Source organism: Aurantimicrobium sp., assembly GCF_036667855.1.
Lineage (GTDB): Bacteria > Actinomycetota > Actinomycetes > Actinomycetales > Microbacteriaceae > Aurantimicrobium.
This window is the reverse complement of the sequence record NZ_JAVWTF010000007.1, coordinates 1-46,600: the sequence shown is the minus strand read 5'-3', so window position 1 is coordinate 46,600 and position 46,600 is coordinate 1. Positions and strand designations below refer to the sequence as shown.

Sequence of the window (46,600 nt, the reverse complement as noted above, 5' to 3'; positions counted from 1 at the left end):
GTCGTTGAGTTAAGAGAGTGTCAGGATATCGGCACCGGTTTCGGTAACGACAAGGGTGTGTTCAAACTGTGCGGTCCAGGACTTGTCCTTGGTGGTGACAGTCCAGTCATCTGCCCAGATGTCCCATTCGTGCGTGCCGAGGGTCAACATGGGCTCGATGGTGAAGACCATGCCGACTTCCATCACGTCGTTATAGAGGGGAGCTGAGTCGTAGTGGGGGATGATCAAGCCTGAGTGAAAGCTCGTTCCCACGCCGTGACCGGTGAAGTCACGCACCACGCCATAACCGAATCGCTTGGCATAGGACTCGATGGTGCGACCAATGACGTTGACTTCACGCCCCGGAGCAACTGCCTTGATGCCTCGACGAAGTGCCTCTTCTGTGCGCTCGACCAGGTCGCGCACTTCCTGGGTTCCTTCGCCGACAATGAAGGTGCGGTTTGTATCGCCGTGGACGCCGTCGAGATAGCTTGTGATGTCGACGTTGACCAGGTCACCTTCCTGCAGAACGGTGTCATCTGGAATTCCGTGGCAAATGACTTCATTGAGGCTCGTGCACAGTGACTTGGGGTAGCCGCGATATCCCAGGGTTGAAGGATAGGCGCCGTGGTCGAGGACAAACTCGTGACCAATACGGTCAATCTCATCCGTGGTCATTCCAGGCTTAAGGAGAGTCCCGATCAGGTCGAGTGCTTGGGAAGAAATTCTTCCAGCACGACGAATCTTTTCAATCGACTCTGCATCGTAAATATCTCCGCCAACATGTGCAGGCGGGGTGGCTTTGCCCACATAGGGTGGGCGCACGATCGAGTTGGGAACAGCACGCTGTGGGCTCAAAACTCCGGGAATCAAAACCCCTGCGGCATCTCTAGGCATAAGGTTAAGTTTATGTCTGACAAGCCAAGTGAAATGTTCTGGTACAACCTGCACACCAAGTCGGTGGAAAAGGGATTCCTCTCGCCCTCAACCGAGCGCGTAGGACCTTTTGAAACTGCCCACGAAGCAGAGCATGCCATGGAGAAGCTGCGTGAAAACAGCGACCGTTGGGAAGCTGAAGAGCGCGCGGAGCGTGAAGGTAACTAGTTGTACTGCCCAGGGACGTTAGTTAAGCGGCTCATGGGTGGCCGGTTTCCGATCGCAGTGTGGGGCCTATGGTGATTGTATTCGTGCAACCATCCTGGCAACGCGTTGTTTCTAGCTGAATCAGTGTTGTAGAACTTCCCAAAGGCCCAACCATCGGCCAAGGTGCGGTGGAAGCGTTCAATTTTGCCGTTCGTCTGTGGCCTGTAGGGCCTTGTCCTTTTCGGTTTGATGCCAAGTTCGTTGCACGCATCTCTCCACAAATGAGACACGTAGGCAGGTCCATTGTCGGAAAGAACTCGCTCAACAGTGACTCCTCTTGCAGCAAACCACGACACTGCGCGGCGTAAAACGCCGACAGCAGTGTCTGCAGTTTCATTGGCATGAACCTCGGCATAGGCAATGCGGGAATGATCATCGATAACAGTGTGGACGAATGTTATCCCTGCAACACGTCCACGTTTATTGTTCTTTGGCCGCCCTGCAGTGGCGCGAATATTGAGGTTTCCTTGCTGACGCCCGACGTAGCGACTACCGCCACCATCTGGGATCTTGCCGAGCTTTTTCACATCAACATGAATCATCGCCCCTGGTGTCGCATGTTCATAACGGCGGATAACTTCCCCCGTTCGAACATCAACGTGATGAAGCTTGTTCAGACGGCAACGAACAAGAACAGCATGAACAGTTGAAGCTGAGAGGCCCAGTTTCCCGCCGATAGCGACCGGTCCAAGACGTTTCTTCCATCGCAAATGCACGATCTTGCGAACCATTTGTTGATTGGTTTTATTCGGGCTTCGATGCGGTTTGGATGAACGATCTTCCATCCCGGCAACCCCCATGGCCGCATATCTTTGCGCCCAACGATTAGCTGTTGGCCACGAAACATTGAACATGTGGGCAGCGGCAACGACCGTCCAGCCTTCATCGACTATGAGGCGCGCGATGCGAAGACGATGACGAGGAGTTAAAGCGGCATTAGCGTGGGACATGAGTACCTCCGGGTGGTGTTGTGAATGCCTTTGACAGCTCCACTCCACTCCCGGAGGTACTCACTCACGTTTAACGACTACAGCGAGTCGTCACATTTACTCAACCAACCTGCCTGGGCAGTACAACTATCTATGTGAAGAATCTGAATGATTGATAGTTTTAATCTATGAAAATTACTCTGCGCCAAATTGAAGTTTTTCTCGTTCTGGCTCAGCATTTGCATTTCGGCAAGGCGGCAGAAGAACTCCATGTTTCTCAAGCAACGGTCAGTGATGAACTTAAGCGCTTAGAAATCGCTCTGGGCTTGACTCTGATCACTCGCTCAACCCGCCGAGCCGAACTCACCGCTGCCGGGCATGCGTTATGTGAGAAATCGCGTGAGGTGGTGCAGGCGGTGAACGCGTTGCACGATCACGCACGCTTATTCCGTGATGAAAACCTTTCCAAGCTGCGCATTGTGGCGTCGCCGAGTGTGGTCAATGGACTCCTACCTGAAATTATTCGGCAAACCGAAGCCCAGTACCCCGATGTTGCGATCGAAGAGATCGCGGTTGAGAGCGGGGAAGTGATCGAGCAGCTGGTATCGAGAAAGGCCGATATCGGGATGGGCCGTCTTCTGACGGCGCCACTTGGCTATCGATGTGAAGAGCTGTATCAAGAAGAATACGTCGCCGTGATTTCACGGAACCACCCTTTAGCAACACAGCAGGAGTTGGCGTTATCCGATCTCTCTGACGTCCCGTTGTTGCTGTGGCCACGCGAGCATGCGCCGGAATATTACGATGCGCTCATTGCCATGTGTGAACAGCGCGAGCTCTCTCCGATGGTCTTGGTGTCCCCACCACGGATTGTGGGGACCCGAAGTTATCTGTTGAGCGATGGCAGGGCGTTTAGCTTGGTGCCCACGTCCGCGACGGATTTCCTGCCAGGGGATGTTGTCGCACTTCGTGTCAGCCCGCCGGCAACGCTCGGGCTCGATATTGTGTATCGCGAGCGTGACCCTCGGCCCAACATCGCCCATATTGTGGAGCTGATTACCCGCGCTGCCAGGAAATAGACGGGTGCTGGGGCACGGATGCCCCAACGCATGAAACCCGGGTAACAATTAGATAACGCAACTTGACAAGTTGCGATTTCAAGAGAATTATCTTCTACGAAACCCGGGTAACGAAACGCGGGTAACACGACGGAGTGTTTCATGGTTGGACGAATGGAAGTGGCACGACGTGCTGGGGTAAGCCCTGCCGTTGTCTCGTATGTCACTAACGGTTCCCATGCCGTCAGCGCCGCCACACGTGTCCGCGTCGAAGCCGCCATTGAAGAGCTTGGCTACCGCCCCAATGCAATTGCGCGCAGCCTCGCCAGGTCACGTACGTTCACCCTCGGATTACTTGTACCCGACTCATCCAACCCCTACTTTGCTGAGCTTTCCTCGCTGATTGAAGACGGCGCCTACGCCGCCGGCTATAACGTGCTGCTGGGAAACGGGGCTGATTCTTCAGAACGTGAATTGAGCTACATTCGCACCTTCATCGATCACAAAGTTGATGCCGTGATTGTCTGCCCCAGCTTTGATTTTTCGCAAGGTTTTGACGAGCTCGAAAAAATGAAGATTCCGTCAGTGTCTACTGACCGTATTTGGAGCCAGTCCAACATCCCTGCCGTCGTGGTTGATAACGAGGGTGGAGCCCACTTAGCTGCCGAACACTTGATCTCCCACAACCGCACAAACTTTGCGTGCATCAGTGGCGATGACACTCGCTCCCTCTCCCACAACCGCACCACCGGCTGGAAGCAGGCGATCCAGCAGGTAGGAATCCAGGTTGAAGGCAACCACATCCTGCACGAAGACTTCACTCTCACCGGTGGATGGCGCGCCACCATGGCTCTGCTGGAACAAGACCCCGGCGTAGATGCCCTGTTCGTGGCCTCCGACATCCAGGCCCTCGGAGCAATCCGGGCCATCGTCGACTCAGGCCGCGTCCCCGGCAAAGACATTTCACTGATTGGGTTCGACGGGATCGAACTCGGTGCCTATCTCAACCCTCGGTTGACCACGGTCACTCAGCCATTAGCCCAAATTGCGGACACCATACTCAAGCTTGTGATCGCACTGATTGAAACACCAGACGCAGAGCATGCGGGGAGCCAGGTGTTGCCCACAACGCTCGAAATTCGAGAATCCTGCGGCTGCACCCCCCACTAAATTTCCCACCTGTCGGAGCCTGTCAACGTAGCCAGGTGCCGATTTTCCACACAACACACGAAAGAGGAAACATGAAAAAGAGGCACGTAGGCCTTGTTGCAGCAGCAGCAGCCTTAGCACTTACAATCACTGGTTGCAGCGCTGGTGGCTCAAGCGACACTCCAGCGGAAAACACAAACCTTTCCGTAGCGCTGTCCGTCAACGGAGCCCTGGGTGACCAGGGATTCTTCGATGACGCCGAAACCGGTATGGTCGAGCTCAAGAAACTCGGACACAACACCACCACCCTGCAGGCAGACATTAACAACCCTGCACAGTGGAAGTCCAACCTGGAATCCCTGTCTACCGGTAAGTGGGACATCGCCGTTGCTGGTACCTGGCAGATGGTGGACCCACTGACCGCTATTGCAGCAAAGTTCCCTAAGCAGAAGTACCTGATCTTCGACGCAATCGTGGAAGCTCCAAACGTTGCCTCAATCACCTACGCACAGAACGAAGGTTCTTACCTAGCTGGTGTGCTTGCAGCTACCGCAGCAACTGACACTGCAAACTTCCCTCTGTCCTCCGGCTCCAAGACCATCGGTCTTGTTGGTGGTATGGACATCCCTGTGATCAATGACTTCCTTGCTGGCTTCAAGGCTGGCGCTGAAGCTGTTGACCCCAGCGTGAACGTTCTGGTGAGCTACGTTGGTGCATTCAACGACTCTGCAAAGGGATATGACCAGGCAATGGGTATGTACAACCAGGGTGCTGACGTGGTCTTCCAGGTAGCTGGTGGATCCGGTATCGGTGTACTGCAGGCTGCTAAGGATGCAAACAAGTACGCCATCGGTGTAGACAGCAACCAGAACGCTCTCCAGCCTGGCCACATTCTGGCTTCGATGGAAAAGCGCATCGGTAACTCCATTGTGCTCGCTGTGCAGTCTGCACAGGACGGCACTCTCGAGTGGGGCAAGACAGTTACTTACGGTCTTGCAAACGATGGTGTTGGCCTGAACTACGCAGACAACGACAACATCGTGCCTGACTCGGTCATCAAGATTGTTGATGGCTTCAAGAAGCAGGTCATTGACGGTTCGGTCACAGTACCTACCGCCTTCTAGTAACACTCAGTAGTGAGGGTGGAGTAGTAGTACTCCACCCTCACCCCCTGAACGACATCAATGCAGAAAGTTTGACTCGTGGAACAACCCATTCTTGAGCTTCGCAACATTACAAAGACCTTTGGCCCGAAAGTGGCCAACAACGACATTTCGCTCAAAATTTACAGCGGACGAGTCCACGCCATCGTGGGTGAAAACGGTGCCGGCAAGTCGACGCTGATGAATATGATCTCGGGCAATCTGTTGCCCGATAGCGGCTCCATCCTGGTAGACGGCATCGAGCAGCACATCACCACCCCCAATAAGGCCGATGCCCTCGGCATCGGTATGGTGCACCAACACTTCAAGCTGGTGCCCTCGCTGACGGTGGCAGCAAATATTTTCCTCGGGAAAGAACCACGCAATAAATTTGGCAAGCTTGACCAACGCGCAATGGAGCGCAAAGTTACTGAACTTGCCGAGATGTTCGGTATTGAGATCAACCCTCAGGATAAAGTCCAAGACCTCTCGGTAGGGCAGCGTCAACGGGTAGAAATCATTAAAGCTCTCTCCCACGAAACCCGCATCTTGATTTTGGATGAGCCCACTGCTGTGCTCACTCCGGCAGAAACCGAAGAGCTGTTCGTCGTCGTACGTGAACTGGCCGCACAAGGATGTGCCGTTGTATTTATTTCCCACAAGCTCGGTGAAGTTCTCAGCATCGGTGATGACCTCTCGGTCATCCGTGATGGTGAAGTGGTCGATACTCGTTTGGCAGAAGGCCTGAGCCAAACAGAGATTGCCTCCATGATGGTGGGCCGCGACGTGTTGCTGCGGATTGTGCACACTCCATCACACCCCACTGACGAAGTACTCAACGTCGAGGGAGTGTATGCGGTAGACCAGCGCGGTGTTGTTGCCGTGAACGATATTTCGTTCGCCGTTCGGCGTGGAGAAATCGTCGGTATTGCCGGTGTCGAAGGTAACGGGCAGTCAGAGTTGGCCTCCGCTATTGCCGGTATGTATCGGGCTCTCCGGGGAACAATCACCCTCGCCGGTGAAGACGTGACCGGCAGCACTGTGGCCCATCGCAGGAAGCTAGGCCTGTCCTACATCCCTGAAGACCGTCACGATGAAGGTGCGGGGCCTTCGCTCAGCGTGGCTGAAAATATTGCCACCACACACCTGAATCCTCCGATTGCTCGATTTGGGTGGATCTCCAACACCGCGATGGCGGCCTTTGCCAAGAAACTCATTGCCAAATTTGATGTGCGTGGGGCAAACCCGCAGACCGCTATCGGCACTCTGTCCGGCGGCAACATGCAGAAGGTCATCATTGCCCGAGAATTTGAGTCCCAGCCAGAACTGCTGATGGTCTCCCAACCTACGCGCGGCGTGGACGTGGGCGCCATGGAGTTCGTGCACAACTCCCTGGTTCGTGCTCGCGATGAGGGTGCTGGTGTGCTGCTGTTCTCTGCAGATTTGAACGAAGTGATGAGTCTGTCTGACCGGTTGCTGGTGATGTATCGAGGCAAAATCATTGCCGAGTTTACGCACGAAAACATGGACGAAGTTGCGGTAGGCCTGGCCATGGCCGGGGTTAAGCCCACCACTGCAGCGTTGACACAGGCGCACACCCAGCAGCAGGAAAAAGAACGCGAACTGGGTAAGATAGACGATTCGCCCCTGCCACCTGTTGCGGTTGCCGAAACTGCAGAAGCCTTCGACACCACCTCGATATTGCTCCCGCTGAGCAACACCGATGCGGTCAGAACGGTGGAACACGCGAACAAGTTCTCCAGCTTCTTTACCGATTTTGCGCTTGGCGCGTTCAAGAGCGCCCTGCAACCTATTGGGGCAGTGTTAGTCGCCTTAGTCATTGGCGCAGTGGTCATTATTGCCATTGGCAATAACCCGCTCGAGGCGTATTACCAGCTGTTCTTCTCCGGCTGGACAACCACATATGGGGTTTCCACCATTGTGGCCATGTTTATTCCGTTGGCCATTATGTCTGCCGGAACAATCATTTCTTTCCGGGCCGGATTCTTCAATATTGGTGGCGAAGGCCAGCTCTATTTCGGTGCGTTCTTCGGCGCCTGGGCAGGGTTCACCCTGCACGGGCTTCCTCCGCTGGTTCTCACTATCGTGATTCTGCTCGTCGGTGCTGTAGCCGGTGCGCTGTGGGGCTTTGTTCCTGGAGCATTGTTTGCTTACTGGCGCGTGGACATTGTGGTCACTACCTTGCTGCTGTCCCAAGTGGCCATGCTCATTACCAGTTTCTTTGTCACCGGTCCTTTCCAGGACAAAACTGCTGGATCTCCCGCCTCGCCCAAAATTGATGAAAATGCAGCCCTGCAGCTGTTCAATATTGAATATGGCCTGGGCCCAGACCTCATCATTGCGATAGCTGTCGCCGTGATTTTGGGACTGCTGCTGACTCGAACAACCTGGGGTTTGAAAGTGAAGCAGCTGGGTGAAATGAACCGCTTCGCCGAATACACGGGCGTATCTGTGAAGGCGATGTCGATGCAGGTCATGATGGTCTCCGGTGCAGCTGCCGGTTTCGCTGGGGCACTGTATGTGCTCGGACCTAACGGTCTGCGTTTCCTCCAAGTGTTCTCCCCTGGCTTTGGCTTCCTCGCCATCACGGTGGCGCTGCTGGCTAGGTTGAACCCGTGGGCGTCGCTGGCCTCAGCACTGTTCTACGCAACCATGATGTCGGGAACGACCGGATTGCAAACTGTGGGAGTGCCTTACCCCATCGTCAGCGTGCTCCAAGGCCTGATCATTATCGCCATTACCGCAACCTTTGTCGTCAACCGTCGAAAGAAGAACACTCCCATGACGCCGGTTGAACCTGTAGCACTGAGTAAAGGAGAGTCAAAATGAATGACATTCTTGCGTCAATCTTTACGATTGGGATGATCTCCGTCATTTTGATGAAGACCACCCCCATCCTGTTGGCAGCAATCGGTGGTGCCTTCACTCAGATGGGAAACATTCTCAACATCGGCCTCGAAGGCATGATGCTCATCGGCGCATTCGCTGCGGTTGCGGTGGGCTCGTTCACCACCCCCTTCATCGGCATCATTGCTGCTATTGGTGCAGCAATGCTGTTGGCGCTAATTTTTGCCGTGGCAACATTGAATTTCAAAGCTGATTTCATTGTGGTGGGTATCGGTATTAACCTGCTCGCGGTGGGTGTCACGGTGCTGTTGCTGACTATCTTTTATGGCAATGCCGGGGTCACCCCCGGGGATGTGAAAGCCATCCTTCCCAAAATTGATTTAGGTGCGCTGGCACAGATCCCGGTGATTGGTCCGGCCCTGAACGAGCAAACCATTCTGGTCTGGGTGGCATTCATCCTCGTGCCGGTGTATGCATATGTGCTCTACCGCACCCCCTACGGTGTGCACCTCAGGGCTGTCGGTGAGGATGAATCTGCAGCTCTTGCTGCCGGTATCAACGTCAACCGGGTGAAATTTATCTCGATCCTGGTATCCGGTATTTTCTGTGGCATTGCCGGAGCACAGCTCGCTATGTCAACCGTGGGATCCTTCACTGCGGGGATGTCTGCTTCACGTGGTTTCATCGCGGTCGCGGCCCTCACCTTTGGTCTGGGTCGGCCCTATCGCACCATGATTGCGTGTCTGATCTTTGGTGCCGCCGACGCGTTGGCAGACCGTCTCTCCCTCGCCGGAGTGAACTCGTCTCTGGCGTTGACCACTCCGTACATCATCACCATCATTGCGCTGGTTTTCGCCACCTTGCGTGTTCGATCCGCACTCAAGTCACGTGCGAAAAAGGCACTCCAGTTAGCCGGCGCGTAGAAAGAAAGAAATAACCTTGATGAAAAAGATCATTATTGACTGTGACCCAGGTCACGATGACGCGATTGCCATCCTGCTTGCCGCAGGTAATCCCGAGATAGATCTCCTTGGCATCACCACCGTGGCTGGGAACCAAACCTTAGAAAAAATCACCCGCAATGCTCAGTCAGTGTGTGCGGTTGCTGGAATCAACGTCCCCATAGCCAAAGGCTCCTCCGTTCCACTGGTGCAAAAGCAAGTGGTCGCAGGAGACATCCATGGCACCACCGGCCTTGACGGCCCGTTCCTGCCTGAACCCACCTTCGATCTTGATTCGAGGCATGCGGTTGACTTCATTATCGACACGGTGATGTCTCATGAACCCAACACCGTGAACTTGGTCCCTATTGGGCCGCTGACCAATATTGCCTTGGCCATGCGTAAAGAGCCACAAATCATCAGCAGAGTTGAATCCGTCATTGTGATGGGCGGGGCATATACCCGCGGCAACGTCAGCCCAGTGGCGGAGTTCAACATTTATGTTGACCCCGAAGCCGCTGATGCGGTGTTCTCTGCAGACTGGCCAGTCACGATGGTTGGTCTGGATCTGACCCACCAGGCACTGGCGCGTAAGGAACTTCAAGACCGCGTCGCTGCCATTGGCGGCGATATCAGCACCTTCGTCTTGGACGTGTGGGAGTTTGTTGGCTCTACCTACCGCGAAGTGTATGAATTTGACTACCCCCCGATCCACGATGCCTGCTGCGTGGCAGCGCTGATCAACCCCAACGTGTTCACGACCGCTCGCGCCGAAGTGAAGGTGGAGCTCCGTGGCGAGTACACCCGCGGCATGACGGTGACCAACTTTGAAAGCGAACCGGGAATGAACCACTCCAATGTGGTCGATCCAGAAACCACCAGGTTCACCACCGATGTTGCCATGGAACTGGATTGGAACATGTTTGCCGATCAAATCGTTGACTCCATAGCGAACCTGACGGCCCAACTTCCACCCAAGACCGACTAGCGCACTCGCTGCACCTTCTTGACGACAACTACCGGGTAAGGACCCACACCATGACTGTAAAAATGATTCTCGACTGTGACACTGGTGTCGATGACACCATGGCGATTATGTACGCCGCACTGCACCCCAACATTGATCTTCTTGCAATCGGGACTGTGTGGGGGAACGTGGAAGTGTCTATGGGGACACGCAACACCATCCACACCCTCGAGCTGGTTGGTCGTGGAGAAGTCCCCGTTGCTCAAGGTGCAGCAGGCCCGCTTCTCTATAAGGAACCTGAATACGCCTACTTCGTTCACGGAGATGACGGGCAAGGTAATGCGTATGATGGTGCCCCCGTTGGTCCGGCAGCCAGCACGACGGCTGTGCAGCAGATCATCGACCTCGTGCACAAATACCCCCACGAGGTGTGGTTGGTTCCAGTAGGGCCGTTGACCAATATCGCCGCCGCACTGGCCCTCGACCCTGAACTGCCACACCTGGTTGCAGGGGTTTCCCTGATGGGTGGAGCTGCCTTGGCGCCTGGAAACGTGACAGCTGTTGCTGAAGCGAATATTTGGCACGATGCCGAGGCTGCCGCGGCAGTATTCCGAGCACCCTGGAAGATCATCATGGCCGGCCTTGACGTCACCATGCAGAACTTTGTCACCCTGGAATCCAAGAAGCGCCTCGACGAGGGTGGGAACGCCGCACAATATTTGTCGAAGATTCTGGAATTCTATGGAAACTTCTATGCTCAGCACCGTGGCGGTGAATGGCTTGCGGCCATGCATGACACCATCGCTGTCGCGGCAGCAGCACAAACCCTCACCATCAACTCGGCACCCATTGTGCGGGTGGAGGTGGACTGCTCCAACGGCCCAGCGCACGGGCAGACCATCTGCGATATGCGTGGGATGTATTCCAACTACCCACCCCAGTCGGGTGCACACTGCACGGTGCTGATGGATATTGAAGATTCCATTGTGGGCGACGTGATTGAACTTATTGCGGCATATCGTTCACCTGGTGAACTCGCGGGTTGACTCGCAACACACCACTGTGGTGTGTTGCGTACGCGCCCACCCGTGACATCCTTGCCGCTAGCTCAGAAACAAAGGCCACCCTATGACGACATCCTCAGAAGCCACCACTGCCGCACCCGCGGTTGCCGTACTCGGCAGTGCCAACGCTGATTTGGTCGTTGAGGTTGACCGCCGGCCTGCCGGTGGGGAAACCATTATTGGCTCTGACTTGCAGCAATTCGCCGGCGGTAAAGGCGCAAACCAGTCCGCGGCTTGTGCGAAAGCCGGAAGCTCAACCCTCTTCGTTGGGTGCGTGGGGGAGGACTCCAACGGTGAGTTCCTAGTTCGCTCGCTCGAGCAGGCCGGCGTGGATGTCTCGTCGGTGAACAGGATTGCAAAGCCCTCGGGCACTGCGATCATTTTCCTCACCCCCGATGGAGAGAACTCCATCGTGGTGTCGCCGGGGGCTAATGCTGCTTTTGATGTGGAGATCGCGAAGGCCACACAGCCTGTTTGGTCGCGTGCAGATGCCGTCGTGATGAACTTTGAGCTGCCGATGGCCACGGTGAACTATGTCGCCGCTGCAGCGGCCACACACAACCAGCGCGTCATCCTTAATGCCGCACCGGCATTCAGCGTCGATGAGGCCACACTTCGTGTGTGTGATCCCCTCGTGGTGAACGAACACGAAGCTGAGGTGGTGTTGGGTGAAAAGCTGGACAACTATGAACGTGTTGCCCAAGCCCTCCGCGGCAAAGGCGCACGTTCGGTGGTGATTACTCTCGGCGGTGATGGTGCCGTCGCAGCAGATGAGGACGGGGTATTCCGCATCCCTGCCTACGAGGTGGATGTTGTAGACACGACCGGAGCCGGTGACGCTTTCGTAGGCGCATTGGCCAGTGAACTCAGTGCCGGCACGACTTTGCGTGGGGCGATGGAATTTGCTACAGCAATGTCTGCCATCGCTGTCCAAAAGCACGGAGCACAGCCCTCCTATGTCACCAGGAATGTGGTCGAGGCGTTTATCTCCGAGAACCAAACCCGTTCACAATAGCGGCAGCGAGAACAACCACGCAGGAGAATATCGGCAAAGTGAAAGCGAGCGAAGGGCCGCCTGCTTGAGCGATGATTCCGGTAGCAGCAGAGGCCAGGGCAGAGCCAACGGTAATGGCTGTTCCCACCAGAGTCATCACAGTTGCTGAGCGCCCTGCCGGGCTTGCCTGAGCGGCAAGAGTGTATTGGGTAACCAAAGTCGGCCCAATGCCCAACCCGATAATGAGCAGACTCAGCGAAATCTGCGCAACAGAATTCGCCCACAGCAGCGAGAGTGTGCCCACCAGGCTGAGAGAACCGAACACGAGCCAACGAAGTTGGTGGCTATATTTGGCCGGAAGAAATGCCACAGATAGCGCCATCACGGCTGACCCGAGACCAATAATTCCATAAACCAGGCCAACCTGGGTGGCCTCATTTCGCTGCACCATAAAGGCGGTGAGCGAGGTGAGCATAGAACCAAACAGGAGTCCCATCCCGAAGGCGCCAAGAACGGGAGCGATGACGGAGAGCCTGAACAGTTCCCTAGCCGGTGCTTGGTTGCTAATCGCCACATGGGCAGGGGTGGTTTGCGCAGCAGTTTTGTGCAGCGCAAATGCGCTGATGAACACTAACGAAATGATTCCCGCTCCGATTACAGGTGCGCCGGCACCGATGGTTGTGGCCAGCAGGCCGACGATCACGGGACCAAAGACGAAGACGATTTCATCGGCGGCAGACTCATAAGCCATAGCAGCGTTCATGATGCGCACACTGGAGGGGTGGGGGAAGGAGGAGTCAATAATGCCGACAAGTCGGCTCCGCGACAGCGGGGCAACCTGGGGTGAGGAGGCGCCGATGAGGAAGGCGATGATGAACATTGCGATCTGGTTGTAGTCGCTGCTCGTGACCGCAACCAGGCTAAAAAGCAAGACACTGTTGACCGTGCTGAAGGTGAGAATAACTTTACGTTGGCCGTAGCGGTCAGCCAAGACACCGAGGAACGGTCCGAAGCAGGCATTGCCTACACCAACCACAGCAGCTGTTGTGCCGCCGAGGGCAAGTGATCCTGTCGTGGGGACGATGAGGGTCATAACACCCACAACCACCATGGCGAAAGGAAGCCGGGCAATCAGCGCGATAGGAAAATACACCACACCGGTCTCATGATGGAGTCGGCGAGTGCGAGCGGTAGAGCCATCCGGCATGATGACGTCTCCTCAGAATCGGGCTGAATGAAAGCCGCCTTATCCTGTGGACAGGTGATGCTGTTTCTAGTTTAGCCAAAGCCACATATTCAGGCCAGGGCGGCCACGCAGGCTTCGCTGCCACCACACGCAGTTACGCAGCAGGGTGTGCCAGCTGTGAGGAAATGCTGGGGTTAAACCGTTCCGTAGAGGCGGTCACCGGCATCACCTAATCCGGGAACAATAAATCCGTGTTCGTTGAGTTTCTCATCCAATGCGCCGAGCACGAGGGTGACGTTGAAACCTACGGTTGCGTCCTCGACTGCCTGAACACCTTCGGGTGTGCCTAGGAGACACACGCAGGTGATATCTGTCGCCCCCCGGGCTAGTAAGAATTTGATTGTTTCAATGAGAGAGCCACCAGTAGCCAACATGGGATCCAGGATGAAACATTGACGTCCGGTCAGGTTTTCGGGAAGGCGTTCGGCGTAGACGGTGGGGCGCAATGTTTCTTCATCGCGTGCCATGCCTAAGAAACCAACCTCAGCGGTGGACACCAGCGAGACCATTCCTTCGAGCATGCCTAGACCGGCACGAAGTATGGGAACAACGAGTGGTCGAGGCTGGCTGAGCATGACTCCCTGAGTTGTCGAGACGGGGGTTTCAACCGTGACCGGCTCAACCCTCACCTCTCGGGTGGCTTCATATGCCAACAGGGTAACCAGCTCAGTCGTCAGTGAGCGGAAGACGGAAGAATGTGTATTTTTATCACGCAGCACAGTGAGCTTGTGAGTGATTAATGGGTGGCTGGCAACGTGAATGTGCATATAGCCAATCTAGCTGAATGCGCCTCAGCTCTGGGCGTAGTGTCTCATGTCGTGATGATCGCGAAACTCGAGTCGTGCCTCACATAGATTGATCGTGAAACGGGTGCTATGCCAAGTCCGGAGTTTCACTCCACCGGTCCTGTAGGCCTGTTTGAGTTGCTTGGTGACCTCGATACGCGTCGCCATTGCACCACATCCTTGTTCGTACTCATTCAGTGTACGAGTACGCGATGAAAAATATGTGAGGCACGACTACGGTTACGCGATCAATATAGGAAGGTACGCAGCCCCGTTGCTCTCGTTCTTGAAGCCAACGCGATTGGTGGCCGTCACGGTCTGGGAATCTCTGACCAGGTAGAGAACCGCATCATCGAGGCGAAGAGTCGCGGAATTTATGAAGCACCAGGCATGGCTTTGCTGCACATTGTTTACGAACGCTTGCTTAACGCTATTCACAACGAAGACACTTTGGCTAACTACGCCGCTGAGGGTCGTCGTTTGGGTCGCTTGATGTATGAAGGTCGTTGGTTCGACCCTCAGGCACTCATGCTGCGTGAGTCCATTGTTCGCTGGGTTGGCTCTGCCGTCACTGGTGAAGTGACCCTGCGTCTGCGTCGCGGTGACGACTACACCATCCTCAACACCACCGGCCCAGCACTGAGCTATCACCCTGACAAGCTCTCCATGGAGCGCGTGGAAGATGCCGCTTTCGGTCCTGAAGACCGTATTGGTCAGCTCACCATGCGTAACCTTGACATCGCCGACTCGCGTGAACGTCTTGAGCAGTATGCAGCTCAGGGCATCGTCGAAGGTGGCGCTGCTGTGTTGATGGGTGATCTGAAAGCAGCAGCACTCGAAAAGAAGAAATAGAAACAGCAGAAAATCGTCGTTCGTTAGGCCCTAAACGACTGATTCCGTATCTCTATATTTCTTTTGTGTAACTTATCCGGTCTGAAGAACCTGATCGGTGGCGATTTCCGTCGTTTCAAGTAACGTAGTTACTACCTCATGCGACCTGTATGGGGACTCGTATTTGGAGGACACATTGGGAATTTTTTCTCGTAAGGTAGCCATCAGCAGCGCAGCAGCGCTAGGTGTTGTTGCCCTTTTGGCCGGTTGCGCAAGCGCACCCGCAGACGAAGCAGCCGACGGCGGCAGCCTCGCACTACCTTGTATGGTTTCTGACTCCGGTGGATTCGACGACAAGTCTTTCAACCAGTCAGGTTTTGAGGGTCTGACCTCAGCGTCTGACGAACTGGGTGTAACCCCCATCACCGTTGAGTCAGCTGCAGAGACTGACTTCGCTCCCAACATCCAAAGCCTCGTTGACCAGGGTTGCACCTTGATCACCACCGTTGGCTTCCTGCTTGCAGACGCAACCAAGTCTGCTGCTGAAGCAAACCCTGAGATCAACTTCGCCATTGTTGACGATGGCAGCATCACCGCTGACAACGTCAAGCCCATTCTGTTCGACACTGCTCAGGCAGCATTCCTTGCTGGTTACACCGCAGCTAGCTACAGCACCACTGGTGTTGTAGGAACCTTCGGTGGTATGCAGATTCCACCCGTCACCATCTTCATGGATGGTTTCGCTGATGGTGTTGCTTACTACAACGAGCAGAACTCGGCTTCCGTCAAGGTTGTCGGTTGGGACGTTGCAGCACAGACCGGTTCATTCACCGGTGGCTTCGCAGCTGGTGTTGAGGCTAAGACCGCAGCACAGGGTCTTATCGACCAGAACGCTGACGTTATCTTCCCCGTTGGTGGTCCTATCTTCCTGAGCGCAGCTGAGGCAATCAAGGACTCCGGCAAGAACATTCCTCTCATCGGTGTTGACTCTGACGCATACGTCACTGCACCTGAGATCAAGAGCATGTTCCTGACCTCTGTTCTCAAGCAGGTCGGTGTTGGTGTTGCTGACGTCACCATCGCAGCTGCTGACGGCAAGTTCAGCAGCGCACCATTCGTTGGCACCCTTGCCAACGGCGGCGTTGGCCTGGCACCATTCCACGACTACGCATCGAAGGTAAACCCTGACCTGCAGAGCCAGCTGGATGCCATCACTAAGGGAATCAACGACGGTTCGATCAAGGTAACTTCTCCTTCATCACCTAAGTAATTCACCACAGGTTTGGGGAGGCCCGCTTCGGCGGTGCCTCCCCAAACTGTTTCACCCACTCTTTCCCACAGTGGTCATTTAGAATCAAAGACCACCCTTTACCTCTTCACGAAGTTGTGAGATCAATGAAGCTCGAACTGCGCAATATCACCAAGCGTTTTGGCCAACTGACTGCGAACGACCACATCAGCCTTGTTGCCAAGCCAGGCAAGATTCACGCCCTCGTGGGTGAAAACGGTGCAGGTAAGTCGACCCTCATGAACGTGCTGTTTGGTCTGTATCAAGCAGATGAGGGAGAGATTCTTCTAGACGATGTTGTCCAACAATTCTCCGGACCTGGCGACGCTATGGCGGCCGGTATCGGAATGGTTCACCAGCACTTCATGCTGATCCCTGTATTTACCGTTGCCGAGAATGTGATGCTTGGCCACGAACAAACCACGCGTGGAGGCCGCTTAGATCTCGATGCTGCCCGCCAACTCGTCCTTGACGTCAGCTCTCGCTTCGGTTTTGATATTGACCCTGACGCTCTTGTGGGAGATCTTCCCGTGGGTGTTCAGCAGCGTGTGGAAATCATCAAAGCACTTGCTCGTGATGCGCAAGTCCTTATCTTCGACGAACCAACCGCTGTTCTGACTCCGCAAGAAACCGATGAGCTCATGGTCATCATGAAACAGTTGCGTGATTCAGGAACCGCCATCATTTTCATCACTCACAAACTTCGTGAGGTCCGTGAAGTTGCAGATGAGATTACTGTCATTCGTTTGGGCAAAGTAGTGGGTGAGGCGTCCCCAACAGCCACCAACACCGAACTCGCAGAAATGATGGTTGGTCGTGCAGTTCAGCTCAAGGTTGACAAGGGTCCAGCCAAACTCGGTGCGGATGCACTTGTCGTTGAGTCACTGACCGTTCTTGATCCCACAGGCATGGCAGTCGTCAACGACGTCAGCTTTACTATCCGTGCGGGTGAGATTGTCTGTATCGCTGGCGTTCAAGGAAACGGCCAAACAGAACTCACTGAAGCAATCATGGGCTTGGCACACCACGTCTCGGGATCTATTTCTCTCGACGGTGAATCGCTCGTGGGCAAGTCCGTTCGCCACATCCTTGACGCAGGCGTTGGCTTCGTTCCAGAAGACAGAACTGAAGACGGACTTGTTGGAAGTTTCACCATCGCAGAGAACCTCATGCTTGACCGTTCACACGGGGCACCGTTTGTTCGAGCAGGGGCACTGCAGCTGAAGACGCTGACAGAATTTGCGACTGAAACCTCGAAAGAGTTCGATGTTCGTTCTCAAGGCATCACCTCGAAGGCATCGCAGCTGTCTGGAGGTAACCAGCAGAAGATTGTGTTGGCCCGTGAGCTCAGCCGTGACTTGAAGTTGTTTGTTGCTGCCCAGCCCACCCGCGGTATTGACGTGGGATCGATTGAGTTTGTTCACAAGCGCATTGTTCAGACCCGCGACAGCGGCATCCCTGTATTGGTTGTCTCGAGTGAACTCGATGAAGTTGTTGCACTGGCTGACCGTATTGCCGTGATGTATCGGGGACGCATTGTGGGCATCGTGCCTGCAGACACCCCGCGCGCAGTTCTTGGTTTGATGATGGCTGGCGAAGTACCTGCGGGAGTAGCAGCATGAGCAAGAAGACCCCTGACACAGTAGACACTGCCACCACCGAGATTGCTCCACCTTCTCGCTGGAACATTGCCCTCAAAGAAATGCTCGGCGGCAGCGTCGTCATCTCTATCCTCTCTGTGCTGAGTGCGCTAGTGGTTGGCGCAATCCTGATTGCTGTGACTGACCCCGGCGTTCACAAGGCCGTGGGTTACTTTGCTGCCCGCCCCACCTCAACATTCCAAGCAATATGGGATTCCATCTTTGGTGCGTATTCTTCGTTGTTCCAAGGCTCGGTTTATAACTTCCGTCGCCCTGAATTCGCCACCGGCATCAAGCCTCTGACTGAGACCCTCACCTTTGCTACGCCACTGATCGTGGCCGGTCTCGGTGTTGCCTTGGCATTCCGCGTTGGCTTGTTCAACATTGGTGGCCGCGGTCAGATGCTCATTGCCGCCGCCTGTGCTGGGTATGTCGGTTTCACCTGGCAGTTGCCTCCCGTGATCCACCTCATCGTTGCCGTTCTCGCCGGCATCATCGGCGGAGCACTCTGGGCAGGAATCGTCGGTGTGCTCAAGGCGCGTACAGGTGCGCACGAGGTCATCGTGACCATCATGCTCAACTACATTGCCTTCTACTTGGTCTCCTGGATGCTGCGCACCCAGGGATTCCTTCAGGCTCCTGGTTCCAATAACCCCAAGACGGCACCAATTCTGGAAACAGCAGTGATGCCAAAATTGTTGGGCCCGAGCTATAACCTCAACACGGGATTCCTGCTCGTCATCGCTCTCACCATCTTTGTTGCATGGTTACTCTCTCGCTCGAGCCTGGGCTTCCAGTTCCGTGCTGTCGGCGAGAACCCGAATGCAGCACGTGTTGCGGGTATTCGTGTGGACCGCATGTACGTCTACGCGATGCTCTTCTCGGGCGGCCTCATTGCTGTTGCCGGCGTTATTCAAGTACTCGGTGTTGTGCCTGCAGGCTTTAGTTCCGGTATTGACGCGGGTATCGGCTTCGATGCCATTACCGTTGCGTTGCTGGGTCGAGCCAAGCCCTGGGGCGTGTTCTTTGCCGGAATTCTTTTCGGAGCATTCAAGGCTGGTGGTTTCGCTATGCAAGCCGCTGAAGGAATCCCCATCGACATCGTGCTTGTTGTGCAGTCGCTGATCGTGCTCTTTATTGCTGCGCCACCTCTGATTCGTGCATTGTTTAGGCTTCCCGTCCCTGCCGGTGAACCCATGCCTGTCTCCTTACGACGCCCTCGAGTAAAGGCGGTGACACGATGAGCCAGACAACGACTCCCGTCACCTCCACCGTGGTGTTGAAGAGCTGGAAGGCTCCCATTGCCTTCGGTATCTTCACTGTGGTTGCTTTAGTGATCTTTATTCTTTTGAACACGGGAGCAAGCACAAACTTCCGCCTCTCAACTGAATCTGACTTCATTCAGCTCCCAGCCATTGACCTTCCTGCACTGGGAACCGGAATTTTTGTCACGGCATTGCTATTCGCCATGACGGTTCTCAGCTTCTTCTTCTCCAATAAAGGAAAGTCATCACCTATTTGGATGATCAGTGCTTTCGGCTTCTTCTTCATGGTGGGCTTCCTCACCTGGGCAGGTGCTGATGGCTCCATCCTGATTCCTGGTCTCTTGCTGGGCACCGTGGGTCTCAGTATTCCTCTCATCTTTGGTGCGCTGGGGGGCATCATTTCTGAGCGCGTCGGTGTGATCAACATCGCCATCGAAGGCCAGCTTCTAGCTGGTGCCTTCGTGTCGGCGATGGTTGCCACCTTGACCGGATCGCCCTACCTGGGTCTCGTCTCTGCGATGGTTGCCGGCATGCTGGTGTCCTTCGTCCTGGCCACTTTCTCGGTCAAGTACTTGGTGGACCAGGTCATTGTGGGCGTGGTTCTCAACGTTCTTGTTCTGGGGCTTACTAGCTTCTTGTATTCACAGGTGTTGAGTAAGAACACCTCTGTGCTGAACTCCCCACCACGATTTGATCGCATCGACATCCCTGTGTTGAGCCAGATTCCCATCATTGGCCCTGTGCTGTTTAGGCAGACCCTGATTGTGTATTTGATGTACATCATCGTGGCCGTTGTCGCCTATGCACTGTTCAAGACCAAGTGGGGTTTGCGCCTTCGTTCAGTAGGGGAGCACCCCATGGCCGCTGACACAGTCGGTATCAACGTGGCTGCAACCCGCTTCTGGAACGTTGCGCTCGCCGGCGCCATCGCTGGTATTGGTGGCGCGTACTTCACCCTGGGTTCCGTGGGTGCCTTCCAGAAAGAGATGACGGCAGGTGCTGGCTTTATTGCCCTTGCCGCTGTCATCTTTGGTCGCTGGGATCCCATCCGAGCAACCCTGGCTGCCTTGCTTTTCGGTTTTGCAAGCAACCTGCAAAACGTTCTGTCCATTATTGGCTCGCCCGTTCCTAGCGAGTTCATGCTGATGCTGCCCTACGTGGTCACCATCTTTGCTGTTGCTGGTTTTGTGGGACGCGTACGCGGCCCTGCTGCTGCTGGCAAGCCGTATACCAAGAGCTAGGAACGCAGATGAGTTCAGATAACACAGCCATTGACTGGGCTGCACTGCGCAGTGCAGCCACGTCTGCCATGGGCAACGCCTATGTTCCCTACTCCACATTCCCGGTGGGAGCGGCGGCACTTGTTGATGACGGCCGCATCATCTCTGGTTGCAATGTGGAGAACGCGTCCTATGGCCTCACCTTGTGTGCTGAGTGCAGCCTGGTTTCCCAGCTACATGCCACCGGAGGTGGAAAGCTCATTGCCTTTACCTGTGTTGATGGCAACGGGGAAGTGCTGATGCCCTGTGGTCGCTGCCGCCAGCTTTTGTTCGAACACTCTGCCGAAGGCATGGTCCTCGAAACCGTGTCCGGTTTCAAGACCATCGATGAGGTCTTGCCCGATGCTTTCGGTCCTCGCCAGCTCGATGCCTACAACGCACAATCCAAGGACAAGTCATGAGTACCCCCACAATCGAGCCCTTCGATGCCGTTCAACTGATCTCGATCAAACGAGACAAGGGTGAACTCAGCACGGAGCAGATCCAGTGGATGATTGATGCCTACACCCGAGGCTTCATCGCTCAAGAACAGATGTCCGCCATGACCATGGCCATCTTCCTCAACGGCATGAACCGTCGAGAAATCAAAGACATGACCATGGCCATGATCGCCTCGGGTGAGCGCATGGACTTCTCTGCGCTGAACCGCCCCACGGCAGATAAGCACTCCACCGGTGGTGTGGGAGACAAGATCACTCTGCCCCTGATGCCGCTCGTTGCCTCGTTTGGTGTGGCAGTGCCACAGCTGTCAGGCCGCGGCCTGGGCCACACCGGTGGAACCTTGGACAAGCTGGAATCTATTCCTGGCTGGCGCGCACATCTCTCCAATGAAGAGATGTTCAACCAGTTGGCTGAGCTCAATGGGGTGATCTGTGCAGCAGGCTCTGGCCTAGCTCCTGCAGATGGCAAGCTCTATGCCTTGCGCGACATCACCGCAACCGTGGAAGCAATCCCCTTGATTGCCTCGAGCATCATGAGCAAGAAGATCGCCGAAGGAACAGACAGCCTCGTGCTCGATGTGAAGTTTGGTTCTGGCGCATTCCTTAAAGACATAGAACGTTCTCGTGAACTAGCCCGCACCATGGTTGCCCTCGGCACCGATGCCGGCGTGAACACCACGGCGTTGCTGACTGATATGAATATCCCTCTCGGCCTCACCATTGGTAATGCCAATGAGGTTCGAGAATCTGTTGAGGTGTTGGCTGGTGGCGGCCCCGGTGACGTTATCGAGTTAACGGTGGCACTGGCCACCGAGATGCTCAATATGGCAGGCATGCACGATGTGGAAGTTGCGGAGAATCTCCGCAACGGCAAAGCAATGGATTCGTGGCGGGCCACGATTTCTGCTCAAGGCGGAGACCCTGACGCGGCCCTGCCCACCGCTTCTGAATCACACGTTGTTCTTGCTGAGAGCGATGGCATGTTGGTTCACCAGGAAGCACTTCCGTTCGGCATTGCTGCTTGGCGACTTGGCGCTGGCCGTGCACGTGCAGAGGATGCGGTTATCCACGCGGCAGGTATTGATCTCCACGCCAAGCCAGGTGACATGGTTCGCAAGGGCGATCCCCTGTTCACCCTCCATGCCAACGATGCCGCACGCTTTGAGCGCGCGCTGGAAGCAGTTGAAGGCGCATATGTCATCGGTGATGCCAGCTCTTTCGTGCCTCGCACCTCGCTCATTGCTGAACGCATTACGGCTGAATAGGAATTAGAGCCCGAGTAGCTCTTTCATCCCGAAAGCGAGGGCTGAGAGCCTCTGTGCAGCGTCGTTTCTGCGTTGGGCTAATTCACCCTCGCGAGAAACCACGTCGATATAGACCTTGAGTTTGGGTTCGGTTCCACTGGGGCGAACCATAATGCGGGAACCATCTTCCAGCCAGAATCTCAACACATCGCTGGGTGGGAAGTCGGAGTTTCCTGCGAGAAGGTCATCGACGGTTGCCACTGCAATCCCACCAATACCTGCAGGCTGCGAAGAACGCAGACTCGTCATCAGGCGAGGAATCTCTGACAAGTCAGAAACTCGGAGTGAAATCTGTTCGCTCGCAAAGTGGCCAAAGGTCATGCTGAACTCATCGAGGTGGTCACTCAAAGTAGAACCCTGTGATTTCAGTTCGCTCACGATGCTCAAGAGAGCAACGGCAGCTGAGATTCCGTCCTTGTCACGAATAGTGCCGGGGTTCACGAGATAGCCCAGGGCTTCTTCATAGCCGAAGGCCAAGTTCTCCACTCGGGAAACCCACTTGAACCCGGTGAGTGTCCATCTAAAGTCCAGACCGTAGTGTTCAGCAACGGCAGAGAGTGCGGGGCTAGACACGATGGAGCACGCCAGTGTTCCAGTCTTGTTCGTAAGGCCAAGTTCACGGGCTGTTCTCCAGCCCAGCAGAGCACCAAGCTCATTGCCGGTGAGTCGGCGATAGCCTTCAGCTGTTGACTCATCTGGGATAGCCACTGCCAGACGATCCGCATCCGGGTCGTTAGCCACGATGAGTTCTGCATTGGTCTTTCGAGCTAATACATAGGCCAGGTCAAGTGCGCCGGGTTCCTCCGGGTTAGGAAACTCCACGGTGGGGAAGGTGGCATCAGGAACGTTTTGTTCAGCAACTACTTCAGGTGTGCCGAAACCAGCACGTGAGATTACAGCTGCGAAGGTTTCATAGCCCACACCATGCATGGCGGTGTACACAAAGTGAGGTTGTGCTGATGACGCATAAGTCCCTGCAACCAGAGCGGTCTGGGAGATGTAATTATCAATGACTGACTCAGGAATAGTGCTGAATGGGCCCCTGGCTAGCTCGCCAACGTTCATCTGCGCGGCAACCATGTCTATCTGCTCGGCAATGTGGACATCGGCGGGGGAGACAATTTGGGAACCATTGTCATCTCCGCCGAGGTAGACCTTGTAGCCGTTGTCAGCTGCAGGATTGTGGCTAGCAGTGACCATGACGCCAGCACTGGCATTTAGTTCACGAACGCTGAAGGCGAGAACTGGGGTGGGAAGCATGCGGGGCATCAACATTGCCTCAACTCCAAAGCCCGACATAATCTCTGCTGTGTCGCGAGCAAATACTTCTGAGTTCTTACGGCCGTCAAAACCGATGACCACACTGGGAGTCATTCCTTCGTGTGCATTCGCAAGCAAATAGCGGGCCAAGCCGGCTGCTGCTTGAATGACAACAACCCGGTTCATTCGGTTGGGACCTGCAGCAATGGCACCACGAAGACCAGCTGTTCCAAAGCTCAAGCGAGTGGAGAAGCGGTCCGAGATCTCTGCCTGTGCTTGCTCGTCACCTGCTTCAGAGGCTTTAAGTAGCGCTTTAAGTTCTGCCACTGTTTCTAGGTCGGGGTCTTGCTCAATCCACGCCAGAACCTCGGAATGATACTCATTCACTGTTGTCATGACTGGGCTTTCTAGAGCTTGTCCACGATGCGGGCAAGTAGCTCGCTGATGCGACCTTCTGCAGCAGCGCCCGCTTCCAGGACCTCTTTGTGGGAAAGCGGGTTCTCAGAAATACCAGCAGCCAAGTTGGTAATGAGAGAAAGCCCCAGAACTTCCATGCCTGCTTGGCGTGCAGCAATGGCTTCCAGCGCGGTGGACATACCCACGATGTGGCCGCCGAGAACCTTCGCCATCTGCACTTCGGCAGGAGTTTCATAGTGAGGCCCGCGGAACTGGACATAGACACCGTCATCGAGGCTGCTATCCACCGTGCGAGCAAGATCGCGCAGTCTGGATGAATACAGATCAGTGAGGTCAATGAAGGTCGCGCCCTCGAGAGGAGAGTCCGCGGTCAAGTTGATGTGGTCGCTGATCAGTACGGGGGTTCCTGGCCTCCAGTTGGGCTTGATGCCACCTGCACCATTAGTGAGCACCATGGTGGTGGCACCGCACGCAGCAGCGGTGCGCACGCTGTGGGCCACGCGGCGCACACCGTGGCCTTCGTAATAGTGCGTGCGAGCACCAATAACGAGTGCACGCTTTCCGCTAGGAAGCAAGATGCTGCGTAATGTTCCGGAGTGGCCCACGACGGCGGAAGCACTGAAACCAGTAATTTCGGCGGCATCAATCGTGGCTGTGGTTTCGCCCATCAACTCAGCTGCTTTGCCCCAGCCAGAACCCAATGTCAGACCAATATCGTGCTGAGCTACGCCTGTTTTCTCCGCGATCTGAGCCGCCGCTTCGCGGGCCACCTCAAACGGGTCCACGTCAGGGTTAGAGAGGGGGTTGAGAAGTTCATCTTGGTTGTTCAGCGTTGAATCCATTGACTCATCCTAGCCACCAAGAATGAGGAAACATCCGCCGCGAACGGGGTTTCTCCCAGTAGTGTGGAGAGATGCGTTCTATCCCAGTATTGTCAGATCTCACCGCAGAATCACTTGCGGACTTTCTTCGAGCTCTGCCCGGTGTTGACGCTGTTGGCCTCGAAGCCCGAGCCGCTGATTTGGGCACTCGGAGCATCAAGACGTCGTCCAAATCGTGGGCAATCGACACCATTATCAAGCTGATTGACCTCACCACGCTTGAGGGTGCTGATACTCCGGGCAAGGTCCGAACTTTGGTCTCCAAAGCACTGGTACCTGATGCGAGAGACCTGACCACACCTCGGGTTGCCGCAGTATGTGTTTATGGCGACATGGTTGCCATTGCTGTTGAGGCACTCGGTGACATGCATGGCGACCCAGACCAGGGCAAAGTTTCCGTCGCTGCCGTAGCAACGGCATTCCCTAGTGGCCGCTCTTCCCTGGCAATCAAGATTGCAGACACCCAAGAAGCAGTTGCCGCAGGTGCAGACGAGATCGACATGGTCATTGACCGCGGAGCTTTTTTAGCGGGGGACTGGTGGACCGTCTTCCAGCAGATTGTGGCGGTGAAAGAAGCCTGCCGTCGTGCCGACGGAACTCACGCCCACCTCAAAGTGATTCTGGAAACAGGAGAACTCGTCACCTATGACAATGTGCGCAAAGCTTCCTGGCTCGCCATGCTTGCCGGGGGAGACTTCATCAAAACCTCAACAGGCAAGGTAGCTCCCGCTGCTACGTTGCCGGTCACCCTGCTCATGCTGGAAGCAGTGCGGGATTGGTATGCCGCAACCGGTCAACGTATTGGTGTGAAGCCTGCTGGCGGAATCAAAACCACCAAGGACGCCATCAAGTATCTGGTCGTCGTTGCAGAGACTGTCGGGGAAGAGTGGCTCGTGCCACACCTGTTCCGTTTCGGCGCCTCAAGCCTGCTTAACGATGTTCTCCTCCAACGCCAAAAACTTGCCTCGGGTCACTACTCGAGTGCCGATTACGTCACTCTCGATTAGGAATTACATGTCATTCATGGACTACGCACCAGCGCCAGAATCCACCGGGATTCTGAACCTCAACGAGCACTACGGCCTCTTTATCAATGGAGAGTTCGTTGCCGGCAGAGGCGAGAACTTCACCAGCATCTCTCCAGCCACTGAGGCACCCATTGCAACCTTCAGCACCGCCACCGAGGCAGATGTTGATGTGGCCGTCCGGGCAGCACGATCTGCCTATGACTCGGTCTGGTCGAAGATGTCCGGTGCTGATCGTGGAAAGTACCTCTTCCGCATTGCGCGCCTGATCCAGGAGCGCTCACGTGAGCTTGCAGTTGCCGAAACCCTCGATAACGGAAAGCCCATCAAGGAAACCCGTGATGTGGATATCCCCTTGGTTGCTGCCTGGTTCTTCTACTACGCAGGTTGGGCAGACAAACTCGACTTCGCTGGCTTGGGTGCAAACCCCAAGTCGCTCGGTGTTGCAGCTCAGGTGATCCCATGGAACTTCCCCCTGCTTATGCTTGCCTGGAAGATTGCTCCCGCGCTCGCCGCAGGAAACACAGTGGTGTTGAAGCCAGCAGAAACCACCCCGCTGACTGCCATGCTCTTCGCAGAAATCTGTCAGCAGGCGGACCTTCCCGCAGGTGTGGTCAACATCATCACCGGTGCAGGCGACACAGGTAAATCCCTGGTCAACCACACCGACATCAACAAGATCGCCTTCACTGGTTCAACCGCTGTGGGACGCGAGATTGCTCGTGCCGTTGCGAGATCCAACACCAAGCTCACTCTTGAACTCGGTGGCAAGGGCGCCAACATCGTCTTCGACGATGCCGCCCTGGACCAGGCTGTTGAAGGAATTGTCAGTGGCATCTTCTTCAACCAGGGTCACGTCTGCTGTGCCGGTAGTCGACTTCTGGTTCAAGAAAACATCCATGACGAAGTTATGGACCGTCTCAAGACTCGTCTGTCTACTCTGCGCCTGGGTGACCCACTGGACAAGAACACCGACATCGGTGCCATCAACTCTCGCGAACAGCTGGACCGCATCACCGCGCTCGCCGCCCAAGGCGAAAGCGAAGGTGGAGAGCGCTGGAGTCCAGCGTGTGACATCCCTGCCAAGGGTTTCTGGTTTGCACCCACGGTCTTTACTGGTGTCTCTCCCAGTAACACCATTGCTCGGGAGGAAATCTTCGGACCCGTGTTGTCGGTGATGACCTTCCGCACACCTGCCGAAGCAATCACCAAGGCCAACAACACTCCTTATGGTCTCTCTGCGGGTATCTGGAGCGAGAAGGGCAGCCGCGTCTTGGCTGTTGCAGACAAGCTCCGCGCCGGCGTGATCTGGGCCAACACCTTCAACAAGTTCGACCCCGCAAGCCCATTCGGTGGTTACAAAGAATCTGGCTACGGCCGCGAAGGCGGCCTTTCCGGATTGGCTGCTTATCTGGAAGGTGGTGCAGCATGAGCCGTCTCGCTGTCCCCAAGACCTACAAGCTTTTCATTGGCGGAAAGTTCCCCCGTAGTGAATCAGGTCGTGTTTACGAAGTGAACTCTGTCGCCGGAGAATTCGTTGCCAACGCTGCACAAGGATCACGCAAAGACATGCGGGACGCGGTTGTTGCCGCTCGCACCGCGCAGCCTGGCTGGAGCGGTGCTACCGCGTATAACCGCGGTCAGGTTCTGTACCGCATCGCTGAAGTGCTCGAAGGCCGCAAAGCACAGTTCGTTGAAGAGATCATGCTGGTCGAAGGCTCCTCCGCAAAGGAAGCAGCCGCTCAGGTCGATGCCGCCATCGACACCTGGATTTGGTATGCCGGCTGGGCAGACAAATACACCCAGGTTGCCGGGCAGGCCAACCCTGTCTCTGGCCCCTACTTCAACCTGTCTGTTCCTGAACCCACCGGTGTTGTCGGCGCGATTGCGCCACAGACCTCGGGTTCATTGCTCGGATTAGTCGCCACTATTGCCCCCATCCTGGTTTCTGGAAACACAGTCGTTGTTGTTCCACGCGAGGATGCGCCATTGACCGCCATCAGCTTTGCTGAAGTGATGGCAACGAGCGATGTTCCTGGTGGTGTGGTGAATGTGATTACCGGAAGCCCAGCAGAGCTGGCACCCTGGATGGCATCTCACGCAGATATCAATGCTCTGGATCTTGCAGGTGCTGGGTCACTTGATTGGGCGTCGCTTCAGATCGCTGCAGCAGAAACCCTCATGCGCACACTCGCGCCGGTTGAGGGAATCCCAGTGTCATCTCTGAACAGAATCACAGCATTCACTGAAGTGAAGACTGTCTGGCACACCAAGAGCCTGATTTAGCGGCTGTTTAGACCGTTCCGTAGAGCCGGTCACCCGCGTCACCAAGGCCGGGAACGATATACCCGTGCTCGTTGAGACGCTCATCCAATGCACCCAAAACCAAGGTGACGCTCTTGCCCTCGGTTGCTGCTTCAACAGCTGTAACACCCTCAGGTGCACCAAGAAGACAGACGCAGGTCACGTCGGTTGCCCCGCGCTTGAACAAGAAGTCAATAGCGGCAATCAGCGATCCGCCGGTTGCGAGCATAGGGTCCAGCACAAAGCACTGACGTCCAGTGAGGTCATCAGGAAGGCGCTCTGCATAGGTAGCAGGTTGCAGAGTTTCTTCGTCACGAACCATCCCGAGGAAACCAACCTCAGCAGAAGGCAGCAAGGTGACCATTCCATCTAGCATGCCAAGACCCGCACGAAGAATAGGAACAACCAGAGGTCGCGGTTGGCTCAGCATCACCCCCTTGGTCGTGGTGACTGGTGTCTCAATGGTGACTTCTTCGACCCGTACATCTCGGGTGGCTTCATAGGCCAACAAGGTCACGAGCTCTGTGGCGAGAGAGCGGAACACTGAAGAAGGAGTGCTCTTGTCTCGCAACACAGTGAGCTTGTGGGTAATGAGGGGGTGGTTGGCCACATGTAAACGCATGGCTTCAATCTAGCCGAATCCCGTAAGGGCTCAGAAAATTCCTCTGCTCTGAATCGCGCTAATCTAAAACCTGGGGGAAATGAATATTTACCCGCACTTTTGGAGGTAAATCTTGGCCATCGTTCTTTCTATTCTTGATCTGCTGTTGGCAATACTTTTTGTCTACGCCGGCTCGACCAAAGCATTCCAGCCTGTTGAGAGGCTCGAACCCAAGATGGCATGGGTCAAGGACTATAGCCCTCGAACCGTCAAGCTCGTTGGATGGGCGGAGCTTCTTGGTGGAGTTGGCCTGATTCTTCCTGGCCTGGTTGGCCTGGGAATTCTGCAGCTCACGGCAGCAATTTGCTTAGCTGTGCTCATGGTTGCTGCAGCAGTGTGGCATTTCCGTCACAACGACGCCAAGGGCGCCATCCCCAGCATCGTGCTCGCAGTATTGCTCGCAGTGCTGGCCTTATTCATGATTGTCTAAGCCTCTATTGAAGAAGGGGCCCCTACGGGCCCTTTCTTAAATTAAGTAGGTATTTAGCGCTGAGGATCCAGCACATTGAGGCGACGTCCGCGAACCTCGGTGGGGTCGAGCTCCATCCAGACGTAGTCGAGATCAGGAGCGAAGTCGACAATGGGGAGCCGGTCTAGTACCTTGGCAGCTTCTTCACTGGTGAGTGTCCGCACAACACCCAGGGCAACGGTGCTGGAGAAGTGCTTCATCATCTGCCAACCAGATTCAAAAGCAACCAGCCTGCCGTCTGTCTCTTTGCGTAAGCGAGACTCAGCGCCGGTGCGGAAGTAGATCTTCCAGTTGTGAACAACATACGAGACGGGATAGATATCGGGTGCTCCTTCGCGGGCACTCGCAATACGGCCAATTTGGTTGGCCTGGATAATCTCCCACGATTCTTCATCGTCGAGGTGATCAATGGGGTATTCGCTCATGGTGATGCTGTCTTTACTGGAGGGAAGGATGTTTTGAGTTTATAGCTCATGGTGTGTGAATTCTGTGTGCTGTTGTAGTTGCTCCATCCGCCGTGGAATGGGTTAAGGTATGAGAAATGGCCTCCCCGAAGGGAAGCCATTTCACCGTGTTCGTTGTCTGCGTTAGTCGCGGGCAATCGCCAGGAACTGCAGAATCTGCATGTAGAGCCAGACCACAGTGACCATGATGCTGAACGCACCGGTCCAAGCGAACTTGGCGGGAGCCTTGTTCTGCACACCGCGCTGAACCATGTCGAAGTCCAGTACGAGTGAGTATGCAGCCAGCAAGATCACCAGAGGGCCAATGATCAGACCCAGTGGGATACCGAAGATCTCAACAGAGTTGAGACCGAAGGTTCCGCTGGTGGCACCGAAGGCAGACATCAGCAGGCTTACAACCGAGAAGACCAGGTACGCAATGATGGCGATGAAGAAGATCTTGGTCGCACGTGCTGATGCGCGGATCTTGCCGTTGGCAAACAAAGCCAAGGTCACACCGACCACCACGATGGTGGCAATAACAGCCTGGGCAACAATGCCACTCCACTGGGCGTCAAAGACCAGTGAGATACCGCCGAGGAGAACACCCTCAAGCGCGGCATAAGCAAGAATCAGTGCGGGTACTGGCTCTTTCTTGAAAATGTTGACCATGGCCAGGGCGAAGGCACCAATACCGGCGACCATAATCATGCCTGAGCCCAGGGCAGGGTTCATGCTGGTGATGATCCATCCGGCGGCTGCGCCGACGAGGAGTACGACGAAAGAGATGAAGGACTTAGCAACTGTGTCTTCGTAGGTCATGGCGCGTTCGGGTGCGCGGTTGGCCGACGGTGCGTCATAGAGCGCTTGGAGCTCAGCAGCAGTCGCGTTAGGCGAGAAAGCCTTTTGGCCAGTGAAGGCGGGGTTGTTAACAGCCATGATGGTTGTCATTTCCTTTCAGGAAGTTGTGCGCTTTCTGGGCGCTACATCCACGATACCGAGTGGGAGCACCATGTTTTCCGAGAATTCGCTGTGTGTATGAACCTCGGTGATGGCTAGGCTGAAAATATGACAGCCCGCCCCCTGGTAATTGCCCATCGTGGGGCCAGCGGCTATCACCCTGAACATACTCGTCCTGCTTATCTCACGGCCATCAGTCAAGGGGCGAACGCCATTGAACCTGACTTGGTGTTCTCCAAAGATGGCGTTCTCGTTATTCGCCATGAGAACGAGATTTCCGGAACTACAGATGTGGCAAGCCGGCCAGAGTTCTCTGACCGTCTGACCACCAAGGTGGTCGACGGTGAAGAACTCACCGGCTGGTTCACCGAAGACTTCACCTGGGCAGAACTCTCTACATTGTTATGTAAGGAACGTTTGCCGGAGCTACGTCCTGGCAACGCGAAAGAAGATGGGCAGTACCCCATCTTGCGGTTTATTGATTTGCTCGAGATCGCAGACCAAGCAGGGCCTGATTTCACCCTGGTGGTGGAGATCAAGCACCCCACCTACTTTGCCGGTTTGGGTTTTAGCTTCGAAGCTGCGTTAACGCAGGATTTGTTCCTGGCTGGCTGGCGCACAGATGACTCCCGTTTGATCATGGAGAGCTTTGAGAAGAGCATCATTGTGCGCCTGCGCGAGTTGCAGATTGGTGCCCAGCATTTCTACATCATGGACCGCGAGCATGTGGCTTTCGATGAACTGGTGTGGGCGGTCTCTGAAGGTGTTCCCCCCATTAGTAATGCTGATGAACTTTCTGGTCCTGGCTTAGAAGCCTTTTCCGGTCGGCTTGATGGCCTGGCTTTAGCCTCTTCCCTGCTCTTTGATGGCAGTGCCTTGGAGCTCAGCCACGGCCGGGCCATAGTCGAGCAGGCACATCAGCTGGGGCTCAAGATTTTTGTCTGGACGCTGCGACCAGAAAATGAGTTTTTACCCGAGACATTTCGAACTTCCGCTGACCCGCTTGAGCATGGCCAGTGGCAGGCGTTTTACGAGAAGCTGTGGGAGTTGGGTATAGACGGCGCCTTTGCCGACCAACCCGACTTGGCTGTCCGTACTCGCCCGTAGACTTGACGGGCTATGAGTGAGCTTTCTTCCGCCGATCCTTTACTGGATGGCCTGAACCCCCAACAGCTTGAAGCTGTGCAATACCGGGGTCCGGCATTGCTCATTGTTGCTGGTGCTGGCTCGGGTAAAACGAGCGTGCTCACCCGCCGCATTGCTTCTCTCATTCGTAATAGAGAAGCTTGGCCCAGCCAGATTTTGGCCATCACCTTCACCAACAAAGCTGCAGCTGAAATGCGCGAACGCGCAGAGAAGATGCTGGGCATTGCCACTGAGGGTATGTGGATCTCCACCTTCCACTCATCCTGCGTGCGCATTCTCCGCCGTGAGGCAGAGAACTTTGGTTTCACAAAAGCGTTCACTATCTATGACTCGCATGACTCTCGCACTCTGATCAAGCGCCTGATTAAGGAATACGAAGCCGACACTTATGGGCTGTCAGTCTCTGGAGTTGCCGGCAAGATTTCCCGACTGAAGAACGAACTCTCGGACGTGGACAGCTATTCCCGCAATGCAAACCTCAATGACCCTACTGAGGTGAAGTTCCTTGAGGTGTTCCGCGGGTACACCCGTGCACTCCAGGCTGCCAACGCATTCGACTTTGACGACCTCATTGCTCAGACCGTGTTCTTATTCCGTGCTTTCCCGCACGTCGCAGACCACTACCGTAAGCAGTTCCGTCATGTCTTGGTCGATGAGTACCAGGACACGAACCACGCTCAGTATGCGCTCATCCATGAACTCACCAGGGAAACCGCTGACGGCATGCCCGGCGGATCACTAACCGTGGTCGGTGACTCCGACCAGTCCATCTACGCCTTCCGCGGCGCAGACATGCGTAACATTGCCGAGTTCGAGCGCGACTTCAAAGGTGCTCACGTGGTGATGCTGGAGCAGAACTACCGCTCCACCCAGACAATTCTTTCTGCTGCTAACGCGGTGATCTCCAACAACTTTGACCGTAAGGACAAGAAGCTCTGGAGTGATGTGGGAGACGGTGACCTCATTGTGGGGTTCACCGGGTACTCCGCACACGATGAAGCCCAGTTCGTGGTCGACGAGATCAGCACCCTGCATTCTGCCGGCATGGGTTACAACGAGATGGCCGTGTTCTATCGCACCAACTCACAGACCCGTGCCTTGGAAGAAATCTTCATTCGCTCCGCCGTGCCGTATCGAATCTTGGGTGGCACGAAGTTCTATGAGCGCGCTGAAATCAAGGACATCCTGGGATACCTCGTCACCATTGCCAACCCTGCAGATTCGTTGGCAGTGCGCAGAATTCTCAATGTTCCTAAGCGCGGTATTGGACCTGCCACCGAGACCGGCTTGCAGAATTATGCCGACACTAACCAGATCACGCTGCGCGAAGCGCTGCGCTCTGCTGACTCGTTAGGACTGGGTCCCAAGGTATCCGGGGCGATAGCCAAGCTGTCAGGCCTCATTGACGAGGCCACAGCATTGGCGGAGTCGGGCCCTGTTGCTGATGTGCTCACCCGCATCTTGGAAGAGACCGGATATGTGGATCTGCTCCGCGCAACCCGAGACCCGCAAGACGAAGCCCGTGCTGAGAACGTGGAAGAACTTTTGGCAGTGACCAAGGAGTTCGATAAGAACAACCCCGGTGGCACACTGATTGACTTCCTGACCGAAGTCTCTCTCGTTGCAGCTGCTGACGAACTCGATGACGCCAGTGGAACAGTTTCTCTGATGACCCTCCACACCGCGAAGGGCCTGGAATACAACGCCGTGTTTATTACGGGCGTGGAGGAAGAACTTCTTCCTCACCGCATGTCTGCCGGCGAACCCGGTGGCCCAGCCGAAGAACGACGCTTGTTTTATGTGGGCATTACCCGTGCACGCAAGCGCCTGTTCCTCTCTCTTGCCATGAGTCGTGCTCAGTTTGGTCAAACAAACGTGGCGATGCCTTCGCGCTATCTTCAGGAGATTCCTTCGGAACTCATTGAATGGCGCCAGTCACCTGGTTCGGTCAATGGTCGGGATGGATATCAGTCCCGCGCGCTCAACGCACGTGGCTCTCGCTATGACGGTGGCTTCGGCTCGAGTGAACTCGGCGGTTGGGGTTCCACCGAGGGCGGATGGAACTCTCTCGAGGCGTCACCGAAACCCAAAACAGAATGGGCTAACCGTGTCACGAACAAGATTCGTGACAACGGCGACTTAGAGCTGGTTGCAGGTGACCGTATTTCTCACGCCGACTTTGGTGAGGGAACTGTGAATCAGGTCACCGGGGAAGGCGCTAAGCGCGTTGCCCATGTGAAGTTTGATTCTGCAGGAGCCAAGAAGCTCCTGATCAAGATCGCTCCGATTGAGAAACTCTAGATTGCTGTTCCGCTGCCCAGCAGTGAACCAATGAAGTAGGTCACAGCCAGTGCTGCTGCGCCACCAATGGTGACGCGCAGGATCGCGCGGGGGACAGGTGCTCCACCGATGTAGGCACCAACACCACCGGTGAGGGCCAGGGCAATCAGCGATGCCGCAACGGTTGCGGGAATCTTTGCGTCTCCGGGAACCAGAAGCACCGCTAATAGAGGCAAGATTGCACCGGCGAAGAACGCAATCGCTGACGAGATTGCTGCATGAAGCGGGTTAGTCAGTTCTTCCTGATTAATGCCAAGTTCAATGTCGAGGTGGGTCTTGAGGGCGTCCACCTCGGTCATTTCCACCGCAACCTGACGTGCTGTTGCAGGCTTGAGCCCCTGGGCTTCGTAGAGAGCAACGAGTTCTTCGAGTTCTTCCTCAGGGAATTCTTCGAGTTCGCGACGTTCCTTATTGATCCAGGCCTTCTCTGAGTCACGCTGGCTGGAAACAGAAACATATTCACCCAGTGCCATCGAGATGGCTCCAGCGGATAGACCGGCAACACCAGTCAGTAGCAGAGCTGCAGGGTCTGTTGTTGCGGCCGCAACACCGACCATCAGGGCCGCAATCGAGACAATGCCGTCATTGGCGCCAAGAACACCGGCACGAAGCCAGTTCAGCTTGCTGTTGGAAGCGGCGTCGTGGGGTTCAAAACCTTGTGCGTGGACTGATTCAGGCATAGCTCTACTCTGTCAGCTCTGTCTAGTTGCTGCCAGTTAGGAGAGGCATACCTATATAGAGGGTGTAATCCGCGGAAAAAACCGGTAAAGTCTGAATGGTCAATTTATCTTGATATCAAGTTACTTTTAACTCATCAGATTTATTTACTTCCCCTCTTTATCGCTCAACGCGGATTAGGAAATCACGTGGATCTTTACGAATACCAAGCCAGGGACCTATTCGAGAGCTACGGTGTTCCCGTGCTCGCTGGCATCATCGCAGACACCCCTGCTGAAGCTCGTGCTGCAGCAGAAAAGCTGGGCGGCGTTGTCGTCGTCAAGGCTCAGGTCAAGGTTGGCGGCCGCGGTAAGGCTGGCGGCGTCAAGGTCGCTAAGACCCCTGAGGAAGCAGAAGAAGCAGCGAAGGCCATTCTTGGTCTCGACATCAAGGGCCACGTCGTCAAGCGCGTCATGGTTGCCGCTGGTGCTCGCATCGCTGAAGAGTTCTACTTCTCAGTACTTCTTGACCGTGCAAACCGCTCCTACCTCTCGCTGACCTCCTACGAAGGTGGCATGGAGATCGAGCAGCTCGCCGTTGAGCGTCCCGAAGCTCTTGCTCGCATTGAGGTCAACCCCATCAAGGGCATCGACCTGGCAGAAGCAAAGAAGATTGCTGTCGCAGCGAAGTTCCCTGCAGAGCTCGTAGACAAGGTTGCTCCTGTCTTCGTCAAGCTCTACGAGGTCTACACCGGCGAAGACGCCACCCTCGTTGAAGTTAACCCTCTGGTTCTCACCGAAGAAGGCGACATCATCGCCCTCGACGGCAAGGTCTCGCTCGATGAGAACGCTGAGTTCCGTCACGAGAACCACGCAGCACTCGAAGACAAGGCAGCTGCTGACCCTCTCGAGGCTAAGGCAAAGGCTGCAGACCTCAACTACGTCAAGCTGGACGGTGAGGTTGGCATCATTGGTAACGGTGCAGGTCTGGTCATGAGCACCCTCGACGTTGTTGCTTACGCTGGTGAAAACCACGGTGGCGTCAAGCCTGCTAACTTCCTCGACATCGGTGGTGGAGCTTCTGCTGAAGTGATGGCTGCTGGTCTCGACGTCATCCTCGGTGACGCACAGGTCAAAAGCGTTTTCGTCAACGTCTTCGGTGGTATCACCGCATGTGACGCTGTGGCGAACGGTATTGTCCAGGCACTGGCAACCCTCGGTTCCGCTGCTAACAAGCCTCTCGTTGTTCGCCTTGATGGCAACAACGTCGACGAGGGTCGCCGTATCCTCGCCGAGGCTAACCACCCACTCGTAACCCTCGCAGACAGCATGGATGACGGCGCCGACAAGGCCGCTGAACTCGCTGCCCGCTAAGCCCTCACGAAAACTCAAGGATAAGAAATGTCAATCTTTCTGAACAAAGACTCCAAGGTCATCGTGCAGGGCATCACCGGTGGTGAGGGCTCCAAGCACACCGCTCGTATGCTCGCTGCAGGAACCCAGGTTGTTGGTGGCGTCAACGCACGCAAGGCTGGCACCACCGTTACTCACGGTGATGTTGAGCTCCCCGTCTTTGCAACCGTTGCTGAGGCAATGGCTGCAACCGGTGCTGACGTCTCGATCGCCTTCGTTCCTCCTGCATTCTCCAAGGACGCAGTTATCGAAGCTATCGACGCAGAGATTCCTCTGCTCGTCGTCATCACCGAGGGCATCCCCGTTCAGGACTCTGCTGAGTTCTGGGCATACGCCAAGGACAAGGGTGGCAAGACCCGCATCATTGGTCCCAACTGCCCTGGCATCATCACCCCAGGTGAGGCACTCGTCGGTATCACTCCTGCGAACATCACCGGTAAGGGCCCCATCGGTCTGGTTTCCAAGTCTGGAACCCTGACCTACCAGATGATGTTCGAGCTGCGCGACCTTGGCTTCTCGACCGCTATTGGTATTGGTGGAGACCCCATCATCGGCACCACTCACATCGATGCGCTCGCTGCATTCGAGGCTGACCCCGAGACCAAGGCCATCGTCATGATCGGTGAAATCGGTGGTGACGCTGAAGAGCGCGCTGCAGACTTCATCAAGGCGAACGTAACCAAGCCCGTTGTTGGCTATGTTGCTGGCTTCACTGCTCCCGAGGGTAAGACCATGGGTCACGCTGGTGCCATCGTCTCTGGTTCTGCTGGAACTGCACAGGCCAAGAAGGAAGCCCTCGAGGCTGCCGGCGTCAAGGTTGGAAAGACTCCTTCCGAGGCTGCTCGCCTGATGCGCGAAATCATGGCAAGTCTCTAATCCAGGCTGCTTTTACTCGGCGCTTCCTTTCGGGGGAGCGCCGAGTTCGTTTAACCACACCTGTCCACAATCGTGACGAAATCTCGGCCGAGCTGGCAGACTAGAACAACTGTCTAACCTTTGAGGATTGAAACAAACATGTCTACTGCTGTGAAGAAGAGCGCTGGTCGCTCCTGGCTGTCCGCTATCGCCTTGATTCTGGCCATTGCGCTCACCCCCGCTGCCATCGTGACTCACTGGGCAACCAGCGAAGTTACTAACACTCAGCGCTTTGTTTCCACGCTGTCCCCACTAGCCAAGAACCCTGCTGTTCAGGAGACCATCATTACTGAGGTCACCACCATCATTGACAAGCAGGTCGACATCAAGGAAGTCACCACTTCCCTCTTTGAAGGTTTGGGCAATGCCCTGGATCTTCCCGATGCTGCCAAGAAGGCTCTTGGCATGTTGGCTGCTCCTGCAGCGAGCGGCGTTGAGGGTCTCGTGCAGACCCTGGTTTCTAATGTTGTGAAGTCGCAGGCATTCGCTGATGCCTGGGACAAGACCCTCACCCTGACCCAGGAGCAGACCGTTGCGCTGCTTTCTGACAGTCCAGATTCTGTCATCAAGCTCTCCAACGATGGCACCCTGACTCTTCCGCTCAAGCCCATCATTGTTGAGATCAAGGCAGAACTGGTCAAGCAGGGCGTTGGTTTTGCCTCGGCTATCCCTGAGGTCAACACCGACATCACCATCGGCAAGGTTCCCGAGCTGGCATTGGCTCGCGTTCTCTACCAAGTTGGTGTGGGCGTAGGAACTTGGCTTCCTTGGGTAGTTGCAGCACTGTTCGTCGTAGGAATTGCGGCAGCTCGCCGCCGCCCACGCGCACTTGCAGCCACCGGTAGCGTCATGCTTGGACTGATGGCGCTGATGGCGTTCCTCTTCACCAGCGGCCGCATTGTGGCTATGACCGTCATTGATCCCAACTACTCACCTATCGTGGGTGCTGTCTATGACGCACTAGTCGCCTTCGTCCTTGACGTCGTCATTGCCCTGGCCGTTGCCTCGGTCATTGCCATCATCACCGGCTGGGCATTTGGCGTCAGCGAAAGTGCAGAGAAGTTCCGCGCTTTCTCGAACAAGCAGATCAATTCACTGCGAAAAACGGTTGACCCCGAAAAAAAGATCTTTGCTAACTCCAGCGTTGTGATGCACAAGTACCGCATCGTTGCTCGCGTCGTCATCATTGGTGGAGTCGCTCTGATTCTCAGCGCAACCATTCCTTTGACCACCGGCGCAGTAATTGGTTGGACGCTTGCTGGCCTGGTTCTGCTCTTTGCCTATGAAGTTCTGCAGCGCCCCGTCGTCAAGGCAGCAGCACCCAAGGTTGCTGAGACTGTAGCAGCTGCCCCAGCGGCAAATACTGTCGCAGTGAAGAAGGCTCCTGCCAAGAAGGCCCCTGCTGCATCTGCAGCAAAGAAGCCCGCAGCGAAGAAGAGCGCAACTGGCTCAACTAAGCCTGTCGCGAAGAAGCCAACCACTAAAAAGTCATAGCATCAAGGGGTGAACCGCACCCTCATTGCACTGCTTGCTGCCCTGGAGTCTCTCCTGGCAGTGGGCATTGGCTTGGGTATTACCCTCATTCCACTGAGTTTGATGTGGGCTGTCCAGTTGGACAGCGGCATCGGCTGGGACGTGTTTTATCGCGCTGCTGCTGACATTTGGTTAGTCGGTCACGGTGTTGACCTCACGGTCACCTTGGATCCTGTGCTGGCTGCGAATGTGGGTTTGGCGGGTGCTGAAAAGCCTTTCCTCATCTCCATTGCGCCCTTGTTCTTCTCAGTCTTGACCATCCTCTTGGGTGTTCGACTGGGTCGTAAGTCGTTGGAATCTGGTGCACGTTTTGTGGGCCCTGTTGCCGCAATCAGCACCTTCGGTGGCCTGACGGTACTTATTGCACTGTCGTCTATCAACGCCAACGCCATGCCCACGATGTGGATGGCACTGTCATTCCCCACCGCCATCTTTGGTGCCGGTTTGTTCATTGGTGCTCGTGGTGAGATCGGTCACTCGGGTGGTCGCGCTGAGCGTTTGCAGCAGCGCGTAACCGACTGGGCCTTTGGTCTGCCACTCCAGGTTCGCGCCGTTCTGACTTCGTCGCTGCGCGGCGGCATTGCTGCCGCTGCCATCGTGGTTGGCATCTCTGCTGTGGTGCTCTCGGTCATGCTGATTGCGAACTTCTCCACCATCTTGGGCCTCTATGAAGGACTGCAGGGAGGCGGTGGCGGAAGCCTCATTCTCACTGCGGCGCAGTTGATGTTCATGCCGAACTTCGTCATGTGGGTGGCTTCCTGGTTTGTGGGCACCGGCTTTGCTTTAGGTACTGGATCTTCCGTTTCTCCTGTCGGCACCGAGCTGGGTCTGGTTCCTGCGCTTCCGATTCTGGGCGCTATGCCCACAGCTGATCTGGCTTTTGGTTTTGTGGGACTCATCGTTCCTATTGCTGCGGGATTCTTCGCTGCTTTTTTTGTTCGCCCCTCGCTGGTTCGAAGCCTTGGCGGAGCACCCGCTCTACGATGGTTGATCTTCACGGTGTTCGGCATTGCTCTTGTTGGTGGCGCTTTGATTGGCTTTATGGCGTGGGCAAGCGGCGGAGCCGCAGGCCCAGGTCGTCTCGTTGACGTGGGACCTAACGCACTGCGCACCGGAGGCGTGGCAGCAGTCGAGTTCCTCATTGCGGCAACACTGGGTTTGTATGCCGGGTCGCGTTCTCCCTCAAAGCCTGCTGCTTCCACACCGGCTAAAACTCCCGAAAACAGCCCCAGTTCTAGCCGGTAGGCTAGAGGGGTGCTGAAACTCGTCGTCCTGATCTCTGGATCGGGCTCTAATCTTCGTGCCTTGCTCGAGGCAACGAGTGATGAGTCATTCCCAGCACAGATTGTGGCTGTCGGTGCCGATAACGAGGCATCTGGTTTGGCCCATGCGCGTGAGTTTGGTGTTCCCACTTTTGTGGTTTCACCGGCCGACTACGCCAACCGCGTCAGCTGGGGAGAAGCCCTCATTGCTGAGGTTTCTTCCTACTCTCCAGACTTGGTTGTGTGTGCTGGTTTCATGCGCATTCTTCCTGCCAACGTGGTCGGTGCGTTCTCGCCCAACCTCATCAACATGCACCCCGCATTGTTGCCTCTCTACCCCGGCGCTCACGCGGTGCGTGACGCCTTGGCAGACGGGGCAACGGTGACTGGTGCAACAGTTCATATCGTCGACGAGGGCGTCGACACAGGTCCTGTCATCGAGCAACTGGAGGTGGCCATCAACGCTGATGACACCGAAGAGACGCTGCACGAGCGCATCAAGATTGTCGAGCGTGAACTCATTGTTCACACCGTTCGCAATATCGCCCACGCCCACGTCAACCTTCAGGAGTTAGCACGCTCATGAGCGGCCCCTCACACGACCCCAGCCTCTACAACCACCGCGACGTTGTTCCCATTCGTCGCGCCCTGATCTCTGTCAGCGACAAGACCGGTCTGCTGGACCTTGCCGGCGCACTCAGTGCTGCCGGTGTTGAGCTGGTCTCCACCGGCTCCACTGCGCAGACCATTCGTGACGCAGGTCACGCAGTCAAGGATGTCAGTGAAGTAACTGGCTTCCCCGAGTCTCTTGATGGCCGCGTGAAGACTCTGCACCCATCCGTGCACGCAGGTATCTTGGCTGATCTTCGTCTTCAGGCTCACGCTGACCAGCTTGAGGAACTCGGCATTCAGGCATTTGACCTCGTTGTGGTCAACCTTTACCCCTTCCGCGAAACCGTGGCTTCCGGAGCAGCGGACGCAGACGTCATCGAACAGATCGATATCGGTGGCCCTGCCATGGTTCGAGCCTCGGCAAAAAACCACCCCAATGTGGCCATCGTGGTTTCCCCTGCTCGCTATGGGGAGATTATGGAAGCTGTTGCCCAGGGTGGTACTTCTCTAGAACAGCGCCGCTCACTGGCCGCTGAGGCATTCGCGCACACTGCGGCATATGACGCAGCTGTGTCGTCCTGGTTTGTTCGTGACGAGAAGTTCCCTCAGACCTATGCTGTTTCCGCGCAGCGCGGCTCTATCCTGCGATACGGCGAGAACTCCCACCAGGAAGCTGCGCTCTATCTTGAGCAGGGCGGTCACGGTATTGCTCACTCCACTCTCTTGGGTGGCAAGGAAATGTCCTACAACAACTTCGTTGATGCTGACGCTGCTGTTCGAGCAGCTTATGACTTCATCAATCCTGCAGTGGCGATTATCAAGCACGCGAACCCCTGCGGTATTGCCGTGGGCCGCGACAAGGCAGTGGACCAGATTGCATCTGCTCACCGTCTTGCCCACGAATGCGACCCCGTTTCTGCTTTTGGTGGTGTGATCGCGGCTAACCGCCCCGTCACACTCAAGATGGCGGAGCAGGTCAGTGAAGTCTTCACCGAGGTACTCGTTGCTCCTGGTTTCGAGCCGGATGCTCTTACCCTGCTGAGAACTAAGAAGAACCTGCGTCTGTTGCAGCTTCCTGAAAACTTCGGCCGCGAGCCTCAAGAGATCCGCCAGATCTCCGGCGGTTTCCTCGTCCAGGATGCCGACCTCTTTGATGGCACCTCCAAGCTCGGTGCGCTTCTGAGCGATTGGCAGCTTGTTTCAGGTGAGCCTGCTGATGAGGAAACTCTGGTTGATCTCGAGTTCGCATGGAAGGCGTGCCGTTCGGTGAAGTCCAACGCCATCCTGCTTGCTCACAACGGTGCGTCGGTGGGTGTGGGAATGGGCCAGGTCAACCGTGTTGACTCCTGCCACCTCGCAGTCAACCGTGCGGGAGACCGCGCTGCGGGCTCCGTTGCTGCGTCCGATGCGTTCTTCCCCTTCGCAGACGGTCTCGAAGTTCTCCTCGCTGCCGGTATCAAGGCAGTTGTTCAGCCTGGTGGGTCAGTGCGTGATGAAGAAGTCATCGCTGCTGCTCAGAAGGCTGGAGTCACCATGTATTTCACCGGCGAACGCCACTTCTTCCACTAAAGGATAAATAAATGTTCACACCCCGTCGTTTGATTGCTGCAGCCCTGTCTGCCCTCGCGGTCACCATCATCACCCAGAACGTCACCGGCCTGGCCTTTTTCATTGGTAACAACTTTGAAGAAGCCATCCTCTGGCAGGCTGGCTCGTTCTTCATCGGCGCGAGTGTGATCTTCTTTATCCTGGTCTTCCTCAAGGGTGCTTTCGGCTTCTTGGCTAAGCGTCGTTACTCGTGGGTTGTCGGTCTGGTTTCCTCCGTCATTGCTGCGGTTGTGAACATGTTTATCCAAGCTGCATCGCAGGGTGCGGGCTTCTCCGCTGATGTGTTTGCAGGTGTCTTCGCATCTCTCCTCGGCGTGAACCTCATCTTCGTTGTTGCCGGTACGGTGTCCACTGTCACCGCCGGAACAGCTATCTGGCGCTGGGTCATTGCCCGCGGTGCTACAACTGCACCCACCAAGGTGGCACTGGTTCGTGCACCCGCTTCGACTCTTGCTGATGGTCTGGTGACTCACATCAAGCGCAAGAAGGTTGATCTGGAACTGGCTGACCAGCAGTGGGATGCCTATGTGGCAGCCCTCAACGCTGCTGGTTGGATGACCGTCGAGGTAGAGCCCCGCGATGACCTCGCAGACAGCGTCTTTATTGAAGACACTGTTGTGATGCTGGGCAAGCTTGCTGTGATCTCTAACCCCGGCGCAGACAGCCGCAAGCCTGAAATCGAAGCCACCGAGGCGACGCTGCGCGACCTCGATGTCGAGATCGACCGCATCGTGAGCCCAGGTGCTCTCGATGGTGGCGACGTACTCAAGGTGGGCAAGACCGTGTATGTCGGCCGTGGTGGTCGCACCAACGGTGAAGGCATTCGCCAGCTTCGCGCCATCGCTGCCAAGCAGGGATTTACCGTTGTGGCTGTTCCTGTGACCAAGGCACTTCACCTCAAGACTGCTGTGACTGCATTGCCAGATGGCACTGTCATTGGTTACCCACCACTGGTGGATGACCAGGGTATCTTCGACCGCTTCTTGCCTGTGCCCGAGGCGCACGGAACCGCTGTCGTAGTACTGGCTCCAGACACCGTGCTGATGTCGTCATCAGCTCCGAAGTCCGCAGAGCTGTTCCGTGAACTTGGTTACCGCGTGATCACCGTGGACATCTCTGAGTTTGAAAAGCTCGAAGGCTGCGTAACCTGCCTCTCGGTGCGTCTGCGCTAGTAGTTCTCACAAGAAAAGGGACCCAGGTTATGAACTGGGTCCCTTTTCTTTGTTGAGTCAGTGTGGCTCTTAGAGCGTGATCTCACCAACGACTTCGCCATAGGCGGTGGTGCCCACTTCTTTGAAGCCCACCCGGAGGAAGAAGGCCTCGGGGCCTTCCACGCCCTTTTCCCAAAGAACAGTCAGGCGCTTGTTGCCACGAGAGCGTGCTTCGTCTGCCAGAGCGGCTACGGCAAACTTACCCACGCCTTTGCCCTGGTAGTCGGCAGCTACGTGAATACGCCAGAGGCAGCTACGCAGTTCTTCGCTGGCGTTGTCGGGATCAAAGTTTCCTCGGATGAAACCAACCACGGTCTCACCATCCATGACCACGCGTGGCCAGGCGGTGGTGGGGTTTACATACGCTTCAGAGATGGCATAGGACGGGGGAGCAATGAACTGCTCTTGACCACGCTTGAGCGTGAGAGAGTTGGCCGCAACGATGTTGCTGGCATTGAGTTCTTCTAATCTGTAGGTCCCCATGTTCCTAGATTATTCCTCTCAGTAGTGAAATGGCAGTATCTGCTTGTAAAGCTCAGGTTAACTTCTGCTGAGTAGGGGCTGTCGAAAATTCAGGGTAATCTCAGTTTCAGAACTCGCTTTGAGAGTTTTTCTGCGATACCCTAGGGGGTATACAGATTGACCGAAAGGTCATCGCTAACACGGAGGTAATTATGTGTAGTCCAGCCAAGTGCGGTTCATGCGGCAAGACCACCTGGACCGGTTGTGGCGAGCACATTGAGGAAGCGCTTCAGGGCGTAGCTCAGGCTGACCGCTGTACCTGTAACTAGGTTTCACACAAAGAACGGGTCCCTCTGGGACCCGTTCTTGCGTTAACCCGACGCCCTCTGCTGGGAGGGCGGAGGAATTAGTAGGACGCTGCGTACTCGGTGATTTCCCACTCAGTTACTTCGCGGGTGTTAGGGTCGTCAACCGCGGCTTCGTAACGAGCAATTTCGTCGCGCTTGAGCACCATAAACACGTTGATGAGTTCCTGTGACATCTGCGTGCGCAGTGCGTCGTCTTTTTCGAGCGCATCGAGTGCCTCGCTAAAGGTCTCAGGAAGGATCTCGGCACCTTCGTTGTCGTAGGCCATGCCCACGGCGTCGGGTGGACATTCCAGCTCGTTCACGATGCCCTCCAGGCCTGCGGCCAGGATTGCTGCGATGACGAGGTAAGGGTTCGCTGCGCCGTCGCCGACACGAACTTCGAGACGAGTTCCCTGGCCACGCTCGGGTGGAACCCGAACCATGCAAGAACGGTTGTCATAGCCCCAGTTAGAGCGGTAGGGAGCCAAGGTGTCTGGGCCAAGTCGCTTGAAAGAGTTGATGGTGGGGTTGGTGAATGCAGTCAATGCATTGGCGTGCTTAGTAATGCCCGCAATGAGCATCTTGGCTGCGGGGGAGAGGTTGCCACGACCATCATGCATCTTGTTGATGCCGTCCGCGTCGGTGACCGAGAAGTGCAGGTGGAAACCAGATCCGCCCTCGTCACTCCATGGCTTACCCAAGAAAGTCGCGTGCTTACCGCGCTTGGCAATGATGTCCTTAACGGCGGTCTTGAAGAAGAAGGTGCGGTCGGCAGCATCGAGAGCCTCGCTGTGCCAGAGGTTGACCTCATACTGTCCAGGGCTGAATTCGTGGTTTCCAGCAAACGCACCAATGTTGAGACTGTCCAGCATGCGCATGAGGTGAAGGAAGTCACCGTCGGGGTCAACCAAGGTTCCGGTCATGTAGACGCGTCCGGTCTGACTCAGTGAACGCTTGAAGGTGCCGTTCTCGTCTTGGTTTGAAATGTAGAACTCGAGCTCAGGTCCAACCACGGGGTGCAGTCCAAGTGCTTGGTAGCTCTCAATAACCTTCTGCAGCACCGAACGAGGGGACATCATGTTGGGCTTGCCATCGGGGTTAAATGCGTCTCCCACGACGTATGCAACACCTGGCTCCCACGCAAGTGGAGAAATAGTGCCAGGAACAATCTGGGTGAAGAAGTCCTGAAGTCCGTCGTTGGCAATGCCGTTTGCTTCGTGGAATTCGCCACCGGTGGTGGTGGTCCACACGCCCTGGCTGAACGCGGGGCCGTTGTGGCAGGCCTTATCTAACTGGCTGACCAAGATGTCCTTGGAGCGGGGAATCCCGAGAACATCCGAGAACATAACGCGCAGAACGTCGATGCCGCGCTCTCCGAGGTCATCTCGAAGTTTGGTCAGATCGTTAACCATTGCAACTCCTTTGTGGCAAGTGTAGTGTCATAACGCTATCGTTAGGGTACTAACGATTATTACGGATTCAACGCTGAACCGCAAAACAATTCGTCATATTCTTTGAATACTCATTCTCTATCCCAGGAGTGCTTTGTGAAAGCTCTAGTAATTCAGCATGACCACGTCAGCCCAACGGGCCCACTCGGTCGCCGCCTTGAACACCACGGCTTTGAGATCACCGAATTCCTCGTCGTCCCCGAGGAATCATTCAAGGCGCCTAACGTTGTTGTTGAGTTTCCTGACACTGAAGACTTTGACCTCGTTGTCTTCCTAGGTGCTCCATGGGGCGCTTGGGACGACAAGTGCATTGGCAATTGGCTCACCCCGGAGATTGAGCTGTGCCGCGGCCTTGTCACTGCCAACAAGCCTGTGCTGGGTATTTGTTTTGGCGGACAACTGATGGCACGAGCTTTGGGCGGCACGGTCGCTCCTGGGCAGCACCCCGAGATCGGATGGACCTACATCTGGAGTGACGACCAATCACTGGTTGGCAATGGCCCCTGGTTCCAGTTCCACTACGACCGCTTCACCGTTCCTCCGGGAGCTGTAGAGATAGCCCGCAACCCTGTTGCCCCGCAGGCCTTCACCATTAACCGCTCACTCGGTGTCCAGTTCCACCCTGAGCTCGACTCCGCAGCTCTCAAGGGCTGGTTGGACGAGGGTGGGTGGCCCAGCGTCGCCGAGGATCACCAGGATGGCGAAATCATGCTGGCACAGACCGTGGCAGAAGATAAAGCGGGCGAGGCTCGCACCTACGCTCTCGTTGACGCCTACCTTTCACGGGTAGCAGATCTCATCTAAAGACAACAACAAAGAAAATAGCCCCCGAAAATTGAACTGAACCCCACAAGTTGGAGTTCTAATAGGGAGCCGTTTCTAAGTTTGCAAGGGATTGGGTCCGGTAGTCA

At 55.7% G+C, this 46,600-nt stretch carries 41 protein-coding genes and 1 pseudogene; 30 read left to right on the top strand and 12 right to left on the bottom strand.

Annotation, left to right across the window (positions count from 1 at the left end):
• Positions 1–9: 9 nt before the first annotated feature.
• On the bottom strand, positions 10–876 hold the full coding sequence (gene map / locus RR877_RS03250; protein ID WP_110233193.1) for a type I methionyl aminopeptidase: 867 nt from the start codon (positions 874–876) through the stop codon (positions 10–12).
• A 12-nt stretch (positions 877–888) separates the two neighbouring features.
• Here map and RR877_RS03245 point away from each other — a divergent pair, with 12 nt between their 5' ends.
• Complete coding sequence (locus tag RR877_RS03245; protein ID WP_110233194.1) at positions 889–1,083, top strand: SPOR domain-containing protein; 195 nt, start codon at positions 889–891, stop codon at positions 1,081–1,083.
• Here the strand turns inward: RR877_RS03245 and RR877_RS03240 are convergent.
• The gene (locus RR877_RS03240) at positions 1,080–2,072 is read right to left on the bottom strand and encodes an IS481 family transposase (RefSeq protein ID WP_332627707.1); all 993 of its coding nucleotides are present in this window, start codon (positions 2,070–2,072) and stop codon (positions 1,080–1,082) included. The genes RR877_RS03245 and RR877_RS03240 overlap by 4 nt on opposite strands.
• Before the next feature lie 167 nt (positions 2,073–2,239).
• Between RR877_RS03240 and RR877_RS03235 the strand changes: the two genes are divergently transcribed.
• From RR877_RS03235 to RR877_RS03200, 8 genes are all read left to right on the top strand, one after another.
• On the top strand, positions 2,240–3,130 hold the full coding sequence (locus tag RR877_RS03235) for a LysR family transcriptional regulator (protein WP_332550746.1): 891 nt from the start codon (positions 2,240–2,242) through the stop codon (positions 3,128–3,130).
• Positions 3,131–3,271: 141 nt separating this feature from the next.
• Positions 3,272–4,279 (top strand): LacI family DNA-binding transcriptional regulator, encoded by a 1,008-nt coding sequence (locus RR877_RS03230; protein WP_332618838.1) that lies wholly within the window; start codon positions 3,272–3,274, stop codon positions 4,277–4,279.
• 71 nt (positions 4,280–4,350) lie between these two features.
• Entirely contained in the window at positions 4,351–5,382 is a 1,032-nt protein-coding gene (locus tag RR877_RS03225) for a BMP family ABC transporter substrate-binding protein (protein WP_332550748.1), read from the top strand.
• 78 nt (positions 5,383–5,460) lie between these two features.
• Positions 5,461–8,250 carry an ATP-binding cassette domain-containing protein gene (locus RR877_RS03220; RefSeq protein WP_332550749.1) on the top strand — a complete coding sequence of 930 codons (2,790 nt, stop codon included), beginning with the start codon at positions 5,461–5,463 and terminating at the stop codon, positions 8,248–8,250.
• The gene (locus tag RR877_RS03215) at positions 8,247–9,191 is read left to right on the top strand and encodes an ABC transporter permease (RefSeq protein ID WP_332550750.1); all 945 of its coding nucleotides are present in this window, start codon (positions 8,247–8,249) and stop codon (positions 9,189–9,191) included. Before RR877_RS03220 ends, RR877_RS03215 begins: the two co-directional genes overlap by 4 nt.
• A 19-nt stretch (positions 9,192–9,210) precedes the next feature.
• Positions 9,211–10,197 (top strand): nucleoside hydrolase, encoded by a 987-nt coding sequence (locus RR877_RS03210; RefSeq protein WP_332550751.1) that lies wholly within the window; start codon positions 9,211–9,213, stop codon positions 10,195–10,197.
• Between the two features lie 50 nt (positions 10,198–10,247).
• Positions 10,248–11,222, top strand: coding sequence for a nucleoside hydrolase (locus RR877_RS03205; RefSeq protein ID WP_332550752.1), 975 nt, complete (start codon positions 10,248–10,250; stop codon positions 11,220–11,222).
• Between the two features lie 82 nt (positions 11,223–11,304).
• A complete protein-coding gene (locus RR877_RS03200; RefSeq protein WP_332550753.1) occupies positions 11,305–12,255 on the top strand; it encodes a ribokinase in 951 nt (316 codons plus the stop codon).
• Here the strand turns inward: RR877_RS03200 and RR877_RS03195 are convergent.
• A complete protein-coding gene (locus RR877_RS03195; protein ID WP_332550754.1) occupies positions 12,224–13,441 on the bottom strand; it encodes an MFS transporter in 1,218 nt (405 codons plus the stop codon). The two genes, RR877_RS03200 and RR877_RS03195, sit on opposite strands and share 32 nt — an antisense overlap.
• A gap of 173 nt (positions 13,442–13,614) precedes the next feature.
• Positions 13,615–14,247 carry a uracil phosphoribosyltransferase gene (upp, locus tag RR877_RS03190; protein WP_332550755.1) on the bottom strand — a complete coding sequence of 211 codons (633 nt, stop codon included), beginning with the start codon at positions 14,245–14,247 and terminating at the stop codon, positions 13,615–13,617.
• 288 nt (positions 14,248–14,535) lie between these two features.
• Between upp (RR877_RS03190) and RR877_RS03185 the strand changes: the two are divergent.
• From RR877_RS03185 to RR877_RS03155, 7 genes and pseudogenes are all read left to right on the top strand, one after another.
• Positions 14,536–15,090, top strand: a pseudogene (locus RR877_RS03185) (argininosuccinate synthase); the annotation flags it as partial.
• Between the two features lie 202 nt (positions 15,091–15,292).
• Positions 15,293–16,366, top strand: coding sequence for a BMP family ABC transporter substrate-binding protein (locus RR877_RS03180; RefSeq protein WP_332550756.1), 1,074 nt, complete (start codon positions 15,293–15,295; stop codon positions 16,364–16,366).
• Positions 16,367–16,491: 125 nt separating this feature from the next.
• On the top strand, positions 16,492–18,006 hold the full coding sequence (locus RR877_RS03175) for an ABC transporter ATP-binding protein (protein WP_332550757.1): 1,515 nt from the start codon (positions 16,492–16,494) through the stop codon (positions 18,004–18,006).
• Positions 18,003–19,268, top strand: coding sequence for an ABC transporter permease (locus tag RR877_RS03170; protein WP_332550758.1), 1,266 nt, complete (start codon positions 18,003–18,005; stop codon positions 19,266–19,268). The genes RR877_RS03175 and RR877_RS03170 overlap by 4 nt, the downstream gene beginning before the upstream one ends.
• A complete protein-coding gene (locus RR877_RS03165; protein WP_332550759.1) occupies positions 19,265–20,530 on the top strand; it encodes an ABC transporter permease in 1,266 nt (421 codons plus the stop codon). The genes RR877_RS03170 and RR877_RS03165 overlap by 4 nt, the downstream gene beginning before the upstream one ends.
• 8 nt (positions 20,531–20,538) lie before the next feature.
• A complete protein-coding gene (locus tag RR877_RS03160; protein WP_110234582.1) occupies positions 20,539–20,970 on the top strand; it encodes a cytidine deaminase in 432 nt (143 codons plus the stop codon).
• Complete coding sequence (locus tag RR877_RS03155) at positions 20,967–22,274, top strand: thymidine phosphorylase (RefSeq protein WP_110234581.1); 1,308 nt, start codon at positions 20,967–20,969, stop codon at positions 22,272–22,274. Before RR877_RS03160 ends, RR877_RS03155 begins: the two co-directional genes overlap by 4 nt.
• A gap of 3 nt (positions 22,275–22,277) precedes the next feature.
• Here RR877_RS03155 and RR877_RS03150 read toward each other — a convergent pair whose 3' ends face one another.
• Positions 22,278–23,969 carry a phospho-sugar mutase gene (locus RR877_RS03150; RefSeq protein ID WP_332550760.1) on the bottom strand — a complete coding sequence of 564 codons (1,692 nt, stop codon included), beginning with the start codon at positions 23,967–23,969 and terminating at the stop codon, positions 22,278–22,280.
• An 11-nt stretch (positions 23,970–23,980) separates the two neighbouring features.
• Positions 23,981–24,832, bottom strand: coding sequence for a purine-nucleoside phosphorylase (locus RR877_RS03145; RefSeq protein ID WP_277494669.1), 852 nt, complete (start codon positions 24,830–24,832; stop codon positions 23,981–23,983).
• Between the two features lie 71 nt (positions 24,833–24,903).
• Between RR877_RS03145 and deoC the strand changes: the two genes are divergently transcribed.
• Genes deoC through RR877_RS03130 form a run of 3 tightly spaced genes read left to right on the top strand, consistent with a single transcriptional unit; the run spans position 24,904 to position 28,182 of the window.
• Entirely contained in the window at positions 24,904–25,878 is a 975-nt protein-coding gene (gene deoC, locus RR877_RS03140; RefSeq protein WP_110234578.1) for a deoxyribose-phosphate aldolase, read from the top strand.
• Positions 25,879–25,885: 7 nt separating this feature from the next.
• On the top strand, positions 25,886–27,328 hold the full coding sequence (locus RR877_RS03135) for an aldehyde dehydrogenase family protein (RefSeq protein WP_110234577.1): 1,443 nt from the start codon (positions 25,886–25,888) through the stop codon (positions 27,326–27,328).
• Positions 27,325–28,182 (top strand): aldehyde dehydrogenase family protein, encoded by an 858-nt coding sequence (locus RR877_RS03130; protein WP_277494671.1) that lies wholly within the window; start codon positions 27,325–27,327, stop codon positions 28,180–28,182. The genes RR877_RS03135 and RR877_RS03130 overlap by 4 nt, the downstream gene beginning before the upstream one ends.
• A gap of 7 nt (positions 28,183–28,189) precedes the next feature.
• Here the strand turns inward: RR877_RS03130 and upp (RR877_RS03125) are convergent, their stop codons facing one another.
• On the bottom strand, positions 28,190–28,822 hold the full coding sequence (gene upp, locus RR877_RS03125) for a uracil phosphoribosyltransferase (protein WP_110234575.1): 633 nt from the start codon (positions 28,820–28,822) through the stop codon (positions 28,190–28,192).
• Positions 28,823–28,934: 112 nt separating this feature from the next.
• Here upp (RR877_RS03125) and RR877_RS03120 point away from each other — a divergent pair, with 112 nt between their 5' ends.
• Complete coding sequence (locus RR877_RS03120) at positions 28,935–29,291, top strand: DoxX family protein (RefSeq protein ID WP_332550761.1); 357 nt, start codon at positions 28,935–28,937, stop codon at positions 29,289–29,291.
• A gap of 53 nt (positions 29,292–29,344) precedes the next feature.
• Here RR877_RS03120 and RR877_RS03115 read toward each other — a convergent pair whose 3' ends face one another.
• Together RR877_RS03115 and RR877_RS03110 are read right to left on the bottom strand one after the other, a co-directional pair.
• Positions 29,345–29,755 (bottom strand): pyridoxamine 5'-phosphate oxidase family protein, encoded by a 411-nt coding sequence (locus tag RR877_RS03115; protein WP_280805407.1) that lies wholly within the window; start codon positions 29,753–29,755, stop codon positions 29,345–29,347.
• Between the two features lie 162 nt (positions 29,756–29,917).
• Entirely contained in the window at positions 29,918–30,712 is a 795-nt protein-coding gene (locus tag RR877_RS03110; protein ID WP_332627705.1) for a Bax inhibitor-1/YccA family protein, read from the bottom strand.
• Between the two features lie 129 nt (positions 30,713–30,841).
• On the opposite strand from RR877_RS03110, the gene RR877_RS03105 reads away from it, so the two are divergent.
• Both RR877_RS03105 and RR877_RS03100 read left to right on the top strand, forming a co-directional pair.
• Entirely contained in the window at positions 30,842–31,840 is a 999-nt protein-coding gene (locus tag RR877_RS03105; protein ID WP_332627704.1) for a glycerophosphodiester phosphodiesterase family protein, read from the top strand.
• Between the two features lie 12 nt (positions 31,841–31,852).
• Positions 31,853–34,180 (top strand): UvrD-helicase domain-containing protein, encoded by a 2,328-nt coding sequence (locus RR877_RS03100; RefSeq protein ID WP_280805855.1) that lies wholly within the window; start codon positions 31,853–31,855, stop codon positions 34,178–34,180.
• Here the strand turns inward: RR877_RS03100 and RR877_RS03095 are convergent.
• Complete coding sequence (locus RR877_RS03095) at positions 34,177–34,899, bottom strand: VIT family protein (protein WP_110234570.1); 723 nt, start codon at positions 34,897–34,899, stop codon at positions 34,177–34,179. The genes RR877_RS03100 and RR877_RS03095 overlap by 4 nt on opposite strands.
• A gap of 186 nt (positions 34,900–35,085) precedes the next feature.
• On the opposite strand from RR877_RS03095, the gene sucC reads away from it, so the two are divergent.
• The 7 genes from sucC (at position 35,086) to RR877_RS03060 (ending at position 43,390) form a co-directional block, all read left to right on the top strand.
• On the top strand, positions 35,086–36,249 hold the full coding sequence (sucC, locus tag RR877_RS03090; RefSeq protein ID WP_280800811.1) for an ADP-forming succinate--CoA ligase subunit beta: 1,164 nt from the start codon (positions 35,086–35,088) through the stop codon (positions 36,247–36,249).
• Between the two features lie 27 nt (positions 36,250–36,276).
• On the top strand, positions 36,277–37,164 hold the full coding sequence (sucD, locus tag RR877_RS03085) for a succinate--CoA ligase subunit alpha (protein WP_277494677.1): 888 nt from the start codon (positions 36,277–36,279) through the stop codon (positions 37,162–37,164).
• Positions 37,165–37,302: 138 nt separating this feature from the next.
• Positions 37,303–38,697, top strand: a complete 1,395-nt coding sequence (locus RR877_RS03080; RefSeq protein ID WP_332627702.1) for a hypothetical protein — start codon at positions 37,303–37,305, stop codon at positions 38,695–38,697.
• A gap of 9 nt (positions 38,698–38,706) precedes the next feature.
• Entirely contained in the window at positions 38,707–39,981 is a 1,275-nt protein-coding gene (locus RR877_RS03075) for a DUF6350 family protein (protein ID WP_332627701.1), read from the top strand.
• Between the two features lie 9 nt (positions 39,982–39,990).
• A complete protein-coding gene (gene purN, locus RR877_RS03070; RefSeq protein WP_332627700.1) occupies positions 39,991–40,584 on the top strand; it encodes a phosphoribosylglycinamide formyltransferase in 594 nt (197 codons plus the stop codon).
• Positions 40,581–42,179 (top strand): bifunctional phosphoribosylaminoimidazolecarboxamide formyltransferase/IMP cyclohydrolase, encoded by a 1,599-nt coding sequence (purH, locus tag RR877_RS03065; protein ID WP_332627698.1) that lies wholly within the window; start codon positions 40,581–40,583, stop codon positions 42,177–42,179. The genes purN and purH overlap by 4 nt, the downstream gene beginning before the upstream one ends.
• Before the next feature lie 11 nt (positions 42,180–42,190).
• Positions 42,191–43,390 (top strand): dimethylargininase, encoded by a 1,200-nt coding sequence (locus tag RR877_RS03060; protein WP_332627697.1) that lies wholly within the window; start codon positions 42,191–42,193, stop codon positions 43,388–43,390.
• Between the two features lie 69 nt (positions 43,391–43,459).
• Here RR877_RS03060 and RR877_RS03055 read toward each other — a convergent pair whose 3' ends face one another.
• Positions 43,460–43,912: a GNAT family N-acetyltransferase gene (locus RR877_RS03055; RefSeq protein WP_332618834.1), complete on the bottom strand. Its 453-nt coding sequence runs from the start codon at positions 43,910–43,912 to the stop codon at positions 43,460–43,462.
• A gap of 385 nt (positions 43,913–44,297) precedes the next feature.
• A complete protein-coding gene (locus RR877_RS03050) occupies positions 44,298–45,650 on the bottom strand; it encodes a glutamine synthetase family protein (protein ID WP_332627695.1) in 1,353 nt (450 codons plus the stop codon).
• Between the two features lie 135 nt (positions 45,651–45,785).
• Here RR877_RS03050 and RR877_RS03045 point away from each other — a divergent pair, with 135 nt between their 5' ends.
• A complete protein-coding gene (locus RR877_RS03045; RefSeq protein WP_332618832.1) occupies positions 45,786–46,493 on the top strand; it encodes a type 1 glutamine amidotransferase in 708 nt (235 codons plus the stop codon).
• The last annotated feature ends 107 nt before the right edge of the window (positions 46,494–46,600 follow it).

Coding starts and splice junctions, on each gene's coding strand:
- RR877_RS03150 (WP_332550760.1), bottom strand. CDS start 23,969: ATGACAACAGTGAATGAGTATCATTCCGAGGTTCTGGCGTGGATTGAG.
- RR877_RS03200 (WP_332550753.1), top strand. CDS start 11,305: ATGACGACATCCTCAGAAGCCACCACTGCCGCACCCGCGGTTGCCGTA.
- RR877_RS03145 (WP_277494669.1), bottom strand. CDS start 24,832: ATGGATTCAACGCTGAACAACCAAGATGAACTTCTCAACCCCCTCTCT.
- RR877_RS03050 (WP_332627695.1), bottom strand. CDS start 45,650: ATGGTTAACGATCTGACCAAACTTCGAGATGACCTCGGAGAGCGCGGC.
- RR877_RS03170 (WP_332550758.1), top strand. CDS start 18,003: ATGAGCAAGAAGACCCCTGACACAGTAGACACTGCCACCACCGAGATT.
- RR877_RS03095 (WP_110234570.1), bottom strand. CDS start 34,899: ATGCCTGAATCAGTCCACGCACAAGGTTTTGAACCCCACGACGCCGCT.
- RR877_RS03195 (WP_332550754.1), bottom strand. CDS start 13,441: ATGCCGGATGGCTCTACCGCTCGCACTCGCCGACTCCATCATGAGACC.
- map (WP_110233193.1), bottom strand. CDS start 876: ATGCCTAGAGATGCCGCAGGGGTTTTGATTCCCGGAGTTTTGAGCCCA.
- RR877_RS03230 (WP_332618838.1), top strand. CDS start 3,272: ATGGTTGGACGAATGGAAGTGGCACGACGTGCTGGGGTAAGCCCTGCC.
- RR877_RS03210 (WP_332550751.1), top strand. CDS start 9,211: ATGAAAAAGATCATTATTGACTGTGACCCAGGTCACGATGACGCGATT.
- RR877_RS03235 (WP_332550746.1), top strand. CDS start 2,240: ATGAAAATTACTCTGCGCCAAATTGAAGTTTTTCTCGTTCTGGCTCAG.
- upp (WP_332550755.1), bottom strand. CDS start 14,247: ATGCACATTCACGTTGCCAGCCACCCATTAATCACTCACAAGCTCACT.
- RR877_RS03155 (WP_110234581.1), top strand. CDS start 20,967: ATGAGTACCCCCACAATCGAGCCCTTCGATGCCGTTCAACTGATCTCG.
- RR877_RS03060 (WP_332627697.1), top strand. CDS start 42,191: ATGTTCACACCCCGTCGTTTGATTGCTGCAGCCCTGTCTGCCCTCGCG.
- RR877_RS03240 (WP_332627707.1), bottom strand. CDS start 2,072: ATGTCCCACGCTAATGCCGCTTTAACTCCTCGTCATCGTCTTCGCATC.
- RR877_RS03055 (WP_332618834.1), bottom strand. CDS start 43,912: ATGGGGACCTACAGATTAGAAGAACTCAATGCCAGCAACATCGTTGCG.
- purH (WP_332627698.1), top strand. CDS start 40,581: ATGAGCGGCCCCTCACACGACCCCAGCCTCTACAACCACCGCGACGTT.
- deoC (WP_110234578.1), top strand. CDS start 24,904: ATGCGTTCTATCCCAGTATTGTCAGATCTCACCGCAGAATCACTTGCG.
- RR877_RS03115 (WP_280805407.1), bottom strand. CDS start 29,755: ATGAGCGAATACCCCATTGATCACCTCGACGATGAAGAATCGTGGGAG.
- RR877_RS03245 (WP_110233194.1), top strand. CDS start 889: ATGTCTGACAAGCCAAGTGAAATGTTCTGGTACAACCTGCACACCAAG.
- RR877_RS03080 (WP_332627702.1), top strand. CDS start 37,303: ATGTCTACTGCTGTGAAGAAGAGCGCTGGTCGCTCCTGGCTGTCCGCT.
- RR877_RS03205 (WP_332550752.1), top strand. CDS start 10,248: ATGACTGTAAAAATGATTCTCGACTGTGACACTGGTGTCGATGACACC.
- RR877_RS03135 (WP_110234577.1), top strand. CDS start 25,886: ATGTCATTCATGGACTACGCACCAGCGCCAGAATCCACCGGGATTCTG.
- RR877_RS03160 (WP_110234582.1), top strand. CDS start 20,539: ATGAGTTCAGATAACACAGCCATTGACTGGGCTGCACTGCGCAGTGCA.
- RR877_RS03100 (WP_280805855.1), top strand. CDS start 31,853: ATGAGTGAGCTTTCTTCCGCCGATCCTTTACTGGATGGCCTGAACCCC.
- sucD (WP_277494677.1), top strand. CDS start 36,277: ATGTCAATCTTTCTGAACAAAGACTCCAAGGTCATCGTGCAGGGCATC.
- RR877_RS03175 (WP_332550757.1), top strand. CDS start 16,492: ATGAAGCTCGAACTGCGCAATATCACCAAGCGTTTTGGCCAACTGACT.
- RR877_RS03225 (WP_332550748.1), top strand. CDS start 4,351: ATGAAAAAGAGGCACGTAGGCCTTGTTGCAGCAGCAGCAGCCTTAGCA.
- RR877_RS03215 (WP_332550750.1), top strand. CDS start 8,247: ATGAATGACATTCTTGCGTCAATCTTTACGATTGGGATGATCTCCGTC.
- RR877_RS03110 (WP_332627705.1), bottom strand. CDS start 30,712: ATGGCTGTTAACAACCCCGCCTTCACTGGCCAAAAGGCTTTCTCGCCT.
- RR877_RS03165 (WP_332550759.1), top strand. CDS start 19,265: ATGAGCCAGACAACGACTCCCGTCACCTCCACCGTGGTGTTGAAGAGC.
- upp (WP_110234575.1), bottom strand. CDS start 28,822: ATGCGTTTACATGTGGCCAACCACCCCCTCATTACCCACAAGCTCACT.
- RR877_RS03130 (WP_277494671.1), top strand. CDS start 27,325: ATGAGCCGTCTCGCTGTCCCCAAGACCTACAAGCTTTTCATTGGCGGA.
- RR877_RS03105 (WP_332627704.1), top strand. CDS start 30,842: ATGACAGCCCGCCCCCTGGTAATTGCCCATCGTGGGGCCAGCGGCTAT.